The following is a 55,051-nucleotide window of genomic DNA, read 5'->3' as shown; positions in this document are numbered from 1 at the left end:
TGGCCCCTGTCACCGCGGTGGCGATCACGCAACTCGTCACCGAGGGAGGCATCACGGGGCCTGCCGCATCCTTCGGATCGGAGCGCTTTTTTGCACAGGAGGCAGTGGCATGAAGCTCATCGTCAATGGACGCGATCACGACAGCGCGGCGCAGGATCTGCTGGCGCTATGGCGGGAGCGCACCGCCGAGCTCGATCTGCCGGGCCCGCAGGGCTTCGCCATCGCGCTGAACGGGATGGTGGTGAAGCAGTCGCAATGGCAGCTCACGCGTCTGGCGTCCGGTGACCGCGTCGAAATCATTCGCGCTTTTCAAGGAGGTTGAGATGAGTGCCGCAGAACAGCCCTTCACCCTGGCCGGAACGCAACTCGGCTCCCGCCTGCTGATCGGGACGGCCGGCTATCCCAACCAGCGCATCATGGTGGATGCGGTGGCGGCCAGCGGGGCGGAGATCGTGACCTTGTCGCTGCGCCGGATCTCGCTGGCGGGCCATGGCTCCGATACGGCGCAGCTTTTGTCCGGCTACCGCTTCCTGCCCAACACGGCTGGCTGCGAGACGGCGCGCGACGCCGTCCTGACGGCGGAGCTCGCCCGCGAGGCGCTTGGAACCAACTGGATCAAGCTCGAAGTCATCGGCGATCGCGAGACGCTCTATCCCGATGTCGGGGAGCTGCTGGAGGCGACGCGCCAGCTCGTCGAGATGGGCTTCGTCGTGCTGCCTTATTGCAATGACGATCCGGTGGTTTGCGCGCGCCTCGCCGATCTCGGCGCCGCTGCAGTGATGCCGATGGGCTCGCTGATCGGCTCCGGCATGGGCGTCGCCAACCCTGCCAATCTCGAATTGATCTGCGCGCGCTCGGCCGTTCCCGTGATCGTCGATGCCGGGCTGGGCACGGCGTCGGATGCCGCCATCGCGGTGGAATGCGGCGCAAGCGCCGTGCTGCTCAACACCGCTATAGCCAAGGCAAAGGATCCGGTCCGCATGGCCCGCGCCATGCGCCATGCCGTCGCGGCCGGTTGGGATGCGCGCGGGGCTGGGCGCATTCCGCGCCGCGGCCGCGCCGAAGCGTCGAGCCCCCAGCTCGGGCTCGTCGGTTCGTGAACGCGCCGGAGCCGAGCCCGGGCCTGAGCGACGGGTTCTAGAGCGTTTTCGAGCGAAGTGGCCACCGGTTCGCGTGAAGAAAACGCGTTAAAACAAGGAGCTAGAGGATTCTCGCGATTCGGAGAAACGCGGAAATGCTCTAGGCGTTGTCGCTCTGGTAGCGCGCGAGCATCTCCGCCTTCAGCGCCGCTTCCGAGACGACATGCGCGCCGCCGAGCCAGACCGACTCGATGCCGCCTGCATCGTCGCGCACCAGCCGCGCCGTTTCGCCGGGGCTGTTGAAGGAGGAGGCCTTGACGATCCGGCCGCGATCGGGGGCTTCGATCGCGATCTCGCCGGCATCGAGGAAGGGGCTGAACAGGGTCGGGTTGGCAATCAGCACCTTGTTGGCGAAGGGCACGAGGTCGCCAGGGTTCCAGATCGTCCACCAGCGCCCGGCCCAATCCTTGGTCGCGGCCGAGGGGGCGCCCAGCTCCTGGAAGCGCTTGAGGATCTGGACGAGGCCGTCGAGCCAGGGATGGGCGAGGCCGTCGATGGCGTTGGTCAGCACCGAGATCGTCAGATCCTGCTCCGGCAGGACGGCAGTGCGGGTGATGAAGCCCTGGAAGCCGCCGGAGTGGCCGAACCAGGCCCAGTCGCCCTCGCCGCCGGAAATGGTGCCGAGGCCGTAATGGCGGCCTAGGCTGCTTTCCTCGTCGGTCCAGAGCCGGCGGCTCATCTCGCGGCGATTGAGGGGCGAGAGGATGCTGCGCTCTGCCTTCGGCGAGAGCTGCGCGAAATAGCGCGCGACATCGGCGGCCGTGGCGACGAAGCCGGCGGCAGACATCATCGCTTGGCAAGGATTGTCGCCGGGCACGACGACGCGATGTCCGAGCGGCCATTTCGGGCTGTGGCCCCGAGCCATCGGGCCGGTCCAGAGGCCGATATCGGGCATGGTTTCAGCAAGCCCGGCTGCCGCTACGACCTCCCTGGCGATCCAGTCGGCATAGGGCTCGCCCGTCACCGCCTCGATCACCAGGCCGAGCAGGCCAAAGCCGTGATTGGAGTATTTGAGGCGCTGCGAGGCGGGCAGGATGGGCGGCAAGGCCAGGTCGGCGAGCAGTTCGGCCTTGTCGCAATAGGGCTTGCGGTCGAAGAACTGGCCGTTGTCGGGACCGTCGCGCGTCAGGCCGGCGCTGTTGGAGAGGAGCTGCGCCAGCGTCACGGTCGCGACCTCGGGATGGAGGCGGGGCACGAAGCTGCCCGCCTTGTCGTCGAGGCGCAGCCGCCCGGCCTCGACCAGGCGCAGGATGCCGGCCGAGGTGAAGCTCTTCGAATGCGAGGCGATGCGGAAGCCGTGGCGCGGCGTCAGCGCCTCGCCTGTCGTGATGTCGGCCTTGCCGAAGGCGGCTTCCAGCACGATCTCCCGCCCGCTCGCGATCGCGATGGAGCATCCCGGCTGGTCGTGATGGCGGAGCTGGAATTCGAGCCAGCTGGAGGCATAGGCGAGGGCGGCAGGCAGCCACGGCGTCATGGGGCGATCCGTCATGAGCGAAGGGAGCGCTCACTATTGCAGATCGCGGCGGCGCGTGCAGGCGCGCCAGGCGGCGGTGGCTATGCGGGAATGGAAGAGCATTTGCGAGGAGCAGCGCGATGACACAATCCAAAGGGGGCGTGGAGCGAGGCCTCCTGGATTGCTTCGCGAAGCCTGTGCTCGGGCTTGCCGAAGGCAAGACCCGGGTGCTCGCAATGACGGGTGAGGGTTGTGTGATTGGCGGCTAGACAGCCTTCCGGCTTGCCCTTCCGGCCCCGTCATGGCATCCGTCCCGGCAACCGATAAGGACCGATACCGTGGACAAGACAGAACTCGCCAAGCTCGAAGGCTACCTGCGCCGCACCTTCGCCAACCATGCGATCAGCGTGCGGGCGCGCATGAAGAAGAACGATTCGGCCGAGGTTTATCTGGCCGACGAGTTCATCGGCATCATCCATGTCGATGACGAGGACGGCGACCGCTCGTTCAACTTCACCATGGCGATCCTCGACGTCGATCTCGAGGACTGAGACATTCCGCGAGGGCGGTTGTCTGACGCGGCCGCCTGCGCTTCCGGTGCTCACGGACAATAGTCCGCTGCGCTCCGGTTCTCGCCGACCACGCCAGCCGACTCGCCCTGGCGAAATGTCGGACGGCGCTTGAACGTCGGCTCAGCGCAGCATGCCGTCGATGGTGCGGCGGACGCCGCCGATCATCAGCTCCCAATCGGCGATGATCCTGCGCGGGAAGCGGATGTTGACGTCGATGCCGCGGTGGCGAAACGTCACCCGGCAGAGTTCGTCCAGCGCGGCGACTGCCGCTGTGTCGAGCGGGCAGCGCGCCGCGAAGCCGCGCCCGTCGGGCACCGAGACATAGAGTTCGTCGCCCTCATAGGGCGAGCCTTTGCGGAAGCCGCGCACCACCAGACCGCCGGGATTGGACCAGACCGTCGGCGTCAGGAAACGGGCATAGACGGCAAGTTGCGTCGCCGGCTCGTTGACCTTGTCGGGCGGGCTCAGCGTCACCAGCAGGCGGTTGCGGTTCTGGGCCGGGCCGAGATCCGGCCAACCCAGCCGGAGGCGCACCATGCCGACGAGGCGGCTGGAATCGTCGGCCTCGGCGCCGGTCAGGTCCTGGGGCACCATCAGCACGCTGTTGCCGATGCGGGCGGGCTGGAGCATCGTCTCCGTCTCGCGGCCTTTATGAGTGGCATAGAGGCCAAGGCCGGTCGCGGCCGCACCAAGCAGCATGATCGCGAAGGCGGCCTTCACCAGGGCAGAATCGGCGCGCGGCAGCGGCGGCGGAGACCGCCTCAGGCGCGAGCGGACCACGGCCGCGAGATCGGCGGCCAATTGGGCGGAATGCTCTTGCGACAAGGAGTTTTGGGACAGGGACGCGGTCACGGGCGGGGGCCTCTCAGCCTGGCGCCGGAAAGCTGGGACAGGGTTCCGGACGACATCGTGCTCTCCTTGAGGGAGATGGATGGATCGATGACGTCCAGTGAAGCAGAGGTCGCTTAAGGGAGCGTAAACCATGATCGCGCGGGAGACGGCGCGTCGCCGGGCCTGGGAGAAGCAGTGGGCGCCGGTTAACCATTGCTTATGAGTTTTCTTCACAGTTCGTAAACCATGCGCCAAGGTGACAGGGTCCGGTTCGGAGTGCCCGCCCTTGTCGATCGAGCCCGCTGCCTATGATGCGCTGCAGGCGCTGTTCATCGGCTTCGCCTTTGCCGGCTTGCTTGCCAGCGCGTTCGAGTTGTTCACGACGCAGCGCGCCGATTTCCGCCTGCTGCAGGCCGGCGGGCTGGCTGCGGTCGCGAGCGTTCCGGTCGTCGTCTTCAGCGCGCCCTTCCTGATCCTGCGCAACACTGTGCGCGGCCGACGCATCGAGGGGCGGCCCTTCATCTTCGTCATGCTGGCGAGCATGATCGCCTCGCTCTGGAGCATGGCCTCGGGGCGCGTGGTGCTCGACCTGCTGCATCTTCTCGGCGGCGCTTGACGGAAGGCCGGCCGGGCCTGCAATCCTTCATGGCAAATCCTGGAAGGTTATTGGCCCATGCCGCTCTACTCGCTTGACGGAACCGCTCCGGAAACCCCGCCCGAAGGTGGCTGGTGGCTCGCACCCGAGGCGCATCTGATTGGCCGGGTCAGGATCGGCGCCGAGGTCGGCATCTGGTTCGGCGCGGTCCTGCGCGGCGACAATGAATGGATCGAGATCGGCGCGGGCAGCAATATCCAGGAAGGCTGCGTGCTGCACACCGATATGGGCTTTCCGCTGCGCGTCGGCGCAGGCTGCACAATTGGCCACCGCGCCATCCTGCATGGCTGCATCATCGGCGAGAACAGCTTGGTGGGCATGGGCGCAACGGTGCTGAACGGCGCCAGGATCGGTGCCAACTGCCTCGTCGGCGCCAATGCGCTGGTGACGGAAGGCAAGGAGTTTCCTGACAATTCGCTGATTGTCGGCTCGCCGGCGCGGGCCGTGCGCACGCTCGATGCGGCGGCCGCTGCCGGCATCACCGCCTCGGCGCGGGGCTATGTCGCGCGCTGGAAGCAGTTTGCGGCCGGATTGCAGCGCCTCGGCTGAGCCCGAAAAAAGGATCGGGCCGGTTCCCCGGGGAAGAGGAACCGGCCCTATGGCGAAACCCAGTCTTGGGGGACGGGTGGGGACGTGACCGAGCCTCGCCGTCAGTTGAGAGACCAACTGCGGTGCAAGGCCGCGAGCGAGTCTCCAAGAGGATGTCGCGGCGCCCGCAGCAGGGCGCTCGCGTGATGAACGGGTGTCAGCGCACCGAGGCGACGGTCGGCGTCTGGGCGCCGCCGAGCGAGGTCCAGCCCGTCTGGTACTGGGATTCGCGCTTCACATAGACATAGCCTGTCTGGTTCCAGGGCAGGATCGCGTTGCGCTTGTTGTCGAGGATGAAGTCGCCGCGATCGGTGCGGATCATCAGCACGGCATGGCCGGCGTTCTCCTCGTCGATCACGACCGTCATCAGCATGGCGCGGCGCGGAATCCCGGCCTCGGCCAGGCGCTTGCGCTTCAGCAGCGCATAGTCCTCGCAGTCGCCCTTGCCGTCATCGGGGAGGTCCCAGTGGTCGACGACGCCCCAATGCTCCTGATCGGTCACCGGCTCGATCTCGCGATTGATCTTGCCGTTGAGCGCAACGACGGTCTTCCACAGCTTCGCGGTCATCTCGACGCGCTCGGGCTCGCTGGTGTTGACCCGGCATTCCGACGGCACGCGCTTGCAGAAATCGCTCCAGGCATAGGGCGCACGCGCCTCGCCGGAGGCGGAGATCGGCAAGCTCGCGACCGGAACACCGCCGGGCGACTGGGCCTTAACCTGCGTCGCGCCGGCGCCGATGATCAAAGCGATCAGCGCGGGTCCGATAAAGTTGCGGTGAATTGAAAGCATGATGTCCCCTTTCCTTGTCCCGGGGATGACCATGCTCAGTGCGGATGGATTTGGATTGAAATGAATACAAGCAAATTTATGTATTTCGCCATTCCGAGCCTGGTGTGAAAGTCAGTATAAATCGGCTCGAAATGGGAAGGTAAGAAATGTGAGCGCTAGCTTTAGTGCGCATTAACTATGAGATGCCGGCTAACGCATCCAGGTTTGATTAACTTTAGCGAAGTGTATCGCGGGTGCCCCGTTCCGCCATGGCGCTTGCCTGCCGACCGGGAACCGATCTCGCGGATCAGCGCGCTTCAGCGCCCGGAGCGATGCAGAGACCGGCGATGATCTCGTCGAGATGCCTGAACAGGGAGGCCGGCCGCTGCGCCTGCAGCGCGTCGGGATTGGTGAAGCCCCAGGCAACGGCGCCGAAGGCCATGCCGGCCTCACGAGCGGCCTCGGCATCCCTGATCTCATCGCCGATGCAGATGCATTGCCGATGTGGGATGTGGGCCTCCTTCGCCAGCCGCCTGAATTTCGTCGCCTTGCCGAACAAACCCGCCCCGCAGGCGTAATGCGCGATCAAGGCCGCGGTCTCGGGCCCCAGCGTGCGCCGGATATTGCGCTCGGAGTTGGAGCTCGCGATGGCGAGGACGTAGCCCTCCTGCTTCAGCTTGAGCAGCATGGCATGAATGCCGTCGAAGAGCGGGATCTGCTCGCTGTCGCGGGCGGCGAGGCCGCGGATGTGGCGGGCGATGAAGGGCAGCTTCCAGCTTGCCACGCCGAGATGGGTAATGACCTGCCGCGCGCTCTGGCCTCTCAGCGTATCGACCTCATGCTCCGCGACACGCCGAAAGCGGTAGCGGTCGGCGACGCCGTTCATCACCCCCACGAACCAGGGGTAGGTGTCGGCGAGGGTTCCGTCGAAGTCGAAGATGACAAGTCGATAGGCGGTGACCAAGGCGTCGCGGCGTCCCAGTGATACGGGTCACTGCTTTGGTCGTAGTCTGCGCGCTGCGCAAGAGCCGGCTATGTAGTTTGCCGCCGCGGCGTAGCCCTGGAGAGGGCTGTTCGGGCTGGAAACCGCGCCGGGGTGCTGTGACTAGAGCTCGAGATTCTCGTCGAGCAGGTCGGCCGAGAGCGGGAAGCGGAATTCGGCGGCAAAACCGCCATCGAAGCGGCGCACGATCTTGGCGGGCGTCGAGCCGATCTTCACCGGCATGTTCATAGGCAAATCGAGATCGGTCGAGAAGGCCGCGCCCGACAACGAGATGTCGATGACGCGCACGACATGCTCGATGCCGTCCTCCATCGTCAGGATAGAGCGCGGATTGCGCGGCACGATGCGCTCATGGCGGCGATCTTCGGGCAGGCCCAATTCGTCGCGGTTGGCGAGCCAGGTGAGCTGGGCGGTGAATTTCTCGCGTTTGCGGCTGGTCGCGGTGATGGTCATCGCGAAGCCCTCCATCGTGGTGCGTACGGCGACGCCCTCGATGCGGCCGAGATGCTCCAGATAGACGATGACGCGATCACCCGGCGCCGCCTTGGCGGGCGCGGCGAGATGCAGGCCTCCGGGCGAGATGTCGACCGACTGGCAGGGGTATTCCATGCGGTTGGGCAGCATGTAGCGGCCCAGCAGAACAACCTTCATACGGTAGTGCCGCCTGCGCTCGGCAGCACGGGAGACCGTACGGGGCGTTTGCAATGCGCTCAACATCAATGACCAGCCTGATTCCGGCTGACCCTAGTCGCGCTTGGGTTAACGCTTGGTTAGGCTTTCAAACTCTGCCGCCTGGAAGGACCATCAATTTTGGCGGCCCCGCATGCATCGGCGGTTCCGGGGCGCGCTGGGAGGGAACGGGCGGCCAGAGCATGCGCAGCGAGATCATGCGCATCGCGGCCAATGTGTCGAGGCCGAGCCAGGCTGGCGTGACCGCCGGCGACAGCGCGCCGAGCACGCGCGCATGGGTCCGGCCGCGATAGCGCAGGGGCAGCAGCAAAAGTTCGAGATAGACCGGCGCGCCGGCCTTCGTCTCGCCCGAGAGTCCGGCGACGGCGCCTGCCGTCTCGTCCATCACCGTCTGGACGAGACGGCGCATCTCGCCTTGCGATTCGACATCGGGCCAGAGCGCAGTGAAGGCGCGACCGCGCAGTTCATTGCCGATAAGGGCGCAGAGCCGCGTCCCCGCCAGCCGGAAAACCGGGCCGATCGGCTCGTTTTCCAGCACGAAGGTATCAGCCAGCGCATGTCGCAGCGCGCCGGGTTCGATCTCGCCACGTTCGGGGGCGGCGCGGTCGCCGCGCAACGCGTCCCAATACTCGTGGACCAGTCGGGTGCTCGTATTCTTCATTGCGCGTCCAATGCTGCCTGTCGTCCCTCTCCGGCACGGCTTGCGTGCCGCGATGGGCCACAAGCGTCAGGAGGAAGGACAATCGGGTCCTCACGGGAATCGAGGACGCAGTCGGCATGCCGTCTTGCCATGCCGGGGGCGAGGCGGCCTGCGCAGGGGTCGGTTAAGGTTAATGAATGGTTAGGATTGTGGATAACTCGTTATAATGTATCATAAATTTTAGCAGTTCCGCGGGGGCGGAGGGGAAGTGACCCCGGCGCAGGGTCTTAACGGCCCGCGCCGGTCGCAGCCTGGAGGAGGGAGAGCCGCGAGGCTCTCCCTTTTTTATGTCTCCGGGCGTTCGCGTTTACGTGCGCTAGGTTTGCTTCGGGCCGCGCCACTTGCGTCGGCCCGCGCCATCGGCAAGGGTTGGCCTGCATGTCGGACACATCCTCCGGTCCTGGCGCCCCTTCCGGGCGCGAGCCGATCCTGAACCTTCCCGCTGTCATTATCTGGCTGGTGGCGCTGCTGGCGCTGATCCAGGCCGGGCGCGGCTTGCTGTCCGACTATAGCGACTACCTGGTGATGTCCTGGTTCGCTTTCGTGCCGGCGCGATTGACCGTCTGGTTCGCGCCCGACCGGCTGGAGGAGGTCCTGAGCGCGCTGGCGCAGTCGCTGCAGGGGCAGGATCTCGCCGACCGGCTCGGCCTCGCCCGGCTGCTCCTGGCCGATGGCGGCCCCAGGCTCTGGACGCTGCTCAGCTATGGCCTGCTGCACGGCTCCTGGGTGCATCTGATCTCGAACGTCGTTTGGCTCGCGGCTTTCGGCAGCCCGGTCGCGCGCCGACTCGGTACGGGGCGCTTCCTCAATCTGATGGCTCTATCGACGATCGGCGGCGCGCTGCTGCATTGGTGGTCGCGCGATCTCGACGTGTTGCCGCTGGTGGGCGCCTCGGCCGGCGTCGCCGGCGCGACTGCTGCGGCCGCGCGCTTCGTCTTCGCGCCTGGCCTGCGCTTTGGTGCGCTTGGGGACGACGCGGTCGTCAAGGCAATTCCTGCCGAGCGCATCGGCCAGATCTGGCGCAATTCGCGGGCGCTCCTGTTCATCGGGATCTGGTTCGTCACCAACATCCTGTTCGGTTCCGGGCTCGTGCCGATCTTCGGCGAGGAGACCAGCATCGCCTGGGAGGCCCATATCGGCGGCTTTCTCGTCGGCCTGCTGCTGTTCCCGCTTCTGGACAAGGGCGCGGTCAAAACCTGACGCAGTGGGATTTTGGTTCTGCATCGGCTTGTCCCGAAAACCGGTTTCCACTTTTTCGCATCCTGCTCTCATCTAAAAGTGAGAGCAGGATCAATGCGAAAAACCGGTGCCCACTTTTTCGCATCCTGCTCTACGGCCAGAGGAGCCTTGCCTGCGCCCCGGTCTTCCCTCACAGTTACGTCATTGCGAAGGACCTGGAACTGCCTCCTTGGCGAGTCGATCCGTCAGCGGCCGGACTCCAGTCCCGCTGAACGCGTGCCGGTCAACGGCGCCACCTGAAAAAGGAGGATCGTATTCATGAACGTCGCTCAACTTCTCGGTGACAAGGGCCATGATGTGATCTCGGTGCTGCCGCACCGCACATTGGCCGAAGCCGTGCGTACCCTCAGCGAAAAGCGCATTGGCGCGGTAGTGGTGACGGGCGCCGACGGCGCACTCGTCGGCATCCTGTCGGAGCGCGACATCATCCGCGCGCTGGGCGCGAACGGTGCGGCGGCACTCGAGATGCCGGTCTCGCGGGCGATGACCGCCAAGGTCGTGACCTGCCGGCCGCAAACCAGCATGGACGAACTGATGGAGATGATGACGTCGGGCCGGTTCCGCCATGTCCCGATCGTCGAGAACGGCAAGATCGCCGGCATCGTCTCGATCGGCGACGTCGTGAAGCACCGCGTCGCCGAGATCGAGGCGGAGAGCCGGGCGATGCGCGACTATATCGCGATGGCCTGAAGGCTGGGCGGCGGCCAGCTCAGTCGACGCTGACCGCGCGGCTTGCGACCATGACCTCGATCTCGTCCAGGACGCGCTGGGTGGCCTGGCGGCCGAGTTCGAACGCCTCGTCGGCGCGGTGGAAGTCGAACAGCCCGATGCGGCCGAGCTTTGGGCCGATCATCACATCGGGCGGATCGCCGGCGAGACGCGAGCGCGAAATCCGGTCCTGCGTGATGTTGAAGGCGTCGATCATGACGCCGGCGAGCCCCGGCCGGTCGCTGCTGGCGCGGCCGACCATGCCGCGCACGCGCTTGGCCGCGCCGGTGATGCCGCCGAACCAGCGCGATGTCGGCGGCGTGTCGAACTCAGGTTCGGGATCGGGTTCGGCCGCGTGGCTCTGGATGGTGGTGCCGCGTCCGGTGAGATCGCTGTTGAGATTGACGCAGATGACGACGTCGGCGCCCATCGCGCGCGCGGCCGTAACCGGCACCGGATTGACCAGCGCACCATCCATCAGCCAGCGCCCGCCGAGCTTCACGGGGTCGAAGACGCCGGGCAGGGCATAGGAGGCGCGCAGCGCCTCGACCAGCGGGCCGTGCGTCAGCCAGATCTCGTGGCCGGAACCGAGTTCGGTTGCGATCGCGACGAAACGCACCGGCAGCGCCTCGATGCGGATGTCGGTGAGGTCGCGCTCCAGGAGCCGCTTGAGCCGCCCGCCGGCGATGAGGCCGGCTCCACCGATATGGAAATCCATCAGTCCGACGACACGGCGCTTGGTCAGGCTGATCGCGAAGTCTGACAGCTCGGTGAGCTTGCCGGCGGCGAAGCAGCCGCCGACGACAGCGCCGATCGAGGTTCCCGCGATCACATCGGGGCGATAGCCGGCTTCCGTCAGCGCCTGAATCACGCCGATATGGGCCCAGCCGCGCGCCGCTCCGCCACCGAGCGCAAGCCCGATCCGGGGCCTGCCGCGTCGCGGCGGTGCCGCGATGGTCATGTCGTTCATCGTGGCTCCACCTCCGCCTAACCCAAAGGCATGCTTGGCGATGTCATCCCACAACATGGACCCGATCCTCCGCGGGAGGAACAGAGTCGCAGGCCACGATGAGGGAATCATGAATAGGGCCGGCTGACCCTTGCGGATATCTGCGGCTTTTGTCGAAAACATGAAGGCTTGGTGAAAGCATCACCAACGCTGCGGTCGGTCCTGCTCTCACTGTTAGACGAGAGACGGATTCAGGCGAATGCGAGCGGCCGGAAACCGGTGTCCCGCTGTGCGTCGCGGCCCAGCGGCTGGCGCCGGTAGAAGCAGGAATGCCGCCCGGTATGGCAGCAGCCGCCGTCGCCGGCGACGTTGACCTTGAGCCAGACCGCGTCCTGGTCGCAATCGACCCGCATCTCGACGATCGTCTGAATCTGCCCGGAAGTCGCGCCTTTATGCCAGAGTTCCTTGCGCGAGCGCGACCAGTACCAGGCCTCGCCGGTCTCGATGCTGCGCTGCAGAGCCTCGGCATTCATATGCGCGACCATCAGCAATTCGCCCGTCGCGGCATCGGTCGTGACGCAGGTGACGAGGCCGTTGGCGTCGAAGCGGGGGCTGAGCGCATCGCCCTCCTCGAGGGCTTGCTTGTCCGTGGCGACCGGGAAGAGGCTCATGGGGGCTCCGGAAGGGCAAAGGGCGCGTCGACTTGACGCGCCCTTGTAGGGAGGCTGGCAAGCGCTGCCAATCGGCCTTCTGCCTGGGCTATAGGCCGGGCGACTTGACCATGGTGAAGAAGCGGACCTGCTCGGCAGGATCCTTGAAGACGCCGGTATATTGCGTCGTCATGGTCGAGGAGCCTTGCTTCTGCACGCCGCGCATCGACATGCACATATGCTCGGCCTCGATCAGCACGGCGACGCCGCGGGGTTTCAGCACCTTGTCTATGACCTGAGCGATCTGCGCTGTCATCGTCTCCTGCGTCTGCAGACGGCGCGCATAGACGTCGACGATGCGGGCGAGCTTGGACAGGCCGACCACGCCCTTGGACGGGTAGTAGCCGATATGCGCCTTGCCGACGAAGGGCACCATGTGGTGCTCGCAATGCGAATAAAACGGGATGTCGCGCACCAGGACCATGTCCTTGTAGCCCTCGACCTCCTCGAAGACGCGCTCGAGAACCTCGTGTGCGTCCTCGTGATAGCCCTTGTAGAATTCCCGATAGGCCTTGGTGACGCGGCGCGGCGTGTCGGTGAGGCCTTCGCGCGAGGGATCGTCACCGGCCCAGAGGATCAGCGTGCGCACCGCTTCCTCGGCCTGTTCCTGCGTCGGCTTCTTGATCAGAAACTTGTCTGCAGAGGGGCTGAGCACCCGCTCGACGGACAAGGACTTAACCACAGGGTTCATGTGGTGCCTCCCGTTTACGATGAGATGTCCCGCGGCTGGGCCGGCCAAACACCGGTGCACGGGGCTGCGACAAGTTTCACTCCTGTGGCAGGATGCGCTTGCACGCTCTCCCGCCCGCTGACGATCCACCCTATATTGGGTGAGTGCACCGGTCACTCCAGACCCCGGTGGAGACCGAGATATGCTGAGCGACGTCTATAACAAGCGGATCCTCGAACTTGCAGGCAATATTCCGCTGCTGGAAAGGCTGCCGGCTCCCGATGCCACCGCCAAGGCGCATTCCAAGCTATGCGGCTCGACGGTGACAGTCGATGTCAGCATGGAGGGCGACGTCGTCACAGCCTTCGGGCATGAGGTGAAGGCCTGCGCGCTCGGACAGGCCTCGTCCTCGATCATGGCGCGCCATGTCGTGGGCTCGACGGCCGACGAATTGCGCCGCGTCCGCGAGCAGGCGCGGGCCATCCTGAAGGAGAATGCCGAGCCGCCGGGCGGGAAATGGAGCGATCTGTCCGTGCTTGTGCCGGTGCGCGACTACAAGGCGCGTCACGCCTCGACCATGCTGACCTTCGACGCGGTGGTGGATGCGATCGGCCAGATCGAAGCGCGGCGGCAGCAGGCTGCCGAATAGGCCTTCACCTCCGACGCGTTGTCTTCAAGCGAAGTGGTGCCGGCTTCGCTTGAAAGCGCTTCAGGTCAGGCCGAACGCCTTCCGGATCTCGGGGCGCGTCTCATCGAAGCGCGTGCGGAAGGCGCGCTCGGCCAGGAGCGCCTTGGCGATGGCGCGCCCGGCCTTGTCGCCGGCGGTGAGATCGGAGGGATAATGGAAGCCGCAGACGAGGCGGCTCTCATCATAGCTCTTGACCCGCTCCTCGAATTTCGCAGCGAGCTCGGGCACGGCCTCGGATAGCAATTCGGCATAGAGCGCGGCGGTGGCGGCATGGCCGGAAGGGAAGGAGGTGCCTTCGGGACGGCCACCGGGGCAGGGCTTGATCCTGACCTTGTTCCAGACGGTGAAGGGTCTTTGCCGGCTGGTCAGGCGGCGGACGCTGAGCAGCACGATGCTGGCCTCGACCTGCGCCTCCTTGAACAGGAGCCGCATCTCACGATGCGTGGCGTCGACATAGCTCTGGCCGATGCCGTCGAGGAAGCGGTTGAGGGTCTGGTACTGATCGGCGATGGCGGCCTTCTCGCGCTCGGGCGTCCGGGTCGAGGAGATCTGCAACACGTGGTCGAACTCGGCCTTGTTCTCGGGCGAATTCTGGGCTGGCGGCAGGCCGATGATCTTGGCGACGTCGATCTTTCCCGGATCGAGCCAGATCAGATAGGAACGCTGCTGGGCGGCGGCGGGCATGGCGAAGCCAAGCCCCAGGGACAGGCCGAGGCCGGCGATGGCGTAACGAAAGCGCTGAGCGTGATTCATGTGTCGTCGTTTTGAGAAAAGCGGACCAAGTGACGGACTACCGGAAACAGCCGACGGAGCCAAATTCGCACGAGCCTCCTGAACAAAGACTTTCAGCAGGCCACTCTTCGCTCACCGCGACAGTGGCGCGCCTGCCGCGCCACGCCGCGCATGGATTGATCCGGGGTTACCAGCTCAGCCTGTCGATGCTGGTCGGGCGGCATTGCCGGCACTGGCCGAGCTGCTCGGCCTATACCGACGAGGCGATCCAGCGCCACGGGCTGTGGCGCGGCGGCTGGATCGGCTTTGCCCGGATCTGCCGCTGCAATCCTTACGGCACCAGCGGCATCGATCTCGTCTGCGAGGAATTGCCGCCGGACGCGACGTGGTATAGGCCGTGGTCCTATGGCCGCTGGCGCGGCGTGAACGCGCCCCCTTCCGAAGGTGTGACAGCGGCCTTCGATTCCGACGCGCAACCGGCTGCGGGCGACGGAAGCGGCACCCCGCATCCGTAGCCGGCCTTGACTTACGGGGCTCGTATCCCCGAGTGAGCAGGAAAGCGATCGATGACGATCTCCCTGACATTTCCCGATGGCGCCAAGCGCGAATTCCCTTCCGGCATCACCGGAAAGGCGATCGCCGGTGGCATTTCCCCCTCCCTGCTGAAGCGCACCGTCGCGATGGCGCTCGATGGCGTGGTCGTCGACCTCGGCGACCCGATCGAGAAGGACTCGAAGATCGAGTTCCTGACCCGCGAGGATCCGCGCGCGCTCGAGCTCATCCGTCATGACTGCGCCCACGTTCTGGCGGAGGCCGTGCAGGCGCTCTATCCCGGCACGCAGGTCACGATCGGCCCGGTGATCGAGGGCGGCTTCTTCTACGATTTCGCCCGCAACGAACCCTTCACGCCGGAGGATTTCGAGCCGATCGAGAAGAAGATGCGCGAGATCATCGCGCGTGACGCGGCCTTCACCAAGGAAGAGTGGAGCCGCGACAAGGCCAAGGCCTTCTTCAAGGAGAAGGGCGAGGCCTACAAGGTCGAGCTCGTCGACGCGATTCCGGCTGACCAGACGCTGAAGATGTACGCGCAGGGCGACTGGATCGACCTCTGCCGCGGCCCGCACATGACCTCTGTCGGCAAAGTCGGCAATGCCTTCAAGCTGATGAAGGTCGCTGGCGCCTATTGGCGCGGCGACAGCAACAACGCCATGCTGACGCGCATCTACGGCACCGCCTTCGCCAAGCAGGAGGAGCTCGACGCTCATCTCAGGCAGATCGAGGAGGCGGAGAAGCGCGACCATCGCAAGCTCGGCCGCGAGATGAACCTGTTCCACTTCCAGGAGGAGGGACCGGGCGTCGTATTCTGGCACTCCAAGGGCTGGCGGCTGTTCCAGGAAATCCTGACCTATATGCGCCGGCGGCTCGCCGCCGATTACGAGGAGGTCAACGCGCCGCAGATCCTCGACAAGTCGCTCTGGGAGACCTCGGGCCACTGGGGCTGGTACCAGGACAACATGTTCGCAGTGAAATCGGCGAGCGCCTTCGAGAACCCCAACGACCCGACGCGCGACCAGAAGGTCTTCGCGCTCAAGCCGATGAACTGCCCGGGCCATGTCCAGATTTTCAAGCATGGGTTGAAGAGCTATCGCGATCTGCCGATCCGGCTTGCCGAATTCGGGGCGGTGCATCGCTATGAGCCGTCGGGCGCCTTGCACGGGCTGATGCGCGTGCGTGGCTTCACCCAGGACGACGCGCATATCTTCTGCTCGGAAGATCATCTCGCGGCGGAGTGCCTGAAGATCAACGAGCTGATCCTCTCGGTCTATGCCGATTTCGGCTTCACCGACGATCTCGTGATCAAGCTCTCGACGCGGCCGGACAAGCGCGTCGGGACGGATGCGATGTGGGACCATGCCGAGGACGTGATGAACCGCGTATTGGTGGAGATCGCGGCGCAGTCCGGCAACCGGATCAAGACGGAGATCAATCCGGGCGAGGGCGCCTTCTACGGGCCGAAATTCGAATACGTCCTGCGCGACGCCATCGGCCGCGACTGGCAGTGCGGCACCACGCAGGTCGACTTCAACCTGCCGGAGCGCTTCGGGGCCTTTTATATCGGCTCGGATGGCGAGAAGAAGACGCCGAGCATGGTCCACCGGGCCATTTGCGGCTCGCTGGAGCGCTTCGCCGGTATCCTGATCGAGCATCATGCCGGGCATTTCCCGCTCTGGCTGGCGCCCGAGCAGATCCTGGTCTGCCCGATCACCTCCGAGGCCGACGCCTATGCCGAGCAGGTCACGATCGCCTGCATGAATGCCGGCCTCAGGGCGCGCGCCGATCTTCGCAACGAGAAGATCAGCTACAAGGTGCGCGAGCATTCGCTGGCCAAGGTCCCGGTGATCCTGGCCGTCGGCAAGCGCGAGGCGGAGGAGAAGACCGTGACGATCCGGCGACTCGGCAGCCAGGCGCAAAACGTGATGACGCTCGACGCGATGCTGGAGGCGCTGAGCGACGAGGCGATGCCGCCGGATCTGAAGCGGCTCAAGGCCGAGCGCGCTGCTATGGCCTGAGTGGGCTCCTCCGTCATTGCGAGGAGCGTGGCGATAAAGCAATCCAGGGGGACGTAGAGTTCCGCCGCTCCTGGATTGCTTCGCGGAGCCTGTACTCGGGCTTGCCGAAGGCAAGACCCGGGTGCTCGCAATGACGGGATGAAACGACAGCCCCTCTCGCCAAAAGCCTCCCCCACATGCCAGATTGGCTGTCATGTTGACTGGCTCCTATCGCAAACGACTCGATGCCGATCTGATCCGTTGGGTCGGAGAGGGACTTCTCCCGGCCGAGAGCGCGGCGTCCATCCGCCAATCGCTCGCTCGCGAGGGCGGTTTCAAGCTGCCGGGGCTGCTCGGTATGTTCGGCGGGCTTCTGATCGCCGCCAGCATCGCCGCTTTTGTGGCAGCAAACTGGGAGGAGATGCCGCGGCTGGTGAAGCTGGGCATGATCCTGGTCGGCCTTGCAGCTGCGCTTGGCATCGGGGCAAGGCTGCAGGCGCGCGGCTCAACGCTGGGCGCCGATGCGGCCTCGACCTGCGGCACGCTGATCTTCGGCGCCGGCATCGCGCTCATCGGCCAGATGTACCATCTCCCGGCCGATTGGCCCGCGGGTGCGTCCCTGGTCGCAGTCGGAGCGCTGCTTGTGGCGCTGCTGCTGCGCTCCAACGGTGCTCTCATTATCGCCTTCGTCGCGATGGCGGCCTGGAGCAGCGGACGCTGGGAGGAGAGCCGCGGCGCGCTGCACCTGCCTTTCTTCCTACTTTACCTGCCGGCGCTCTGGCTTGCGCTTGGCCGTACAAATCGCCTCGTCCACCATGTCGCCGTGCTGGCGCTGGCGCTGTGGTTCGCGCTGCTGCCGGGTGACTGGCTCTATGGCCGCTTCGACTATGGCCTGCTCGCCTATGCGCTCGGGCTCGCGGCCGTTTATGTCGTGCTCGGCGCGCTCGCGCTCGATCGCGGCGGGCCGGCGCTGCTGACCAGCTGCCTGCCCTGGGGGCTGCTCGCCTTGATGGCCGTGCTCAGCGTCGAGCTGATCCGCATCCTCGACGCTTCGGAGTCGCGTGCCGGCAGCGCGGTCTGGTTGAACTATCTCGCCTATGGCCTTGCCGTTCCGGCGATTGCGGCGCTTCTGGCGCTGGCGCGCGAAAGGCGCTTCGCCCTGCCGCTGGCAACCGCGCTGCTGACCGCGCTGATCGTGCCGCTGGTGTTCTGGAGCGGCCGCGTCGTCGGGCTGCCGGGCAAGGCCGTTGTCGCAGGCCTGATCCTCGTCGCCGCGATCGGCTTCGTGGTCGCCGGCGTCTCTGGCGGGGTCCGGAGGATCATGCTGGCGGGCTCGGCTCTGTTCGGCCTCGCCATCCTGATCCTGCTTGGCCAGACCATCGGCACGCTGCTCGACCAGTCCGTGTTCTTCCTGGTGGCGGGCGGCTTGCTGCTCGCCCTGGCGGGCGGTGCGCGCAAGCTGTTCGCGCGGCTGAGCCCCCCGGCGGAGGCACGCTGATGCGTATCGCAAGCGCCGACCGCCTCATCGCCCGCGTGCCGCTGCTCTGGCGCGCGCTTCTGGCCATTCTTGCCTTGTGCGGCGTCCTGCTCGCGCTGGTCGAGAGCCGCGCCGGCATCCTGCGCTCGGGAACCGAGGTTCGGCTGCGGACGGTGCCGGTCGATCCGCGTGACCTGTTCCGGGGCGACTATGTCGTGCTCGGCTACGAGATCAGCACGCTCGACCCGGCAAAGCTTGGTGGCGAGAGTGATTTCCGGCGCGGCGAGACCGTTTATGTCCGGCTCGCGCCGGGGCCGGACGGTTTTGCGCGCGCCGTGGCCCTCTCCAGGAGCCGGCCGGCGAGCACGGCGGCGGAGCCCGTGATCGCAGGGCGCGTCATCGGCACCAATGCCTGCGGCACCAATGAGAGCGGTGCCATGGACTGCTCGCAGGAGCGGCGCGGTTTGCGCGTCGCCTATGGGCTCGAAAGCTATTTCGTGCCGCAAGGCTCCGGCCGTGCGATCGAGCTCACGGAGCGTCGGCGGATCGAGGTCGTGGCAGCGATATCGGCCTCCGGCGAAGCCGCGATCAAGCGCCTGCTGATCGACGGCAAGCTCGTTCACGCCGAGCCGCCTTACTGAGCCTGCCGCTGTCGCGCATGGCCCGCCGCCGCGCCCGGCCTGCCGCCAGCGTTCGCAATCCCCACTTCCGGCCACACCGCTGACACGCGGATGTGATCTCGTGTCTGATGACCCGTGGTCGCTTTGCCTTTATATGAACACGAGATGAACAACATGAGCAGGTAGCGTTCATGTTGCAGCGGGAGAGCCAACTTCCGCGGTGGATTCCTTGGAGGAACGCCAGGTGTCGCAAGCGTTGATGTTCGGGCGCTTTCTGGCCTTTGGGCGGCGTGCGGCGACGGCGGGTCCGCAGCCCGGTCGCGATGCGCGCATCGATATCATCCGCGGCCTGGCGCTGCTGGTCATCTTCATCAACCACATGCCCGGCAATGTTCTCGCGGGCTACACGCCGCATAATTTCGGCTTCTCGGATGCGGCCGACGCCTTCGTGCTGCTGGCGGGCGTCTCCGCGGCCTTGGCCTACGGCTCATTGATCGACCGGCATGGACTGGCATTCGGCATCCGCAGGATCGCGCGGCGGTTGCGGACGCTCTACATCGCCCATATCGCGGTTTTCCTGATCGTCTGCGGCGTCGTTGCGGCGGCGGTCACGCGCACGCAAAACCCGCTCTATATCGAGGCGATCAACATCCAGCCCTTCTTCAGCGACACGCCGACAGCCTTGCTCCATGCGCTGACGCTGCAATACCAGCCGAACTATCTCGATATCCTGCCGCTCTACATCGCACTCCTGGCGCTGTTCCCGCTGATCCATCTCGGCGTCCGCCTGAGCCCGGCCTTGACGCTCATTCTCTCTGCCGGGCTTTGGCAGGGCGCGGTCTTCCTCGAGCTGAACCTGCCCAATACGGGCTCCGCCGGCTGGTTCTTCAACCCCTTCGCCTGGCAGTTCCTCTTCACCATGGGCGTGGTGATCGGCCGGAGCCGGCAGCTCGGCGTGGCGGCCCCGCATCTGAGGCCACTCGATATCGCGGCGGCCGGCTATCTCGTCTTCGCCGTGATCGTCAAAACCGCTTCGGGCAACCCCTTCGGCATCGCCGCGATGAACGACTGGATCGATACCGTGCAGCTCGGAATGGACAAGACCAATCTCGGCTGGGAGCGCGTGCTCCATGTCGCGGCGCTGGCCTGGCTGGTGATCCGCTTCGTGCCGGTCGGCTCCGCAATGCTGAGCTCGTCCGCTGCCCGCCTTCTTGCCGGGCTCGGCCGGCACTCGCTCGAAATCTTCTGCACCGGCATCGTGCTCGCGATCGTCGGCCAGGTCATCCTGACGGAAACCGCCTTCGCTTTGGGCGTTCAGTTGCTCGTTTGCGCCATCGGCGTTACGATATTGATCGGGTTAGGGGTTTTCCTCTCTTGGCATCATTCGACGTCGTCTCGCAATGCGCCCGCCAAACCGTCCCTCACGCTCGGCGCGTCGGGGCCGCAACGCTGATAGCGTTGCTGTTTGCCGGTCCAGTCCTCGCCGGGCCGATGCCGGCAGGCGTGATCACCGATCTGCGCTGCCGCAACGGCGCGGCGCAGCAACCGTTCGTGCCGGTGCTGCCGGCGGCCAGGAAGGTGCTGCAGGAGACCGGCTCGGTCACGATCGTCGCGCTCGGCTCGTCGGCGACGGCGGGGTCCGGCGCCAGCGCCACCGACAAGAGCTATCCCGCCGTGCTGGAGGCGGAGCTGAAGCGGCGCCTTCCCAATGCCGAGGTCAAGGTCATCAACAAGGGCGTCGGCGGCCAGTCGGCCTACGACATGCTGTTGCGCATGGATGCCGACGTGATCGAGGAGAAGCCCTCGATCGTCATCTGGCAGACGGTGGTCAACGACGTGGTTCGCGATGTCGGTGAGGAGAAGCTCGCCAAGATCCTGCGTAAAGGCATCAGGAAGGTCCACGAGGCCGGCATCGACATGGTCGTGATGGACCTGCAATGGCTGCCGCGCGAGGATCGCTATCCGAAATATGAGGGCTACCGTGCCGTCCTGGCCAAGACCGCGCAGGAACACGCGGTCTCGATCTTTCCGCGCTATGCAATGATGCGCAACTGGGCGAGGTCGAAACAGTTCTCCTCGGAGGAACTGGTCGGCATGGACGGCCTGCATATGGTCGATTCCAGCTATCGCTGCCTGGCGATCCGCATGGCCGACGGCCTCGTCAGCGGTTTGACCGGGGAGAAGTCGGACTTCCCGGACAAGTCCCGCTCGACCAATTGATCTTAGCGCGACAGCACTTCGATATCGCGGTCGAGGCCCGTTTCCACCTTGAAGTCGCGCGAATGGACCTGGCCTTCCTGCCTAGCGATCAGCACATAGTCGCCTTCCGCCAGGACGACTTGCGGAAAGGCGCCGATGGCTTCGCGGATGACGTCGCCGCCGGGCGTCAGCACGCTGAAGGCGGTACCGGCGAAAGCCTCGCCGCCGGGTGATGCGACCAGCTTCAGCGTTACCCGCGCGGCGCGGTGGTGCAAGGTGGCATCCGTGACCTTGCCCGACTCGACCTTCACGTCGGCGCGCTGGATCGCGTTCGAATCGCCATAGGTCGAAACGACGTGATAGGTGCCCTCCGGCAAGCGGATGAGCTCGCCGGCCTTGGCGTTGGAGACGACGAGACGCCCTTCCGAATTGCCCTGGAGCGGGACGAAAACCGAGAAGTTGAGCTGGTTCGCGGCAATCGGATTATCGCCGATCGAGCCCGCCAGCGACAAGCCGCCGGCACTGATCGAGATCTGGTCGCGCAGGCCTTGGGGGCCGAGGGTGATGCGCTTGGTGCCGCTGGCGAAGCCATAGGCGGCGTGCAGCAGATAGGTGCCGGGTTCGAGCATGAAAACGGGCTGGGCATCGTTCGAGCGCGCGACGATGCGCGGTGGGGAACCGTCCGCAGTCTCGCTCAGGACACGCCAGACCAGGCCGGAGCGGATCGGCTTGCGGTCGCCGGAGAATTGCGCGCCGAGCGTCAGCGAAGCAGGGGCCGTGGCGACGCCGACACCAGTGTCGCCTGGCGCGAACGGAGTGATCTGCGGCGCTTGCGCAAATACGGGATTCGCGGACAAGGCCAGCGTCAGAGCGAGCATGCGCCCGGCTAGCAGAGCCCCTGTCTGGAACCCCTCGAATTGAAACATGCTCATGGCCCTCGGCACCCCTGCATGCGCGTCTGAGCAGGTTTGCTTGTCCTCATCATGGCGAACCACTAGTTCAGGAGACCTCGCGCTGCCGGCTCTCCGTTCCGGCAGCCTCAACTCGCGCCCGGATGCTTCATGACCGATACGCTCGCCCTGCTCAAGCTGCGCCGCTCGGTGCCGCCACAATTCCTGACTGCGCCCGGGCCCGACGAGAGCCAGCTTGGCGATATCCTGACCATCGGCGCGCGCGTGCCCGACCATGGCAAACTCGCTCCGTGGCGCTTCATCGTCTTTTCCGGCGCCGGGCGCGACAAGGCGGCCGGGATCGTGGCGCAGGCCTTCAAGGCGAAGTATCCGGAGGCCGATGCCGAGAAGGTCGCCTTCGAGCGCAACCGCCTGCTGCAGGCGCCGGTGATCGTCGCCGTCGTCTCCACCGCCAAGCCGCATGTGAAGATCCCGGAATGGGAGCAGGAACTCTCGGCCGGCGCTGTCTGCATGAACATGCTGGTTGCCGCCCATGCGATGGGGTTCGGTGCATCCTGGCTGACCAACTGGTTCTCGTTCGATCGCGCTGTGCTGACTGCGCTCGGCCTCGACACTGACGAGCGCATCGCCGGCTTCATCCATATCGGCACGCCGACCGCAGCGCCCGCCGATCGCGAGCGGCCGGTACTCGCCGACATCGTCAGCCATTTTGGAGCATGACGCGTCATGATCTATTCGACCGCGTTGCAGGATCACGGGCTGCCGCATGATCCGTTCAAGGCGATCGTCACGCCGCGCCCGATCGGCTGGATCACGACGCTGAACGCCAAGGGCGAGGTCAATCTCTCGCCCTACAGCTTCTTCAACGCGGTCTCGTCGCGGCCGCACATCGTGATGTTCGGCTCCGAAGACAAGAAGGACGCCGTCTCCTTCGTCGAGGAGACCGGCGAATTCACCTGTTCGCTCGTCACCAAGGCTTTGGCACAGCAGATGAACCTGACCTCGGCGCCGCTGCCGGCGGGCCAGAGCGAATACGCCCATGCCGGGCTGGAGATGGCCGCGTCCAAATTCGTCAAACCGCCGCGCGTGGCGGGCAGCCCGGCGGCGCTGGAATGCAAGCTGCTTTCGGTGCAGCAGCTCGTCGACCTCGATGGCAAGCTGGTCCCGCGCTGGATGGTGCTGGGGCAGGTCGTCGGCATCTTCATGGACGACGCCTATGTTCGCGGCGGCCGCTTCGACACTGCCGCCGCCAACCCGATCGCGCGTTGCGGCTATGCCGATTATGCTGAGGTCGACCACCTGTTCTCGATCATCCGCCCGTCTGGCGGTTAGAGCAGGATGCGAAAGAGCATTGTGCGAAAGACTGGGTGCCGGTTTTTTTGCGTGAGCAATGCTCTAAGCTTCTAGAATCGATCACGTCGCAGCCGGACGATTCCGTCCGGCTGCGACGTGATCCAAGGAGGGGCCTTGCCGCAGCCGAGCGAACCGGATGACGACTGGAAAACCACGGTGAACCTGCTCGGGATCATCGTCATCCTGCTCGTGCTCGGTGCCGGGGTCTGGCTGATCTTCGAGCTCGACCGGGCGCGCAAGGCGCAGGATTGCCTGTCCTCGACGATGCGCGCCTGCCGGCGCATCGAGACACAGTGAGCAGAAGCGATCCCGGAATAAGCTGAGTCATTGGAATCGCCTGCGGCGATTTATTCGATCAGTTTGTCAGCGCGCGCCTTCAATCGCTGGGCCCTGACGAGATGGGGGCGGTCGAGCATTTCGCCGTCGAGCCCGATCACGCCGAGGCCGGGATTGGCGGCGAACAGCGCGATGATCGCCTCCGCCTTGGCGAGTTCGGCGGGGGCGGGCGAGAAGACCTCGTTGGCGGCGGCGACCTGCGCCGGGTGGATCGCCATCTTGCCGGTGAAACCGTCGCGCCGCGCCGCGATGCACTCGGCGCGGAAGCCGGCATCGTCGCGGAAATTGGTGAAGACGGTGTCGATCGCGTCGACCTGCGCGGCGGCGGCTGCGAACAAGGTGAGCGACCGGGCGAGGCGATAGGGATCGGTATAGGTGCCGTCGCTCAGGCGATTGGCTTCGGCGCCGAGATCGGCCGAGAGATCCTCCGCCCCCCAGGTCAGGCCGTCGAGGCGGTGGCTCGCGCCGGCATAGCTGCCCAGGCCGAAGATGCCCTTGCCTGTCTCGGTGGCGATCGGGATGATCTTGGTCGCGCCGTCGGGCAGGTCGTTCTCTGCCTCGCGCACCGCGATGCGGGCGGCGAGATGGCCGACATCGATGCCGCCCTCGGATTTGGGCAGCATGATCGCGTCGGGCGCGCCTTGCATCACGGCGTCGAGATCGGCCTGGGTCAGCCCGGTCGACAGCGCGTTGACCCGCACGATCAGGCGCGGGCGCCTGGGCAAAGCGTGGGCGGCTTTCAGGAAGGCCAGCGTGATCTCGCGGGCCTGCGGCTTGGCATCGAGCGCGACGGAATCCTCAAGGTCGAGGATCAGCGCGTCGGCGCCGCTTTCCAGGCCCTTCTGCTGCTTCTTCGGGCTGTCGCCCGGCACGAACAGGAGCGAGCGCATCGGCTCAGACCGCGATCGTGGCGGGCGCAGGCCGCCGGCGCATGAAGGCCTGGCGGCGGCATTGCGCCACCAGCGTGCCGTCCTGCTTGTAGGCCTTGTGCTGGAACTCGACGATGCCGGCATCGGGCCGCGAGCGCGACTCGCGCTTGGCCACGATCTCGGTGGTGCAGTTGATGGTGTCGCCCTCGAAAAGCGGGGCGGGGAAGGTCACGTCGGTCATGCCGAGATTGCCGATCGTGGTGCCGACCGTGGTGTCGTTGACCGAGATGCCGATCATCAGCCCGAGCGTGAAGAGCGAGTTCATCAGCGGTTTGCCCCATTCGGTCTCGGTCGCGCAGAAATGCGCATCGATATGAAGCGGTTGCGGATTCAACGTCATGTTGGAGAACAGCATGTTGTCCATCTGCGTCACGGTCCGGGTCAGGCCGTGCTCGATGACCGAGCCGACGTGGAAATCCTCGAAATAGATTCCGCCGCGCTTGTGACGTTTGACCTCGGTCATCGACGCTTCCCCACGAGCTCGAATCGCGCCGGTGAGCCGGCTCCACGATTCCTCACTTTAACGGTTCGCTTACCATAATCGGTCCAGTCTCCACAGGCGCTCGGCGATATCGCGAGAGCACCTTGGCGGCAGGCTCGCGCCCGAGATACCCAATGTTCCTGTTCAGCACGCCGCAGACCAGCGAAGCTCCAGCCGCCAACCCGGTCGTCAACGCCATTCGCGAGGGCGCGCAGAAGACGGGTGCAGGCTTCGACTACCTCCTCAAAACGGCCCAGCGCGAATCGTCGCTCGAGCCCGACGCCAAGGCCAAGACCTCGAGCGCGACCGGGCTGTTCCAGTTCATCGAGCAGACCTGGTTGTCCATGGTCAAGCAGGAAGGGCCAAAACAGGGGCTTTCCGGCTATGCCAGCGCGATCAGCGAAGGCAGCGACGGCCGCCTGACGGTGGCGGACCCCGCTGCCCGCGAAAAGATCCTGCAGCTCCGCAACGACCCGCAGGTCGCCGCCGTGATGGCCGGCGCGTTGACGCAGAAGAACAGGGACCAGCTCGCTTCGGTGCTCGGCCGGCAGCCCCAGGCCGGGGAGCTCTACATCGCCCACGTACTGGGCGCGCGCGGTGCCTCTGACCTGATCAAGGCCGCCGCCAGCGACCCGACACGCGCTGCCGCCAAGGATTTTCCCGATGCCGCCGCGGCCAATCGCGGCCTGTTCTATGACAAGACCGGGCGGGCACGCTCGGTGCAGGAGGTTTATGGCGTGCTCTCGGCGAGCCATGCCAGCACGCAGCTTGCCGCCTCTACGGCCGCTGCCGCTGCTGCCTCCGGCACTGCAGCCGGGGCTGCGGGGCAGGGCGTCGACCAGCCCGCGCCGATCGCGGCTGCGCTCGCGCCCGGACGCGCCAAGGGGCTGATCGGGCTGTTCTCCACGGAGGGCTCGCGCGAGCCGGTCTCGAAAGCCGTCGCCAATCTCTGGACCACGCCCAGGATGGACGCCACGACACGCCTGGCTTCGCTCGATCCGGCCGATCGTTATTTCCCGCGCCAGACCCAGACGCAGAGCGATACTTCGTCTGCTCCGGCAGCCGCGGCACAGGCAACGACCAATGCGCCGTCCGCGCCGGTGCGAGCGGTCAATGCGCCCTTGCCACCGTCGCGCCCTGTCGAGCTGACGCAGCCGGTGGCCGCCCAGGCCAAGCCCGTCTCCAGGCAAAGGCGCGCGCCGCTCGACCTGTCCTCCTTCATGCTTCCGCGAGCACGCTCGTGATCGTCCGCCGCTTCCTGCTCTGGGCCCGCACGGCCAATGCCGAGGCGCGGGCTTGCGGCGCAGCGGCACTGGCTGGCGCCTATCTGCGCTCGGGCATGGCCGATCAGGACCGGCGCGAGGCGGAGACGGCGCTGATTTCGCTGGTCGACGATCCTTCGCCGCTGGTGCGCCGCGCCATCGCCGAGGAGATGGCTGCTTCCCCGCAGGCGCCGCGTATGCTGGTGCTGAGCCTGATCGCCGACCAGAGCGATGTCGCAGCCCTGGTGCTCGCCCATTCGCCGGTGCTGACGGAGGCCGATCTGGTCGACGCCGCAGCGGTCGGGGACGACCTGGCCCAGCGCGCCATCGCGCTCAGGCCCAATCTCGCAGCCTCCGTCGCTGCGGCTCTCGCCGAGATCGGCGGAGACGAGGCGCTGGTGACGCTTGCCGGAAATCCGACGGCCGATATTCCCGATTTTTCGCTGGAACGCATGGTCGAGCGCGCTGGCGCCTGCGGGCCGTTGCGTGAGGCGCTGCTCGCCCGCGGCGACCTGCCGGGGGGCCTCAGGCAGATGATCGCGACGATGGTGTCGGACACCTTGATGAGCTTCGTGACCGATTGCGGTTGGCTCACGCCTGAGCGCAGCGCGCGGTTGACCCGCGAGGCGACAGAGCGCGTTGCGGTTGCGCTCGCGGCGGGCGGGCAAGCCAGCGATGCGCCGGCGATCGTCGAGGTGCTGCGCACTGACGGCAGGTTGACGCCAGGCCTGATGCTGCGCTCGCTCCTGAGCGGCGAGCCGGCGCTGGCCGAGGCCGCTTTCGTCATGCTCTCCGATTTGCCGCAGCAGCGTGTGGCCGCGCTGCTGCGCGACCGGCGCGGCAGCGGCCTCAAGGCGCTCTATCGCAAGGCTGGCCTGCCTTGCGCGCTGCAACCCGCCTTCACCGCTGCGATCGCTGCGCTGAACCTGCGCGGCTTCGATGCGGGCGGCAATGGGCGCGGCATAGATCGGGCGATCCTGCGCGAGGTGCTGATTGCCTGCGAGACGCTGGACGGCGCTGACAACGACGCGCTGATGGGGCTGTTGCGACGGATGGATTCCGAAGCGGCGCGCGAGGAAGCCCGCGCCATGGCCGACTCGCTTGCCGACGATGCAGCGCTGGCGCTGTTCGTCGAGGCCGATCCAGCGCTGCTGGTCGAACTCGAAATCGGCGATCTGCGCCACGCGGCGTGAGGGATTGCTCCCGCTAAATTTTAGACAGCGCGATAGGCATCTGCCGGGGTCTCGCAGCGCGTCGCGAAAAGCCTGTCGCCGACGAAATCGACGAAGACCCTGACCTTTGGCGAAAGGTTGCGGTTCGAGGGCCAGATCAGGCTGAACTGGCCGGGACCGTCGATCCGGTCGTCGAGCAGGGTCCGCAAACTGCCGTTCGCCAGCGGCTCGCGTGCCAGAAAATCCGGCATGCAGCCGATGCCGAGGCCGGCGATGGTGGCGCCGCGCAGCGCCTCCATATTGTTGCAGGTCATGACCGTGCGCGTGCGCAGTTCCGGCTCTCCGGCAGGCAGGGTCAGCGGCCAGGGCTGGACTTTGCCGCTGTTGGGATAGCGGAAGCGGACACCAAGATGCCGGTCGAGATCGCGCGGGCATTCCGGCGTGCCATGGCGTTCCAGATAGGCCGGTGCGGCGCAGAGCAGCATCTGGAAGGGGCGCAAGCTGCGCGCCATCAGGCGCGAATCCGGCAGGACGCCGCTGCGGATCGCGACGTCGACGCCCTCATCGATCAGGTCGACGATGCGGTCATTGAAATCGAGATCGACCTCGATCTCGGGATAGCGCGTCATGAATTCGGGCAGCACCGGCAGCAGCAGATGATAGCTGACGATCGGCGTGCTGATGCGCAGCCGACCGCGCGGCACCTCGATCGTGCGGGCGAGCATGGCGCGGGCGTCGTCGAGATCGTCGAGAATGCGCCGGCAGCGCTCGTGGAAGGCGCGTCCCTCCTCGGTCAGCCGCAGGCTGCGCGTCGAGCGCTGGAACAGCCGGATTGCGAGCTGCTGCTCGAGCTTGGTCACGGCCTTGCCGACAGCCGAAGCCGACAACCCGAGCACGCGGCCGGCCGCGACGAAGCTGCCGAGATCGGCGGTGCGCACGAAGGCCAACAGACCCGTCAGTGAATCCATGCCTGGCTCTCTCGGATTGTGCGATCATTCGAGCGTTTTGTTCCGCTGATATCGGATCAAGAGGCCCATTGGCAGTCATTACCCCGAGATTATCCTGTCTCGACCGGAAAGCGAGCCTCGGCTGCTTCAAGCCGGCCATCCCGCCGGATGCCGAACAGGACAATCATAGCCATGACGCAAACCACCATGCGGCCGAACAAGGCCCAGCAAGCACTCGTGCTTTTCTCCGTCTGCCTTGCCGCCGCGGCGATGCCGCTAACCTTCACCGGGCCGGCTGTGGCACTCCCCGCCATCGGTCGGGCGCTCGGCGGCAGTCCGATCGCGCTCAACTGGGTCACCAATGCCTTCATGCTGACCTTTGGATCGAGCCTGATGGCGGCAGGCGCGCTCGCCGATGCCTATGGCCGCAAGCGCCTCTTCCTCCTCGGCGTGGGCGCCTTCGCCGTGCTCTCGATGGCGCTCGCCGTCGCGCCCGATATCCTCTGGTTCGATCTGGGGCGCGCAGCTCAGGGCGTGGCGGCGGCAGCCGCGTTTTCGAGCGGCATGGCCGCGCTTGCCCAGGAGTTCGACGGACCGGCCCGCCTCCGCGCCTTCAGCATCGTCGGCACCAGTTTCGGCGTCGGCCTCGCCTTCGGGCCGATCGCGTCGGGCCTGCTGATCGATGCCTTCGGCTGGCGCAGCATCTTTGGGCTCGTGGTCGCGCTGGCGGTGCTGGCCTTCGCATTCGGCATGCGCGCTCTAAGGGAAACGCGCGATCCGGAGGCGGGCGGACTCGATTGGCCGGGCGCAATCAGCTTCACCCTGGCGCTCGCGCTCTTTACTTATGGTGTGCTGCTGGCGCCCGAGCGCGGCTGGACCGAGCCGACCGTGATGAGCCTGCTGGCCGGGGCGGTTGCGCTGTTCATCGCCTTCGGCGTGATCGAGCGGCGCGTCGCCCGACCGATGCTGGACCTGACCCTGTTCCGCTATCCGCGCTTCGTCGGCGTGCAGTTGCTGGCGGCAGCGCCTGCCTATGCCTTCGTGGTGTTGTTGATCCTGCTGCCGGTGCGCTTCATCGGCATCGAGGGCCTGAGCGAGGTCGCCGCCGGCCGCCTGATGATCGCCTTGTCGGCGCCGTTGCTCGTGCTTCCGATCGCCGCTGGCCTGCTGACGCGCTGGTTCTCACCGGCGACGATCTGCGGCGTCGGGCTTCTGATCGCGGCTCTCGGCCTGTTCTGGCTGAGCCGGATGTCGGTCGGTGGCGAGATCATCGACGTCGTCCTGCCGATGGCACTGATCGGCATCGGTATCAGCCTGCCCTGGGGGCTGATGGACGGGCTTGCCGTCAGCGTCGTGCCCAAGGAGCGCGCGGGCATGGCGACCGGCATCTTCAGCACCACCCGCGTCGCTGGCGAGGGCGTGGCGCTCGCTGTGGTCAGCGCCGTGCTCTCGGCGCTGACAGCGGGGCATTTGGCGGCGGGCGGTGCGGCTGCGAATGCTGGCCTGGCCGCGCAACGCCTCGTCACCGGCGATCTGGCGGGCGCAACGGTCGCCTTGCCGCAGATCCGTCATGCGATATTGCTTCAGGGCTACGGCGCCGCCTTCGCCACGCTTCTCCTGATGCTCTGCGCCATCACCGTCGTCACCGCTATCGTCGTCTTCGTCTTTCTCGGACGTGGGACGGAGCAGGTTTCCGAGCTGGAGGAAAAGACCGAAGAGCGCCTCTGCACCTCGCAAGCCTGAGCTCGCTCCTCAATACCCGAACTGCTCGCGCAGGATCCGCTCGTCCAGACTGTGGCCGGGGTCGTGCAGCATGACGAGGTCGATGCTGCGGTCGATCGCGATCGAGACCGAGACGACGTTCTCGATCTGGGTATGGTCGGCGACGGCGCTGACCGGGCGCTTCTCGGCCTCCAGCACCTCGATCATGACCTTGGCGTGCTCGGGCAGGAGCGCGCCGCGCCAGCGGCGCGGGCGGAAGGCCGAGATCGGCGTCAGCGCCAGCAGCGGCGCGTCGAGCGGCAGGATCGGGCCATTGGCCGAGAGGTTGTAGGCGGTCGAGCCTGCCGGCGTCGCCAGCAGCACGCCGTCGGCGACGAGCTCGTCGAGGCGGACCTGCCCGTCGACCGAGATGCGCAGCTTGGCGGCCTGGTAGGAGCGGCGCAGCAGCGAGACCTCGTTGATCGCCTTGGCCTCGACTTCTGTGCCGTCCTGGTCGAGCGCATGCATGGCAAGCGGATGCACCACGCTGCGGCGCGCTGCTTCGAGCTTCTTCGTCAGGCCGCGCTCGCGGAACTCGTTCATCAGGAAGCCGACCGAGCCGCGATTCATGCCGTAGATCGGCTTGCCGGTGCCGAGGAAGCGGTGCAGCACCTGCAGCATGAGCCCGTCGCCGCCGAGCGCGACGACGACATCGGCCGTCGCCGGATCGGCATTGCCATAGCGATCGGTCAGCTTGGCGAGCGCAGCCTGAGCCTCCGGCGTCTCGCTGGCGATGAAGGAGATGGCGGTGAAACGCGCGGTCATCGCATGTCCTGACGGCACTCCGCATGGGAGCCGTGCCGTGCTTAGCATGGCCGGAGCGAGGCCCGCGAGACCGCACCAATAAAAAAGGCCGGGGCTAGAGCAGTTTCCAATCCGGTTGGATCGTTCAACAGCTCTAGCTTTCTGTTTTGACGCGTTTTCTTCACGCGAACCGGTGCCCACTTCGCTCGAAAACGCTCTTGGCCCCGGCCCTTGCGATGATCGACGCGGCAGGCGTCCGTCAGATCGCAGCGCTCCACTGCACCGGCACCATCTCGAAGCCGTTGCCGGCCTTGGCGATGTAACCCGTGGCGGGGAAGGGGGCATGGTAGAACGCGACCTGCATCTTGTCGGCCGAGACCATGTCGAGCAGTTTGCGGCGCGTCGCCGCGGCCTGGGGCCCGTCCATATCGAACACGGCCGACCAGTCCGGATTGCGCACGAACAGCGCCGGATGGTTGGTGGTGTCGGACATGATCATCAGCTTGCCCGCACCTGAGCTGAGCGCGAACACCGTATGCCCCGGTGTATGGCCAGGCGCGGCGACCGTGGTCAGGCCCGGCAGGATCTCCTTGCCGCCCTCGAACTGCTTCACATCCTTGGCGATGGGCGCAAAGACGCGGCGGACGCCGGCGAAGGCGCCCTTCATGGCGTCCGGCGCGGCGCTCATCTTGGCGTCGTCCATCCAGAAGGCCCATTCGGCGGCCGGCACCATCACCTCGGCATTCGGGAAGACGGTGCTGCCGTCCTTCAGGCGGAAGCCGTTGATGTGGTCGCCATGGAAATGGCTGAAGACCACGGTCGAGACATTCTTGGGATCGAAGCCGGCGGCCTTGAAATTGGCCATCCACGTGCCCGATGTCGGTGCGCCGGAATCGCCGTTGCCGGTATCGATCAAGGTCAGCTTGCCGGCGCTCTCGATGGCGAGCGTGGTGAAGGTGATGTTCAGTGCGTCGGCGGGCAGGAAGGCCTGCTCCATCGCCTTCTTGACGTCGGCGAGTTCGGCGTTCTTGACGAAGCCTTCGAGCGGGCGCTTGCCGAAGCCGTCATTGATGGCGGTCAACGTGACGTCGCCGATCTTGTAACGGTAGAATCCGGGGGCCTGGTTCACGGGGGCTCCTTGCGCTTGGGCCGGGCTGGGGCCGGCGGGCAGGTCGAAAGTCGTGGCGGCGGCGAGAGCGCCTGCGCTGGCGAGAACGGCGCGGCGCGATGGTTCGAATTTGATCATGGATGTTCTTCCCCCTAGATCACGTCGCATTCGGACGGCATCGTCCGAATGCGACGTGATCTATGCTAAAAGTTGAGAGCATTGCTCATGCGAAAAACCGGTACCCACTTTTTCGCGCAATGCCCTTGGCTTGGTTCAGCCTCGCTGGACCCTAAAGGCCGGCGTGGCAGGTTCAACAGTGTCGTGGTTACGCGGGGTCAAGTTTCCGTGAGCGTCATCGCTTTGCCCGAGCGCGCAGCGAGAGCAGGATGCGAGAAAGTGGGAACCGGTTTTTCGCATTGATCCGGCTCTCGCGTTCAGGGCTTCGAGGCGGGGCGCTGCCGGGGTACGGGGTCGTCCTGCCGCGCGAAGGCGCGCAGCATCGCTGCGCACAGCGCCAGCGACCCCATCACGCCGTTGCCGGTGCATTCGGCGACCAGCGCCTGGAAGGCTGCGGTGTTCTCGCCGGTCATGCATTGCAGGCTCCAGCCCCATTCCGGGGCCTTCTGGCGCAACAACCCCACGGCGACCTCGATGTCACCGGAGACGGTGCCCAGCGTTTTCCACAGTGAGCCCTGTTGGTAGATGCCGCCCGCAGGCGCGCGCCGGCTGACCAGGTTGGTCGGCTTGCGCCGGACGGTGTAGCCCAGCGCCTCGTAGATTTCGGCATCGAGCATGCGGTCGGGCTTGCTCGCCTCCTCGCAGCGTTCGGCCAGTGCCAGCAGATGTTCCGGTCGAGTGTCCATCATCCTCGTCCAGGCGGTTCCTTACGATGCGTGCCGCCGGCAGCAGCCTTGCTTGCGCTCCCGGTATCGGCTTCCTGCGTCGTCTTCCTGTATCGTCGACAGCAAAATGCAGGCCGCCCGCATCGAGGCCCGATCGTGACTGGTGCCGGTTGAGGGGATTGAACCCCCGACCTTCGGTTTACAAAACCGCTGCTCTACCGCTGAGCTAAACCGGCATCCGATCACAGGGCATGCGGTTACCAGTCGATCGCGACGAGAGCAAGATCGGGCGGTCCGCGCCAAAAGAAAAGCCCCGCCACATGGGCGGGGCTTCGCGTCAGAGCATTGCGCGAAAAAGTGGGTACCTGTTTTTCGCATTCGGACGTTTCCGTCCGAATGCGACGTGATTTAGGGGCGTTGCCGGCGGCTTTACGACTTGTAGATGTCGCGATCCTTGGTCTCCGGCAGCAGCAGGAGGCCAATGACGAAGGTCATCATCGCGACGATGATCGGATACCACAGGCCCGAGAAGATGTTGCCGCTGGCCGCCACGATGGCGAAGGCCGTCGGAGGCAGGAAGCCGCCGAACCAGCCATTGCCGATATGGTAGGGCAGCGACATGCCGGTGTAGCGAATGCGGGTCGGAAAGAGCTCGACCAGCAGGGCAGCGATCGGCCCGTAGACCATCGTCACGAAGATGACGAGGATGAACAGGATGCCGGCGGCCTGCATGGCGCGGGCGCTGCTGAACATCTCGCCGATCGACGGCGTCTTCAGGATGGTCGGATCGCCGGGCTTGGGATAACCCGCCGCCTGCGCTGCCGTGACCAGATCAGCGGCTGCCGCCGGCGCCGCCGTACCGTTGATCGTCGCCGCCAAAGCCGAGCCGGCGGGACCGTTGACGAGGTCGTAGTGGATCGAGTTGGTCGCGAGCGTCCGGCGCACGGTGTCGCAGGGCTCGGTGAAGGTACGCACGCCGACCGGGTCGAACAGCGAGCCGCACTTGGCGGGATCGGCGGTGAGCACGAGCTTCACCGTCTCGGTTGCGCTGATCAGCTTCGGATTGGCCGTCTTCGCCAGCATCGTGAACAGCGGGAAATAGCTGATCGCGGCGATCAGGCAGCCCGCCAGCAGGATCGGCTTGCGGCCGATCTTGTCCGAGAGCCAGCCGAAGAAGATGAAGAACGGCGTGCCCAGCAGCAGCGAGAGTGCGATCAGGAGGTTGGCCGTGGTGCCGTCGATCTTCAGCGTTTGGGTCATGAAGAACAGGGCGTAGAACTGCCCGGTATACCAGACGACGGCTTGGCCGGCGGTGCCGCCAAAGAGCGCGATCAGGCCGATCTTGGCGTTGGACCAGGTGCCGAAAGCCTCGCCGAGCGGAGCCTTCGAGCCGGTGCCCTCTTCCTTCATCTTCACGAAGGCCGGCGATTCGGCGAGCTGCAGGCGAATCCAGATCGAGACACCCAGCAGCAGGATCGAAACCAGGAACGGAATGCGCCAGCCCCAGGCCGCGAAGGCCTCAGGCGACATGCTGAGCCGCAGGACCAGGATGACGATCAGCGACAGCATCAGGCCGACGGTCGCCGTTGTCTGGATCCAGGAGGTGTAGAAGCCGCGCCGGCCTTGCGGGGCATGCTCGGCGACATAGGTCGCGGCGCCGCCATATTCACCGCCGAGCGCCAGACCCTGGAGCAGGCGACAGACGATGAAGGCAGCTGGCGCGAGATAGCCGATCGATTCGAAGCTGGGCAAAAGGCCGACGACGAAGGTCGCCAGACCCATGACGGTCATGGTGACGAGGAAGGTGTATTTGCGGCCGATCAGATCGCCGAGACGGCCGAAGAACAGCGCGCCGAAGGGACGCACGGCGAAGCCGGCGGCAAAACCGAAGAGGACGAAGATGAACTTCGCCGTGTCGTTAGTGCCCGGAACGAAAGTCTGCGCGATGTTGGCGGCGAGCGAGCCGGCCAGATAGAAATCATACCATTCGAAGACCGTACCGGCCGACGAGGCGATGATGACCTTGCGTTCTTCCTTGGTCATCGGGCGCGGCGTCGCGGCCCCCGATGTATGTGCTGCCATGCTCATGGCATTCTCCCCTGCTCGTTGCCCGACAGTCGGAAAATCCGGACTGCCCGATTGCACGCGGCTCGTTTTCTTGCGAAGCGTAGCCTCATGTCGCCGGACCGAGGCCAAAGGCCCCCCATTTCCGGTCTGACCGAAGCAATGCGCGCGCGAATTACGCAGTGCAATCAGGCAGATGGTCTTGCATCTTTAGGCTTACGACCTTTGGCCGGGGAGGCTCCACTCGGCTATCGGCACGATCATGCCCATGCCGGGACGGGCGCGTTGCTGCTGATCGTTCCCGGTCGGTATAGCGTACCGGGTTGATCGAGGACCGCCTCAGCGCCGCCGGCTGGCGGCGTAGAGGGCGATCGCAGTCGCATTCGAGACGTTGAGGCTGGTGATCGTGCCCGGCACCTCGAGCCGCGCCACGTGATCGCAGAGATCGCGGCTGCGCTGGCGCAGGCCCTTGCCCTCCGCGCCCATCACCATGACGAGCGGGCGACGGAGTTCGACATCGTCGAAGGCGACCTCGCCGTCCGAATCAAAACCGATGCGCAGGAAGCCGCGCTTGCCGAGTTCGTCGAGCGCATCGCCGAGATTGCGTACGGCGATCAGCGGCACATGCTCGAGCGCGCCCGAGGCCGATTTCGCCAGCACGCCGGTCGCAGCCGGCGAATGGCGGATGGTGACGATCACCGCTGCCGCCGCAAAGGCGGCAGCCGAGCGCAGGATCGCACCGACATTGTGTGGGTCGGTGATCTGATCGAGCGCCAGGACGACTGCATCGTCGGGCAGGCTGTCGAGATCGGGCGAGGGCAGGGGATCGCAGACGAGATAAAGCCCCTGATGCACCGAATCGGGCGTCAGCAGCCGGTCGATCTCGGACGGGCGGACGAGCTCGGCCTCCAGCGGCAACTCGCCGATCTCCTCGGTCAACCGCTTCAGCGCGTTCTCGGTGGCGAGCAGGCGGCGATGGTGGCGCTTGGGATTGCGCAGGGCCTCGATGACGGGATGGACGCCATAGAGCACGGCCTCGTCGATATCGCCGGGCCGATGCGGCGGCGGCCCGTCGGAATGGTGCGGCCTGCGGCCGCCGGCATGGTGGCCAGCGGATCTTCCCGGCTTGGGGCGGAACGGCGCAGGCATCATCGGTCTCCAGGGGGCGGATCTGTGCCGTGCCATGACACGCGCCGCTTGACCAGTGCCGAGGAGCCACGGTGGCGCGATCCAGATGAAACTCAATGCAAGAAGGAGACAGGATCGATGACAGATGCAAGCGAACGCCTGGTCATCGTCACCGGCGGCCCGGGTTCCGGCAAGACGACGCTGCTTGCGGCGCTGGCGGCACGCGGTATCGCGATCTCGCCCGAGGCTGGGCGCGCGATCATCCGCGACCAGGTCGCGATCGATGGCGCCGGCCTGCCCTGGGCGAATCGCGAACTCTTCGCCGAATTGATGCTAGCCTTCGACATGCAGGCTTATCAGGTGGCGCTGGATCGAGGTGGCGGCGTCGTGTTTGATCGCGGCATCCCTGACATCGCGGGTTATCTGCGCCTATGCGGATTGCCCGTGCCGGCGCATCTTATCCGGGCGATCGAGCGGTTCCGCTATGCCGTGGACGTCTTCATCGCGCCGCCCTGGCGCGACATCTTCAGGAATGACGCCGAGCGCCGGCAGGATTTTGAGGAGGCGCGGCGTACCCATGACGCCATGCTCGCGGTTTATCGCGAGCATGGTTATGCGCTGACGGCGCTTCCCTTGGGGAGCGTCGAGGCGCGCGCGGACGTGGTCGCCGCACGGATCGGTGCAATGCGACATTCGGTTGGAGACTGAGGGTTGACACACTGAGGCCCGGTCACCATAAGTCCGGCCGCGCCTGTCGCCCGTCACGCAAGTGACACAGGCGGTCGCCTGCGGTTCAGCCGCAACAGGCGCGGGCGGGGGAATGTCCCGAGCGGCAAAGGGGGCGGACTGTAAATCCGCTGGCTATGCCTTCGCAGGTTCGAGTCCTGCTTCCCCCACCATCCTTTCCTGCCCGATAGCGGCAAGACGAAGCGGTCATAGCGCGCCTTGGGCCGTCGAGAGCCGGCCGGTTTTCGACACCGCGCCCTGGCATCTTGACATCGCTTCATTCATCGTCGATTCCGGTGCGGCGATGCGGGTGTAGCTCAATGGTAGAGCAGCAGCCTTCCAAGCTGAATACGAGGGTTCGATTCCCTCCACCCGCTCCAAATTTTCCAAAGCAACGTTCGCTTGAGCCTGGATTCGGCGGCCTCCGGCGATTCTCTCGCGCGAGAACTCCCCCGCGCGCGCAGAGCTGTGGCAAAGTGGGAGAAAATTAGCCGTCATTTCCGTTCCGCCCTCGGATCGATTTTCTCGAAACGGTCGATTCTCCAGAGATTTATCGCTTTTGAACCGTGCCTCTGGCACCGTCCGGCTTTCTCCCTAATGTGCCTCCAGTTTTCGATATGGCGCGGCCTTCGCAGGATCTCGGAGGCGCGCGGTGCGATAGGGCTGGTGAACACCTCGTCGCACGATCGATGCGGAGCTGCACGGGCCAGGATTTTGCGCTGCAGCCTCGCTTGGTTTTCTAGGAATGCGCAGCCGCCTCTTGCGTTCGCGCGCATTCTCATCACTGCGTTAGCGCCATGACGAGCCTTGCGACATCATCCTTGGTACCGAAGCCGTCGCTGCGTCGCCGAGCCGAGCGTGGGTTGTGCGGCCTCGTCACGGGGCTGGAATGGCTGGGAGCCATCATCCTTGCGGTGCTCTTCGCCGTGGTGATGGCGGCGGTGCTGCGCCGCTATGTGTTTGGCGGCGGATTCGTCTGGTCCGACGAATTGGCGATCTGGCTGAACGTGGCGCTGGTCGCCGTTGGCGCGCCTTTGGCCGCTACGAGCGCGCTGGCGATGCGGCTCGATGTGATCGTGCGCCTGCTGCCCGCCGGAGCGCAGCGCCTGGCTTCCGTTTTCGCCGATGCGGTCGCGGTTCATGGCTCGCTCGTGCTCGCCTTCGGCGGCGCCAGCGTCGTGGCGCTCGTCGGCGGCAGCTCGACTGTTCTGGGCCTGCCGGAAAGCTTGCGCTTTGCCGCCTTCGCGCTCGGCGGCGGGCTGACCGTTGTCGTCGTGCTATGGCGAGCCGCGCTGGACAGCTCCTGGCCGGCGGCCCTGGCTTCGCTGCTTCTCGGCATCGGCTTTTATCTGGCAGCACAGAGCGTCACGGGATTTTTCGTGGAAACGCCGAGCCTGGTCGCGGCCTCGCTCGCCGGGCTTGGGCTGATCCTGGGCGCGCCGCTGCCTTATGCGCTGCTTGCCGGCGTTTCGCTCAGCGGCGCTTTTGGCGGGCTCTTGCCCGAGCCGGCCATCGTCCAGAACACGGTGTCGGGCGTCTCGAAATTCCTGCTGCTGGCGATCCCGTTCTTCCTGCTCGCCGGCGAGTTGCTGACGGCGGGAGGATTGGCCGAGCGGTTGGTGCGCTTCGCCGCCTCGCTGGTCGGGCATTGGCGGGCGGGGCTGGCGCAGACGACGCTGATGTCCAGCGTGCTGTTTTCGGGCGCTTCCGGCTCCTCGGTGGCCAACGCCGCCTTCGGCGCCAAGGTGATGGCGCCGGCCCTGATCGCTCGCGGTTACCCGCCGGCCCATGCGGCGGCGATCGTGGCCGGCGTCTCGATGCTCGACAACATAATCCCGCCTTCGATCGCCTTCCTGATCCTGGCGACGGCGACCAATCTGTCGGTCGGTTCGCTGCTGGTCGGCGGCTTCATCGCCGGCGGGGTCCTGGCGCTGGCGTTGGCGATCGGCATCCATCTCAGCGTGCGCGAGGTGGTCGATGCTGCGCCCAAGGCCAGCGGGCAGGAGAGGGCGAAGAGCTTCATCGGCGCGCTGCCGGCGATCGGGCTCGGTGTCGTCGTCGTGGTCGGCATCCGCTTCGGCGTCGTCACCGTCACCGAGGCTTCGGCGCTAGCGGTGGCCTATGCGCTTATCGCCTGCCTGGCATTGCGCAGCCTGAATATCGGCACGGTCTTCGGCGCCTTGCGCAAATCGGCGACGGAAGCGGCGGCCGTGGGCATGTTGATCGGAGCGTCGGCGCCCTTCGCCTTCCTGCTCGCGGTCGACCGGGTTTCCGACCAGATGGCGGGTCTGGTGACGGCGCTTGGTGGCGGACCCTATGCGGTGATGCTGCTCGCCAATCTCGTCTTGCTGGTGGCCGGGCTTTTCCTCGATATCGGCGCGGCGATCCTGCTGCTGGCGCCGCTGCTCCTGCCCGTTGCGATCTCGGCCGGGCTCGATCCGATCCAGTTCGGCGTCATCCTGGTGGTCAACCTGATGATCCATGGCCTGACCCCGCCGCTGGGCATTCTGGTCTATGTCGTCAGCGGCATCACCCGGGTTCCGGCAGGCGCCGTCTTCCGGGCCGTTCTGCCATTGCTGGCGACGCTTCTGGTCGCGCTTGCCGTATTGTGCCTGGGGGCGGCCGCCTGGCCCTCGCTTCCACCATCCTTCAAGGAGTTGTTCTGATGTCGCCGACCCGCCGCGAGATCACGGCCGGCCTGTTGGCTGCGCCCGCGCTGCTATCCGCCCGCGCTGCCCATGCCGCCGGCCGGCCCGTGACGGTCGCCTCGCTCTTCGGCGAGGACAAGCCTGAGACCAGGGTCTGGCGGAAGATCGCCGAGATCCTGAACCGGACCGCGCCCGGCCGCTTCGACCTGCGCATCGTCGGCAATGCCGCGCTGGGCGGCGAGAAGGAGGTGGCCGAGGGCGTCCGGCTTGGCTCGGTCCAGGCCTCGCTCTCGACGATCTCGGCCTTGTCGGGCTGGGTTCCCGACAGCCAGATCCTCGATCTGCCCTTCCTGTTCCGCGACCGGGGCCATCTCAAGCGCGTGCTGGCGGGGCCGCTCGGCGACGAGCTCAAGGGCAAGTTCGAGGGGCAGGGCTTCGTCGTGCTCGGCTTCATCAATTACGGCGCGCGCCATCTCCTCGCCAAGGAGCCGATCACCACACCCGCAGGCATCAAGGGCAAGCGCATCCGCGTGATCCAGAGCCCGCTGCACACGGAACTCTGGTCGGGGCTCGGCGCCTATCCGACGCCGATCCCGATCCCCGAGACCTATAACGCGCTGAAGACCGGCGTGGTCGACGCGATGGACCTGACCAAATCGGCCTATGTCGGCTTCAAGCTGCACGAGGTCGTGCCTTATCTGATCGAGACCGGCCATATCTGGGCCTCGGGCGTGCTCTATGTCTCGGCGGCGTTCTGGAAGGGATTGTCAGCCGAGGACAAGGCGGCACTGTCGGCCGCCGCCACTGAGGGGGTTGGCTATTTCGACGATCTGATCGTCGCCGACGAGGAGGCCTCGATGGCGAAGGCTGCAGCGGAAGGCGGCAAGGTCGTGCAGCCGCAGGACCGGCCGGCCTGGGAGGAGGGCGCGCGCAAGGTCTGGACCTCGTTTGCGCCCAAGCTCGGCGGCATCGACAAGATCGAGGCGGTGGCGAAGAGCCCGTGAGCCTGGATTGGGCTGCTAGAGCAACTTCCGATCCAATCGGAAATTGCTCTAGTGCTTTGTTTTAACGCGTTTTCTTCACGCGAACCGGTATCCACTTCGCTCGAAAACGCTCTACTGTGCGGCCCGGTCGAGATGGCCGAGGTCGCGGCTGGGGTCGAGCCGGTCGCGGACGCGCTGCTTCAGCGCCTTGACGTCAGGAAAGCCGTCATCGGCGACGCGGTCCCAGATCAGCGTGTCGTCGTAATGGATCTGGAAGCTGCCGCCGCTGCCCGGCCGCAAGGCGACCTCGCCGAGATCGGGGCCGAAGGTATGAAGCAGCTCCTGCGCCATCCAGGCTGAGCGCAGCAGCCAGTTGCACTGCGTGCAATAGGTGATGGCGATACGCGGCGGCTTCACGTCAGTCATTGGCTTTCGCTCCGTAGCGGTCTGGCGCTGAACCGTCTTGCTTGCCGGAGTAGGCGCGGTTCCCACGCAAGTCTCTTGGTTCTCAAGCAGCCTCTTGCCGGCATATGAGGCGCGGGGCAAGCCGTGCGGACGCAGTTCCGATGCGGCTCGTCAGCTGGGGCTCGCCCGTCATCGTATCGTCATGCATCACTTTCATCCGCAGGTGTTTGCATGAGCGGGACGTTCGCGCCGATTCGTCGCGCTGGCCGAGAGGAATGAGATGTCGATCGTGATCGCAGGCGGCAAGGCGCTGCTGGAGGGCCTGGTCGAGGCTGATATCGTCGTCGCGGGCTGCAGGATAGCGGAGCCGGGAGCGCCTGCTCCTGCCGATGCCTTGCGGCTCGACGCGTCCGGCCTGCTCGTGCTGCCGGGCATCGTCGATTGCCATGGCGACGCCTTCGAGCGCCACATCATGCCGCGTCCCGGCGTCTCCTTCGATATCGATCTCGCCTTGCGCGACGCCGATCGCGCCATGCTGGCGAGCGGTATCACGACGGCCTTCCATGGCGTGACCTGGTCCTGGGAGCCGGGCCTGCGCGGCGCCGATAATGCGCGCTCGCTGATCGAGGCGATGGCGCGCCTCGCCGCCGAGCTTGGCGCGGACACGCGTTTCCATCTGCGCCACGAGACCTTCAATCTCGATGCCGAAGCGGAGATTCTCGACTGGCTCGCCAAGGGCAAGGTCGGCGTGCTCGCCTTCAACGACCATACCGAGGGCCTGCTGAAGGAGGGTGTCCGTCCGGCCAAGGTCGCCAAGATGGTCGAACGCACCGGGCTGTCTTCAGCCGATTTCATGGTGCTGGCCGAGGCGGTCTATTCCCGCCGCGACGAGGTCGCGGGCTCGGTCTCGCGGCTGGCGCAGGCGGCGCTCGAGGCTGGAGTGCCGACCTTGTCGCATGACGACATGACGCCGCAGATGAGGGCCTGGTATCGCTCGCTCGGCGTGCGCGTCGCGGAATTCCCGATCGACGTGGCGACGGCGCGAGAGGCTGCCGCCCATGGCGAGGCGATCGTCTTCGGGGCGCCCAATGTCGTGCGTGGCGGCTCGCATCTCGGCTGCCCCGGGGCCGAGGACATGGTGCGCCAGGGGCTCTGCACGATCCTGGCCTCGGACTACTATTACCCGGCGCTGGCGCTGGCCCCGTTCGTTCTGGCGCGCAAGGGGGCGGCGGGGTTCGCGGAAGCCTGGAAGCTGGTCTCGCAAGCGCCGGCGCAGGCGCTGGGACTGCACGATCGCGGCGTGATCGCGCCCGGCAAGCGCGCCGATCTCATCCTGGTCGCGGAGGGGCCTCAGCCGCGTGTCGTCGCGACGATCGCCGGCGGCAGGCTCGTCCATCTCGCGGATCAGAACGTACTGGCATAGCACTACCGGTAGCGTAGCCAGGGCGGTCTGCTGCGAAACCTTATTATTCTATAATTCCGGAAATACGGATTGACGACCTGCCGAAGCTGAGTCACCGTGCTTGCATGAACACGCAAGACGCCGCCGCCAGACTCGAAGCCCTGGGCAATCCGACCCGGCTCTCGCTCTTCCGCTTGCTGGTCCGCGCCGGCCATGACGGGCTCTCCGTCGGCCAGTGCCAGCAGCGGCTCGAGATCGCGGCCTCGACCCTGTCGCATCACCTCAAGACGCTGATCATCGTGGGGCTCGTCAGCCAGGAGCGCGACGGCACCACGCTGATCTGCCGCGCCAATTTCGACCTGATGAACGCGTTGCTGCAGTTCCTCGTGGCCGAGTGCTGCATCGAGAGCCGCTGCGGCCCAAACGAGCAGGACGCGGCCTGATTTCCCTGCCTTCTATTTCGATTATTCCAGAATTTGAGGATCATGAGATGGCGGCGATCAAGACCATTGCGATCATCGGGGCAGGCCCGGTTGGACTGGCGGCGGCGGCCCATGCCGCCGAACGCGGCCTGAGGCCGGTCGTGCTGGAGCAAGGCAGTGCGGTCGGGCATGCCGTGCGGCATTGGGCGCATGTGCCGATGTTCTCGCCCTGGGCTTTCAACATCGATGGCGCGGCGGAGCGGCTGCTGGTCGCCTCCGGCTGGAGCCGCCCCGATCCGGACCGCTATCCGACCGGCGCAGAGCTGATCGATCAGTATCTTGCGCCCTTGGCGCAACGCATAGCGCTGCGCGATGCGATCCATTTCGATGCGCGCGTGCTCTCCGTAACCCGTTCTGGTTTCGACAAGGTCAGGACCGCTGGGCGCGATTCCGCGCCCTTTGCTCTGCGCTATGGCAGCGGGGCCGGCGAGAAGACCCTGCTGGCGGATGCCGTGATCGACGCCTCCGGCACTTGGTTCTCGCCCAACCCGGCCGGTTCAGGCGGGTTAGCGGCGCTGGGGGAGCGCGAGGCCGCTGCTGCGATCAGCTACGGCATGCCCGATGTGCTGGGCGAAGCGCGGGCGCGCCATGCCGGCAAGCGGATTGCGGTTCTGGGCGGAGGACATTCCGCCATCGGTACGCTGATCGCACTCGCCGACCTGCAGGCGAGTGCGCCTGAAACCCGGATCGTCTGGCTTTATCGCGGTGCCCTGCTGTCCAAGGCCTTTGGCGGTGGAGCGGCCGATCAATTGACCGCGCGCGGCGAACTGGGCACGCGCATCGCAAAGCTCGTCGAGCGGGGCCTGATCGCGGTGGAGACTGACTTCCAGCTCGACCGGATCGAACGCATGGAGGCGGGTCTGCATCTAGAGCAATTTCCGATCCGGTTGGATCGTTCAATTACTCTAGATCATTGTTTTGACGCGTTTTCTTCACGCGAACCGGTACCCACTTCGCTCGAAAACGCTCTAGCGGCGGCCAATGGCGGCGGACGCGATGTGACGGTTGACGAGTTGATCGTCGCGACCGGGTTCCGGCCCGATCTCGCTCTGCTGCGTGAACTCAGGGTCGAGCTCGATCCGGCTCTGGAATGCCCACCCGCGCTTGCGCCTCTGATCGATCCCAACGCGCATTCCTGCGGTACGGTGCGCCCGCATGGAGCGGCCGAACTCGCCCATCCCGAGCCTGGCTTCTACATAGCGGGCATGAAGGCTTACGGCCGGGCGCCGACTTTCCTGCTGGCCACCGGCCATGAACAGGTTCGCTCGATCGTGGCCGAGATCGCGGGCGATCACGCGGCCGCGCGGCGGGTTGAACTCGTGCTGCCCGAGACAGGCGTCTGCAGTACGAGACCGGGCGGCCTTGCCGTGGCCGACACCGGCTGCTGCGGCGGCCCGGCTCCCGCTGCGGTCGATGCCTGCTGCGCGGATGATGCTTGGGCGAAGGCCTCGGGCAAAGCTGGCTGCGGCTGTGGCGGCGCGCCGGTGCGCAGTGCCGCTGATGAGGTGGCCGAAGCCTGATGTCGCACGCGTTGCTGCTGTCGCCCGCTCCGTCCGGGGAGAGAGGGCTGTCCCTCATCCTCGCCCTCGGCGTCACCCAGGTCGTCGGCTATGGCTGTCTGTATTATGCCTTCGCCGTGCTCGCGCCGGGCATGACGGCGAGTTTCGGCTGGGCCCCGGAATGGACCTATGGCGGCTTTGCTGCCGGCTTGCTGGCCGGCGGGCTGATCGCACCGCTCGTGGGCCGTCTGATCGACCAGCATGGCACCCGCGTGATCATGAGCCTGGGTTCTGGCCTGGCCGGTCTTTCGCTGCTGGCGCTGGCGGAAGCACGCGGGCCGGTTGGCTATTTCGCCGCCATGATCGCGCTCGAGGTCGTCTCGACCATGGTGCTGTACGACGCCGCCTTCACCGCCCTGACGCAGGCCAAGGGCGGTGGCGCGCGGCGCGCCATCAGCCAGCTCACCTTGATCGGTGGCTTTGCCTCGACCCTGTTCTGGCCGCTGACGACAGCCCTGCTGAGCGGATTCGACTGGCGCGAGATCTACCGGCTCTATGCCGTGCTGCAGTTCGTGCTCTGCGTGCCCCTGCATCTGTTCCTGCTGCCAGGGCGCCCTCGTCGCCCGCCGGTTGTGGCGCCCGTAGCCACCGCGGCAACGGCACCGCAGGATGGCTATCTAGAAGGCGAGGCGCGGCGACGGGCCTTCATGCTGCTTGCGTTGGCCTTCTCGCTGCAGGGCTTCGTCGTCTCGGCCATGTCGGTGCATATGCTGACGATGCTGCAGGGGTTGGGCTTGAGCACCGGGCTTGCTGTCGGCATCGGCGCGATCGTCGGCCCTTCGCAGGTCGCTGGGCGTCTGGCCGAGATGCTCTTCGGCGCTGCGCTCGCCCCTGTCACGACGGCCTGGGTTTCGGCTGCGCTGATGCCGTTCGGCTTCCTCATGCTGATGATCGGCAACATGACTGCGACGCTCGCCGGGCTCTTCGCCATCGCTTATGGCGTCAGCATGGGACTGAGCTCGATCGTACGGGGAACCGTGCCGCTGCAGCTCTTCGGCCCGACTGGATATGGCGCGATGCTGGGTAAGCTTTCGGCGCCGGGGCTTGCGGTGAAAGCCGCCGCTCCGCTGGCCTTCGCCATCCTGATCGAGCGGGCGGGCTTGATGCCGAGCAGCTTGCTTCTCATCGCCTTGTCGGCGCTCGCTGCCGTTGCGCTCTTCTTGCTGGCGCGCAAGGTGCGCTGAAACACCATCCAGCCTCGATGCCTTCAGACAGCCGGCTCGGTCGCCGCCTTCGTCTCGGCCAGCATGAAGGCGTCCAATGCCTCGCGCTCCTCCACTGAGAGGCGCAAGCCCAGCTTGCCGCGTCGCCAGAGCACATCCACGCCGCGCTTCGCCCATTCCTTGCGGATCAGATAGCGCAGCTCGCGCTCATAAAGGTCGGCGCCGAAATGGCGGCCGAGATCGCTCATGCCTTGCGCGCCGGCGAGGATTTCGCGCGCCTTCGTGCCATAGGCGCGGACCAGTCGCGTTGCGGTCGATCGCGCCAGCCAGGGATGGGCGGCGGCGATCGCGTTGACCAGCGCCTCGAAGCCGGTCACCGGAAAATCGCCGCCGGGCAATGTGCCGTTGACGGTCCAGGTCGGCCGGCCAGCCCAGTCGGCATGCGGTGCGAGCTTGTCCAGAGCCGCTTCGGCGAGGCGGCGATAGGTCGTGATCTTGCCGCCGAAGACCGAGAGCAGCGGGGCTTCGCCCTTGGGCGCGTCGAGCGTCAGCACATAGTCGCGCGTCGCTTCCTGCGCCTTGGAGGCGCCGTCGTCATAGAGCGGGCGCACGCCGGAATAGGTCCAGACGACCTGCGCGGGCGTGACGGCTGCGCGAAAATACTCGCTCGCTGCGGCGCAGAGATAATCGATCTCCTCGCGCGTCGCCTTGGCCTGGGCGGGGTCGCCCTTGTAGTCGCGGTCGGTGGTGCCGATCAGGGTGAAATCGTGCTCATAGGGGATCGCGAAGATGATACGGCCATCGGCGTTCTGGAAGATGTAGCAGCGGTCGTGCTCGTAGAGTTTGGGCACGACGATATGGCTGCCCTGGACCATGCGGACGGCGGCCTTGGTGTTCGAGCGCACGACGCCGCCCAGAACCTCGCCGACCCATGGGCCGGCGGCGTTGACAAGCGCCTTGGCGGCCACGGTGATGCGGCCGGCTTCGCCTTCTCCGGTGATCCGCCAGTGGTCGCCGTCGCGATCGGCCGAGACGACCTTTGTTCGTGTGTGGATTGCGGCGCCCCTGGCGGCGGCATCGGCCGCGTTCAGTACGACGAGGCGGGAATCCTCGACCCAGCAATCGGAATATTCGAAAGCCCGCGCATGGTCGTCCTTGAGCGGCCGGCCGGCAGGATCATGAGCAAGATCGAGTGTCTTCGTCGCCGGCAGGACTTTTCGTCCGCCGATATGGTCGTAGAGGAAGAGCCCGAGCCGGAGCAGCCAGGCGGGGCGCAGGCCGGCATGGTGCGGCAGTACGAAGCGCAGCGGCCGGATGATGTGCGGCGCGAGCCGCCACAGCCGCTCGCGCTCCATCAAGGCTTCGCGCACCAGCCGGAACTCGTAATGCTCGAGATAGCGCAGCCCGCCATGGATCAGTTTGGTCGAGGCCGAGGAGGTGGCGCTGGCGAGGTCGTCCTTCTCGAACAGCACGACCGAGGCTCCGCGCCCGCTGGCGTCGCGGGCGATGCCGCAACCATTGATGCCACCGCCGATGACGGCGAGATCGTAAGCTGGCTCAGCGCTGTTCATCGTCGTATCAGGCCTTGAAGATGGTCTTGGCCGCAAGCCCATGCCGGGCGCAGGCGTTGCGGGTATCCACCACGAGTTTGGCGTGGCGGACGACAAGGCCGTAATCGACATCGTCATGGTCCGTCGCGATCAGCACGGCGTCGAAGGCGGCAAGTGTCTCGGCGCTCAGCACCTGGCTCTTGCGGGCGGTCAGGCCGCCATGCTTCCGCGTCGGCCGGATCTCGGCGATATGCGGGTCGTGATAGGCGGCGCTCGCGCCGCGGGCTTCGATCAACTCGATCAGCTTGAGCGCAGGGCTTTCGCGCATGTCCTCGATGTTCTTCTTATAGGCGATGCCGAGGACAAGGATGCGCGCGCCGCTGAAGCCGCGGCCGAGCTGCGTGTCCACAAGCTCCGCCAGCCGGTCGACGACGCGATAGGGCATGTCGGTGTTGATCTGGCCAGCGAGCTCGATGAAGCGCGTCGTGACGTCGAATTCGCGCGCCTTCCAGGTCAGGTAGAACGGGTCGATCGGGATGCAGTGCCCCCCTAAGCCCGGGCCCGGATAGAACGGCATGTAGCCGAAGGGTTTCGTCTTGGCGGCGTCGATCACCTCCCAGATGTCGATGCCCATCGCGGCGTAGACCTGCTTCAATTCGTTGACGAGCGCGATGTTGACGGCGCGGAAAATGTTTTCGGTCAGCTTCACCGCCTCGGCGGTCGCGGTGGAGGAGACCGGGACCGTCCTGACCACGAGCGCGGCGTAGAGCGCATCAGCCATGGCGAGCGCGTCGGGGCCGTCGCCGCCGACGACCTTGGGGATGTCGGAGGTGCCGAACTCGCCATTGCCGGGGTCCTCGCGCTCGGGCGAATAGGCGAGGAAGAAATCCTGCCCGCTCTTGAGGCCGGTGGCGGTCTCGAGGATCGGGCGCATCAATTCATCGGTGGTGCCGGGATAGGTGGTCGATTCGAGCACGATCAACTGGCCCGGCCGCAGGCGCCTGGCGATCGCTTCCGTGGTCTGGCGGACATAGGAGAGATCGGGTTCACGATGGCGCGAGAGCGGCGTCGGCACGCAGATCAGCAGCGCGTCGGGCTCGGCCAATCGGTCGAAATCCGTCGTGGCATTGAAGCGCTGCGTCTTCAGGCCCTCGACGATCAGCTCCATCGGAATGTGCTTGATCGTCTCCTTGCCGGCATTGATCTGATCGACGCGGGGCTGGTCGATGTCGAAGCCGACGACCTTGATGCCCCGGCGCAGCGCCGCCAGCGCCAGCGGGATGCCGACATAGCCGAGGCCGACGATCCCGAGCACGACCTCCCGGCCGTGGACGCGGTCGATGAAACTCTGCGCCGCTTGTGATGTCGCGCTCAATCCAGGCTCCCGACAACGCGGCGCATGCGAGCGCGCCGACGAGGCTTGCTCCTTGCCGAGTTGGTCGAGCCTGTCAACGCAGCTCCCGTTATTGCAAGCGAAGCGAAGCCATGGCGGCTTGGTTCGTCAGAGCCAGCTCTTGATGCTCGTGACCATTGCGTCGGTCGAGATGCCGTAGCGCTCGTGCAACGTCGGCAGCGCGCCTGCATCCAGGAAGGCGTCGGGCAGGGCGATCTGGCGGAAGGCGGGTGGGTGGATGCCAGCCCGCATCAGGACGCCCGCCACCGCCTCGCCGAGGCCGCCGATGACCGAATGGTTCTCGGCCACGATCACCATACGGCCGGTGCGGGCAGCCTCGCGCTCGATCGCCTCGCCATCGAGCGGCTTGATCGTGGGCACATGCAGCACCGCGACATCGATGCGGTCAGCCTCGAGCCGCTTGGCGGTCTCCAGCGCCCGCATCGTCATCAAGCCGGACGAGATGATCAGCACGTCGCGGCCGTCGCGGATCGTCTTGGCCTTGCCGAGTTCGAAACGGTAGCCGTACTCGTCGAGCACGAGCGGGACATTGCCGCGCAAGAGCCGCATATAGACCGGCCCTTGATGCGCCGCGATCGCGGGGATCGCCTGCTCGATCTCATGGGCGTCGCAAGGGTCGATGATCGTCAGGTTCGGCATGCCGCGGAAGATCGCGATGTCCTCGGTCGCCTGATGGCTCGGGCCGTAGCCTGTGGTCAGGCCGGGCAGGGCGCAGACGATCTTGACGTTGAGGTTCTCCTCCGCGATCGCCATGAAGATGAAGTCGTAGGCGCGCCGCGCCGCGAAGACCGCATAGGTCGTGGCAAAGGGCGTGAAACCCTCGCGCGCCAGCCCTGCCGCCGCCGAGATCATCGCCTGCTCGGCCATGCCCATCTGGTAGAAGCGGTCGGGATAGGCCTTCGCGAAGAGATGCAGGTCGGTGTATTTGCTCAGATCGGCGGTGACGCCGACGATGTCGGGCCGTGTCCTGGCGAGTTCGACCAAGGCGTGCCCGAATGGCGCTGCCTTGGTAGGCTGGTCCGGCCCTGCGATCGAGGCGATCATCGCCGAGGTGGTGAGCCGCGTGCCGCCGAGCGCCGGATTGTCGAGATGGGCGGGGCGTTGGTATTTCGAGGGCCTCATGCCGGCCTCCCTGCATCGAGAATGGCCAGGGCTTCGACCCATTCCCCCGGTTCGACGCGCAGGAAGTGGTTGCGCTCGCGCTCCTCGAGGAAGGGCACCCCCTTGGCCATCCTGGTGTCGCAGATGATGATGCGGGGCTTCCTCGCCTGGCTGTGGCGCGCCGCGTCGAAGGCGTCTACCAGCGCCGCGAGGTCGTTACCGTCGACGCGCTGGACATGCCAGCCGAAGGCCTCGAATTTCGGAACCAGCGGCTCGAAATTCATCACCTGCGTCGAGGGGCCGTCGGCCTGCATGTTGTTGACGTCGACGATGCCGATCAGGTTGTCGAGCGTGTGGGAACCTGCCGCCATGGCCGCCTCCCAGGTCGAGCCCTCATCGAGTTCGCCATCGGAGAACAGGTTGTAGACGAAGCTCTTTGACGCCTTGCGCTTCAGGCCGAGCGCCATGCCGACGGCGATGCCGAGCCCATGGCCGAGCGAGCCGCCGGTGATCTCCATGCCCGGCGTATAGGCCGCAATGCCCGACATCGGCAGCCGGCTGTCGTCGCCGCCATAGGTTTCAAGCTCATCCTCGGGGATGATCCCGGCTTCGATCAGCGCGGCATAGAGCGCAATCGCATAATGCCCGATCGAGAGCAGGAAGCGGTCGCGACCCTCCCATTCCGGCTCATGCGGGCGATAGCTCAAAGCGTGGAAATACGAGACCGCGAGCACATCGGCGACGCCGAGCGCCTGGGCGATATAGCCCTGGCCCTGGACCTCGCCCATGCGCAGGGCGTTGCGGCGGATGCGCCAGGCCCGTTCCGCGAGGCTGACATTGGGAATCGCCTGAGTGACGCTCTCAGCCATGGGCCCGCCCGCCGGCGATGCTGCCGTTCGATGTCATCGTCTCTCCCTGAGGTCGACTTTTGATTTGTCGCGACTGTTCCCGCTTCGCAGGGGCGAGACAAGCGCCTCATCTGCCGAAGGGGCATGCGCGCCCGTCTGCGCGTCCCGAACGCAAGACGATTGTCAAAAAGGCGCGACCTCGCCTAGTCATGTGCTGCCCTTTGAGCATCACGGACCCCGCGGCCCCGCCATGACCGTCACCGATATCGCGTCGCGTACCTATAATCATGGCTGGCGGCTTGATCCGATCATCCGCAGCCTACTCGACACCGATTTCTACAAGCTCCTGATGCTGCAGATGATCCGGGCCTTCCATCCGGAGGTGCAGGTCACCTTCTCGCTGATCAACCGCTCGAAGCACATCCGGCTCGCCGATATCGTCGACGAGGCCGAGTTGCGCGCCCAGCTCGACCATGCGCGCGAGGTCCGCTTCTCCAAGAAGGAACTGATCTGGCTGGCGGGCAACAGCTTCTACGGCAAGACGCAGATGTTCTCGCCGGATTTCATCGCCTGGCTCGCGGATTTCCGCTTGCCCGAATACGATCTGCGCAAGGTCGACGGGCAGTTCGAACTGCATTTCGAGGGCCCCTGGACGCATACCACGATGTGGGAGGTTCCGGCGCTCGCCATCATCAACGAATTGCGCGCCCGCCGCGTCATGGTCGGCCAGAAGCGTTTCTCGCTCGACGTGCTCTATGCCCGCGCCAAGGCGAAGATGTGGGACAAGGTCGACCGGCTGCAGAAGCTGCCGAATCTGCGCCTCTCCGATTTCGGCACGCGCCGGCGCCATGGCCATCTCTGGCAGCGCTGGTGCGTCGAGGCATTGAAGGAGGGGCTGGGGCCGGCCTTCAGCGGCACGTCCAACGTGCTGCTGGCAATGGACAACGACCTGGAGGCGATCGGCACCAACGCGCATGAACTGCCGATGGTGTTCGCAGCTTTGGCCGAGAGCGATGAGGAGTTGCTGCGCGCGCCCTATCGCGTGCTCGACGAATGGCGCCAGGTCTATGGCGGCAATCTGCTGATCGCCTTGCCCGACGCCTTCGGTACGACGAGCTTCCTGCGGCACGCGCCTGACTGGGTCGCCGACTGGACCGGCTTCCGGCCCGATTCCGCACCGCCGATTCCGGCGGGCGAGGAGATCATGGCGTGGTGGCGCGCCAAGGGCCGCGATCCCAGGGAGAAGCTGCTGGTCTTCTCAGACGGGCTCGATGTTTCCGCGATCGAGCGCGTCTACCACCATTTCGATGGCAAGGTCCGCATGGCCTTCGGCTGGGGCACCGACCTCACCAACGACCTCGTCGGCTGCTCGCCGGACGGTTCGCGCGAGCTCGACCCGATGTCGCTGGTCTGCAAGGTGAGCAAGGCCAACGGCCGCCCGGCGGTGAAGCTCTCTGACAATCCCGAGAAGGTCTCGGGCGTGGCGGATGTGGTGGCGCGGTATCGGCGGGTGTTCGGCGGCTGAACGGCATCGCGTGAAGGCAGGATTCTTAAGCCACGGTGAATTCGGCGCTTTTTTGAGGATACCGTCGAAATTGGGCCCATGCCTTAGCCCGATCCGCGCCAAGCCGGGATCGGTTTCAGCTGCTGCAGGGCATGGACGCCGTCGTCAGCATGACGGGCGGTCTCGGCACCGGCTGGGTGGCGCAGCAACTGGGTTTTGCCGGCCATTTCCTGATCGCGGCCGTCCTGGCCGTTCTGGCGGGGGCGGTCGTGGCCTGGTTGGCGGCGCGGGCCGCAAGCGCGGCGCGATGATCCCTATCTGAGTGTTGCCACGAGGTTGCTGCGGCATGCGTCGGATAAATCCGAGATGGTTTTGGGCGCGGCGGGTGTGGTGTACGAAACCGGGGTATTCGGTTGAAGCTTATGCTTGCGCGAGGAAACGGTATTTTTTCTGGTCAAAATTTGATAATACGAGTGAATGACATTGTATATCTACGATATACTATTGTTATTTACTATAAGAAATTCATTTGCTGTCGGTCTCATGTCAAATTTAGCGGGTAACGGTTGGTAATTAGCCTGTAAAATTTTATGAAATTCCATCGACGTTTTGATGTGATAGCGAATCAATGTTTTTGCCGATTCGATTTCGAATTGTTACGCTAGGTATGTTACGTAATCTCAAGCATTCCAGGTGCGGAAGCTTTCTTCTGCCTCCGCCTCCCGGATGGCGCATTTATGTCAGCGTCACGTCTCGTGGAGAAAATGATGAGTGAAGCGGCGCAGCGCCTGGCTTGGAAAAGCTATGACAGCAACGAAGCTGCCATGGTGGAGATCAGCTTCGGTCCCGATCGCATGCGCGTGGCTCGCCCCACTGTCGAGGCCTGGCGCGCGCTCGAAACCGTCGTTGAAGTCCATGATTATGTCGTCAGCGCTGGCGACAGCCATGGATACTTTCCCCGCAATGTCGAAGGATCAGATGCTCGCAGTCTTCACGCATTCGGACTTGCGATCGACATCAATGCTTCGACCAATCCGGTCCGAAAGACGCCCAACGGGCGCAAGGTCAGATTCTCGGACAAGGCGACCCAACGCGAGCGCGCCCGGGATGTGCAGCAGAACATCGCCGACACCGACATGACGCGCGAGATGATCGCCGATGTCCGGGCGATCCGGACGCTCGGCGGCAAGACGGTGTTCGGCTGGGGCGGTGACTGGAATTCCAAGAAGGATGCGATGCACTTCCACATCGATGTCTCGCCCACCGAGATGGGCTTCGGGATCGATTGGTCAAGCGTGTCGGGACATCAAGACTTTGTCGGTGGGGATCATGACGCTGGCGGCTCCTCTTCGGATGAGGACGAAGAACAGGATCACGTGCATTCGCACGACGACGACATATCCGCTTTCCCTTTATTCGAGGAGACGCAGATGGCCGAAATGAGCAGCGTGCAGCGTTTTCGTCCGTTGCTGGATTTCATCGCGGAATGTGAGGGGACGGCAAACCAGCCCGGTGGAGGCTATGATACCTCGCTCGGCTACGGCATCTTCACAGGGGGAGAGCAGCCGCTGACCAGCATGACGCTCGATGAGATCGACAGCCTGCAAAGGCGGATGCTTCAGCATCCGAAGAACAGGTTCAATTCGTCGGCGCTGGGCCGCTACCAGATCGTCGGGAAAACCTTGCGCGGGCTGCGGCAGAAACTCGGCTTACCGGGTGCGCAGATCTTCTCGGCCGATCTGCAGGATCGCCTTGGCGTGGCGCTGATCCAGGGGCGCGGGAGAAATGCGCATGCGCTGGGTCTTGAATGGGCCAGCTTGCAAAACCAGCCATCGGCAAAAATTCTGGCGAAGTACGATGAACGCGACGGCCCGGTCACGGTCATTACCCCGGGCGATCGACCGATGCCCTATTCCGCCGACATTCTGGTCGAACTGCTCCGGCGACTCCTGCAGAAAGACGTTCCTAGCCCTGGAAACGGGTACGCGGTCCTGAAACAGGGGGATCGTGGTCCGCAAGTCAAGGCGCTGCAGCAGGCCCTGCATGAGCGACAATACGAGGTCGGCAAGATCGATGGCGTTTTCGGAACCCTGACGACCGCGGCGGTTTCTGCCTTTCAGATCGACTACAACGTTTCGGCGAATGCGATCGGGCAGGTCGATGACACGACATGGGCAGCTCTGAACGATGCCCCGAGCCGGCCGCTCTCGAAAGAGCGCCGCAACACGACGGCCGACGATTTGCGCCGTTCCGGCTCCGTCATCGTCGCCAATGCCGATCGCACACGTTTCATCGGCTGGGCTTCGTCAATTCTCGGGACACTCGGGCTTGGCAATAGCGCCTACAATAATCTCGGCACGGGCACTAATCTCGGCACGGGCGCTCGCGCGGCTTCACAAGCGGCATCGACAGTCACGGCTGATGCAGCAATGTCGGCAGAGGCCTTTGCGCGCCTGATCAAGGACGTGCCAGCGTCGATTCTTCAGCAGTTTTTCCCGGTCAATCCGCAACAGATGAATGCTGCGATCGCCAAGGCGCATGATATCGCCATTGCGGCCGCGCAGAAGGCTGGGGCCGCGGTCGTTCCGTCGCCGCCTGCCTCGGGGTTGGTGGAGACCTTGTTGCCAACTGTGATCAATAGCGTGCTGCCGGGCTTTGGCGGATCGCTGGCTGTGCTTGGCCTTGGGATTGCGACGCATTTGTTCGGATCGCGGATTATCGAACGGCGGGTCCAGAACCAACGCGATGGCTCCAATATTGGTCCGGGTTCGAATTGACGCGAAAAGTTCGGGCGCGGTGCCGCAACGGCTTGGCTTCGTTTGAACTTGGCCCCGTCTGATCGTATGGCCCAATCCGAGGGCTTGCGTGTGCTTGGCTATGATCGCCCGATTGCGGTGCGGCATACGGTTCGAGCAAGGGGGGCGACGCAAGCAAATGCAGACAATTCCATCTGCCGACCGCGAAGGCCAAGACCGTGTCAGGCGATCGTCAGGCCGGGTGGCTGGAGGCCGAGCGAGATGGCCTATGGATCTGAGAGAATTCCCTGATCGCCGCCGTGGCATGTCGGCAACCGCGGGGTGCTGGCAAAAACGAGCGGCGTAGACGTGCGTCAACCTTGCATCCTCTCCCAAAACCCCCTAATGCGACCGCGCTTTTCAGGCCTCGTAGGGCCGTTGTCAGGAAACAGGTGTCATGGCCAAAGAGAAATTCGCGCGCACGAAGCCGCATTGCAACATTGGAACGATTGGTCACGTTGACCATGGCAAGACGTCTTTGACGGCGGCGAT

Annotated in this window: 56 protein-coding genes and 3 tRNA genes (1 of these 59 cut by a window edge); 34 read left to right on the top strand and 25 right to left on the bottom strand. The window is 65.6% G+C overall.

Annotated features, from left to right (window positions below; genetic code table 11):
* The 3 genes in view from thiO to thiG are tightly spaced (at most 1 nt apart) and all read left to right on the top strand, a layout consistent with a single transcriptional unit that may run on beyond the window.
* Positions 1-113: the 3' portion of a glycine oxidase ThiO gene (gene thiO, locus J2Y55_RS18285; RefSeq protein WP_310156455.1), read on the top strand. Its footprint begins 1,072 nt before the window's first position; 113 of the gene's 1,185 nt are visible here — the last part of the coding sequence; the start codon falls outside the window, past its left edge; the stop codon is at positions 111-113.
* Positions 110-322, top strand: a complete 213-nt coding sequence (gene thiS, locus J2Y55_RS18280) for a sulfur carrier protein ThiS (protein WP_310156453.1) — start codon at positions 110-112, stop codon at positions 320-322. Before thiO ends, thiS begins: the two co-directional genes overlap by 4 nt.
* 1 nt (position 323) lies before the next feature.
* Positions 324-1,100 carry a thiazole synthase gene (gene thiG / locus J2Y55_RS18275; protein WP_310156451.1) on the top strand — a complete coding sequence of 259 codons (777 nt, stop codon included), beginning with the start codon at positions 324-326 and terminating at the stop codon, positions 1,098-1,100.
* 139 nt (positions 1,101-1,239) lie between these two features.
* Here the strand turns inward: thiG and J2Y55_RS18270 are convergent, their stop codons facing one another.
* Entirely contained in the window at positions 1,240-2,613 is a 1,374-nt protein-coding gene (locus J2Y55_RS18270) for a serine hydrolase domain-containing protein (protein WP_310156449.1), read from the bottom strand.
* A 317-nt stretch (positions 2,614-2,930) separates the two neighbouring features.
* On the opposite strand from J2Y55_RS18270, the gene J2Y55_RS18265 reads away from it, so the two are divergent.
* Positions 2,931-3,143, top strand: coding sequence for a DUF3126 family protein (locus J2Y55_RS18265; RefSeq protein WP_069692221.1), 213 nt, complete (start codon positions 2,931-2,933; stop codon positions 3,141-3,143).
* Between the two features lie 141 nt (positions 3,144-3,284).
* On the opposite strand, the gene J2Y55_RS18260 is transcribed toward J2Y55_RS18265, so the two are convergent.
* Positions 3,285-4,016, bottom strand: a complete 732-nt coding sequence (locus tag J2Y55_RS18260) for a hypothetical protein (RefSeq protein ID WP_310156445.1) — start codon at positions 4,014-4,016, stop codon at positions 3,285-3,287.
* 265 nt (positions 4,017-4,281) lie between these two features.
* On the opposite strand from J2Y55_RS18260, the gene J2Y55_RS18255 reads away from it, so the two are divergent.
* Both J2Y55_RS18255 and J2Y55_RS18250 read left to right on the top strand, forming a co-directional pair.
* Positions 4,282-4,611 carry a DUF6949 family protein gene (locus tag J2Y55_RS18255; protein ID WP_092173944.1) on the top strand — a complete coding sequence of 110 codons (330 nt, stop codon included), beginning with the start codon at positions 4,282-4,284 and terminating at the stop codon, positions 4,609-4,611.
* A gap of 57 nt (positions 4,612-4,668) precedes the next feature.
* On the top strand, positions 4,669-5,199 hold the full coding sequence (locus J2Y55_RS18250; RefSeq protein WP_069692218.1) for a gamma carbonic anhydrase family protein: 531 nt from the start codon (positions 4,669-4,671) through the stop codon (positions 5,197-5,199).
* 196 nt (positions 5,200-5,395) lie between these two features.
* Here J2Y55_RS18250 and J2Y55_RS18245 read toward each other — a convergent pair whose 3' ends face one another.
* From J2Y55_RS18245 to J2Y55_RS18230, 4 genes are all read right to left on the bottom strand, one after another.
* Positions 5,396-6,028: a transglutaminase-like cysteine peptidase gene (locus J2Y55_RS18245; RefSeq protein ID WP_310156441.1), complete on the bottom strand. Its 633-nt coding sequence runs from the start codon at positions 6,026-6,028 to the stop codon at positions 5,396-5,398.
* Between the two features lie 286 nt (positions 6,029-6,314).
* Positions 6,315-6,971: an HAD hydrolase-like protein gene (locus J2Y55_RS18240; RefSeq protein WP_310156439.1), complete on the bottom strand. Its 657-nt coding sequence runs from the start codon at positions 6,969-6,971 to the stop codon at positions 6,315-6,317.
* Between the two features lie 141 nt (positions 6,972-7,112).
* Positions 7,113-7,727, bottom strand: coding sequence for a PilZ domain-containing protein (locus J2Y55_RS18235; RefSeq protein WP_310156438.1), 615 nt, complete (start codon positions 7,725-7,727; stop codon positions 7,113-7,115).
* A gap of 61 nt (positions 7,728-7,788) precedes the next feature.
* Complete coding sequence (locus tag J2Y55_RS18230) at positions 7,789-8,361, bottom strand: PAS domain-containing protein (protein WP_310156437.1); 573 nt, start codon at positions 8,359-8,361, stop codon at positions 7,789-7,791.
* Positions 8,362-8,778: 417 nt separating this feature from the next.
* Here J2Y55_RS18230 and J2Y55_RS18225 point away from each other — a divergent pair, with 417 nt between their 5' ends.
* Positions 8,779-9,600 (top strand): rhomboid family intramembrane serine protease, encoded by an 822-nt coding sequence (locus J2Y55_RS18225; RefSeq protein WP_310156435.1) that lies wholly within the window; start codon positions 8,779-8,781, stop codon positions 9,598-9,600.
* A gap of 297 nt (positions 9,601-9,897) precedes the next feature.
* Positions 9,898-10,329 carry a CBS domain-containing protein gene (locus J2Y55_RS18220; protein WP_103717329.1) on the top strand — a complete coding sequence of 144 codons (432 nt, stop codon included), beginning with the start codon at positions 9,898-9,900 and terminating at the stop codon, positions 10,327-10,329.
* A 19-nt stretch (positions 10,330-10,348) separates the two neighbouring features.
* Here the strand turns inward: J2Y55_RS18220 and J2Y55_RS18215 are convergent, their stop codons facing one another.
* The 3 genes from J2Y55_RS18215 to folE all read right to left on the bottom strand — a co-directional run bounded on the left by J2Y55_RS18215 (position 10,349) and on the right by folE (position 12,697).
* On the bottom strand, positions 10,349-11,317 hold the full coding sequence (locus J2Y55_RS18215; RefSeq protein WP_310156431.1) for a patatin-like phospholipase family protein: 969 nt from the start codon (positions 11,315-11,317) through the stop codon (positions 10,349-10,351).
* Positions 11,318-11,547: 230 nt separating this feature from the next.
* Positions 11,548-11,967, bottom strand: a complete 420-nt coding sequence (gene hisI, locus J2Y55_RS18210) for a phosphoribosyl-AMP cyclohydrolase (protein ID WP_310156429.1) — start codon at positions 11,965-11,967, stop codon at positions 11,548-11,550.
* A gap of 88 nt (positions 11,968-12,055) precedes the next feature.
* Positions 12,056-12,697: a GTP cyclohydrolase I FolE gene (gene folE, locus J2Y55_RS18205; RefSeq protein ID WP_092173971.1), complete on the bottom strand. Its 642-nt coding sequence runs from the start codon at positions 12,695-12,697 to the stop codon at positions 12,056-12,058.
* Positions 12,698-12,878: 181 nt separating this feature from the next.
* Here folE and J2Y55_RS18200 point away from each other — a divergent pair, with 181 nt between their 5' ends.
* Positions 12,879-13,325 carry an iron-sulfur cluster assembly scaffold protein gene (locus J2Y55_RS18200; RefSeq protein WP_310156426.1) on the top strand — a complete coding sequence of 149 codons (447 nt, stop codon included), beginning with the start codon at positions 12,879-12,881 and terminating at the stop codon, positions 13,323-13,325.
* A gap of 60 nt (positions 13,326-13,385) precedes the next feature.
* Here J2Y55_RS18200 and J2Y55_RS18195 read toward each other — a convergent pair whose 3' ends face one another.
* A complete protein-coding gene (locus J2Y55_RS18195; protein ID WP_310156424.1) occupies positions 13,386-14,117 on the bottom strand; it encodes a phosphatase PAP2 family protein in 732 nt (243 codons plus the stop codon).
* A 131-nt stretch (positions 14,118-14,248) separates the two neighbouring features.
* On the opposite strand from J2Y55_RS18195, the gene yidD reads away from it, so the two are divergent.
* From yidD to J2Y55_RS18165, 6 genes are all read left to right on the top strand, one after another.
* Positions 14,249-14,611, top strand: coding sequence for a membrane protein insertion efficiency factor YidD (gene yidD / locus J2Y55_RS18190; protein ID WP_310156911.1), 363 nt, complete (start codon positions 14,249-14,251; stop codon positions 14,609-14,611).
* Between the two features lie 51 nt (positions 14,612-14,662).
* Complete coding sequence (gene thrS, locus J2Y55_RS18185; RefSeq protein ID WP_310156422.1) at positions 14,663-16,666, top strand: threonine--tRNA ligase; 2,004 nt, start codon at positions 14,663-14,665, stop codon at positions 16,664-16,666.
* A 193-nt stretch (positions 16,667-16,859) separates the two neighbouring features.
* Positions 16,860-18,143 carry a DUF2157 domain-containing protein gene (locus J2Y55_RS18180; RefSeq protein WP_310156420.1) on the top strand — a complete coding sequence of 428 codons (1,284 nt, stop codon included), beginning with the start codon at positions 16,860-16,862 and terminating at the stop codon, positions 18,141-18,143.
* On the top strand, positions 18,143-18,763 hold the full coding sequence (locus J2Y55_RS18175) for a GDYXXLXY domain-containing protein (protein WP_310156418.1): 621 nt from the start codon (positions 18,143-18,145) through the stop codon (positions 18,761-18,763). The genes J2Y55_RS18180 and J2Y55_RS18175 overlap by 1 nt, the downstream gene beginning before the upstream one ends.
* A 223-nt stretch (positions 18,764-18,986) precedes the next feature.
* The gene (locus J2Y55_RS18170) at positions 18,987-20,195 is read left to right on the top strand and encodes an OpgC family protein (protein WP_310156416.1); all 1,209 of its coding nucleotides are present in this window, start codon (positions 18,987-18,989) and stop codon (positions 20,193-20,195) included.
* Between the two features lie 5 nt (positions 20,196-20,200).
* Positions 20,201-20,962 carry an SGNH/GDSL hydrolase family protein gene (locus J2Y55_RS18165; RefSeq protein WP_310156413.1) on the top strand — a complete coding sequence of 254 codons (762 nt, stop codon included), beginning with the start codon at positions 20,201-20,203 and terminating at the stop codon, positions 20,960-20,962.
* Positions 20,963-20,964: 2 nt separating this feature from the next.
* Here J2Y55_RS18165 and J2Y55_RS18160 read toward each other — a convergent pair whose 3' ends face one another.
* Positions 20,965-21,819 (bottom strand): hypothetical protein, encoded by an 855-nt coding sequence (locus J2Y55_RS18160; protein WP_310156910.1) that lies wholly within the window; start codon positions 21,817-21,819, stop codon positions 20,965-20,967.
* A 183-nt stretch (positions 21,820-22,002) separates the two neighbouring features.
* Between J2Y55_RS18160 and J2Y55_RS18155 the strand changes: the two genes are divergently transcribed.
* From J2Y55_RS18155 to J2Y55_RS18145, 3 genes are all read left to right on the top strand, one after another.
* Positions 22,003-22,572 (top strand): nitroreductase family protein, encoded by a 570-nt coding sequence (locus J2Y55_RS18155; RefSeq protein ID WP_310156411.1) that lies wholly within the window; start codon positions 22,003-22,005, stop codon positions 22,570-22,572.
* Between the two features lie 6 nt (positions 22,573-22,578).
* Positions 22,579-23,184, top strand: a complete 606-nt coding sequence (locus J2Y55_RS18150; RefSeq protein ID WP_310156409.1) for a flavin reductase family protein — start codon at positions 22,579-22,581, stop codon at positions 23,182-23,184.
* Between the two features lie 135 nt (positions 23,185-23,319).
* Positions 23,320-23,502, top strand: coding sequence for a hypothetical protein (locus tag J2Y55_RS18145; protein ID WP_069692200.1), 183 nt, complete (start codon positions 23,320-23,322; stop codon positions 23,500-23,502).
* A 50-nt stretch (positions 23,503-23,552) separates the two neighbouring features.
* Here the strand turns inward: J2Y55_RS18145 and J2Y55_RS18140 are convergent, their stop codons facing one another.
* Together J2Y55_RS18140 and J2Y55_RS18135 are read right to left on the bottom strand one after the other, a co-directional pair.
* On the bottom strand, positions 23,553-24,431 hold the full coding sequence (locus tag J2Y55_RS18140; RefSeq protein ID WP_310156405.1) for an HpcH/HpaI aldolase/citrate lyase family protein: 879 nt from the start codon (positions 24,429-24,431) through the stop codon (positions 23,553-23,555).
* A gap of 4 nt (positions 24,432-24,435) precedes the next feature.
* Entirely contained in the window at positions 24,436-24,933 is a 498-nt protein-coding gene (locus J2Y55_RS18135; RefSeq protein ID WP_310156402.1) for a MaoC family dehydratase, read from the bottom strand.
* A 152-nt stretch (positions 24,934-25,085) separates the two neighbouring features.
* On the opposite strand from J2Y55_RS18135, the gene J2Y55_RS18130 reads away from it, so the two are divergent.
* Both J2Y55_RS18130 and J2Y55_RS18125 read left to right on the top strand, forming a co-directional pair.
* Positions 25,086-26,195 (top strand): transglycosylase SLT domain-containing protein, encoded by a 1,110-nt coding sequence (locus tag J2Y55_RS18130; protein WP_310156398.1) that lies wholly within the window; start codon positions 25,086-25,088, stop codon positions 26,193-26,195.
* Positions 26,192-27,406: a DUF2336 domain-containing protein gene (locus tag J2Y55_RS18125; protein ID WP_310156395.1), complete on the top strand. Its 1,215-nt coding sequence runs from the start codon at positions 26,192-26,194 to the stop codon at positions 27,404-27,406. Before J2Y55_RS18130 ends, J2Y55_RS18125 begins: the two co-directional genes overlap by 4 nt.
* A gap of 20 nt (positions 27,407-27,426) precedes the next feature.
* On the opposite strand, the gene J2Y55_RS18120 is transcribed toward J2Y55_RS18125, so the two are convergent.
* Complete coding sequence (locus J2Y55_RS18120; RefSeq protein WP_310156392.1) at positions 27,427-28,353, bottom strand: LysR family transcriptional regulator; 927 nt, start codon at positions 28,351-28,353, stop codon at positions 27,427-27,429.
* A gap of 171 nt (positions 28,354-28,524) precedes the next feature.
* Between J2Y55_RS18120 and J2Y55_RS18115 the strand changes: the two genes are divergently transcribed.
* Positions 28,525-30,075 (top strand): MFS transporter, encoded by a 1,551-nt coding sequence (locus J2Y55_RS18115; protein ID WP_310156389.1) that lies wholly within the window; start codon positions 28,525-28,527, stop codon positions 30,073-30,075.
* Between the two features lie 9 nt (positions 30,076-30,084).
* On the opposite strand, the gene J2Y55_RS18110 is transcribed toward J2Y55_RS18115, so the two are convergent.
* From J2Y55_RS18110 to rlmB, 6 genes are all read right to left on the bottom strand, one after another.
* Positions 30,085-30,858, bottom strand: coding sequence for an NAD kinase (locus tag J2Y55_RS18110; protein WP_310156387.1), 774 nt, complete (start codon positions 30,856-30,858; stop codon positions 30,085-30,087).
* A 238-nt stretch (positions 30,859-31,096) separates the two neighbouring features.
* Positions 31,097-32,083 (bottom strand): MBL fold metallo-hydrolase, encoded by a 987-nt coding sequence (locus J2Y55_RS18105; protein ID WP_310156384.1) that lies wholly within the window; start codon positions 32,081-32,083, stop codon positions 31,097-31,099.
* A gap of 296 nt (positions 32,084-32,379) precedes the next feature.
* Positions 32,380-32,808, bottom strand: a complete 429-nt coding sequence (locus J2Y55_RS18100; RefSeq protein ID WP_310156381.1) for a hypothetical protein — start codon at positions 32,806-32,808, stop codon at positions 32,380-32,382.
* Between the two features lie 140 nt (positions 32,809-32,948).
* Positions 32,949-33,023 (bottom strand) — tRNA-Thr (locus J2Y55_RS18095).
* Positions 33,024-33,216: 193 nt separating this feature from the next.
* Positions 33,217-34,875, bottom strand: a complete 1,659-nt coding sequence (locus J2Y55_RS18090; protein ID WP_310156378.1) for an MFS transporter — start codon at positions 34,873-34,875, stop codon at positions 33,217-33,219.
* Positions 34,876-35,190: 315 nt separating this feature from the next.
* Positions 35,191-36,003, bottom strand: coding sequence for a 23S rRNA (guanosine(2251)-2'-O)-methyltransferase RlmB (gene rlmB, locus J2Y55_RS18085; RefSeq protein ID WP_404978967.1), 813 nt, complete (start codon positions 36,001-36,003; stop codon positions 35,191-35,193).
* Positions 36,004-36,117: 114 nt separating this feature from the next.
* Here rlmB and J2Y55_RS18080 point away from each other — a divergent pair, with 114 nt between their 5' ends.
* The 5 genes from J2Y55_RS18080 to J2Y55_RS18060 all read left to right on the top strand — a co-directional run bounded on the left by J2Y55_RS18080 (position 36,118) and on the right by J2Y55_RS18060 (position 40,357).
* Entirely contained in the window at positions 36,118-36,687 is a 570-nt protein-coding gene (locus J2Y55_RS18080) for an AAA family ATPase (protein WP_310156371.1), read from the top strand.
* A 106-nt stretch (positions 36,688-36,793) separates the two neighbouring features.
* Positions 36,794-36,878, top strand: a tRNA-Tyr gene (locus tag J2Y55_RS18075).
* Positions 36,879-37,011: 133 nt separating this feature from the next.
* Positions 37,012-37,085, top strand: a tRNA-Gly gene (locus tag J2Y55_RS18070).
* A 417-nt stretch (positions 37,086-37,502) separates the two neighbouring features.
* The gene (locus J2Y55_RS18065; protein ID WP_404978966.1) at positions 37,503-39,371 is read left to right on the top strand and encodes a TRAP transporter large permease; all 1,869 of its coding nucleotides are present in this window, start codon (positions 37,503-37,505) and stop codon (positions 39,369-39,371) included.
* Positions 39,371-40,357, top strand: a complete 987-nt coding sequence (locus J2Y55_RS18060; protein WP_310156365.1) for a TRAP transporter substrate-binding protein — start codon at positions 39,371-39,373, stop codon at positions 40,355-40,357. The genes J2Y55_RS18065 and J2Y55_RS18060 overlap by 1 nt, the downstream gene beginning before the upstream one ends.
* Before the next feature lie 111 nt (positions 40,358-40,468).
* Here the strand turns inward: J2Y55_RS18060 and J2Y55_RS18055 are convergent, their stop codons facing one another.
* A complete protein-coding gene (locus tag J2Y55_RS18055) occupies positions 40,469-40,762 on the bottom strand; it encodes an Rdx family protein (protein ID WP_310156362.1) in 294 nt (97 codons plus the stop codon).
* Between the two features lie 241 nt (positions 40,763-41,003).
* Here J2Y55_RS18055 and J2Y55_RS18050 point away from each other — a divergent pair, with 241 nt between their 5' ends.
* From J2Y55_RS18050 to J2Y55_RS18035, 4 genes are all read left to right on the top strand, one after another.
* Entirely contained in the window at positions 41,004-42,164 is a 1,161-nt protein-coding gene (locus J2Y55_RS18050) for an alpha-D-ribose 1-methylphosphonate 5-triphosphate diphosphatase (protein WP_310156908.1), read from the top strand.
* A gap of 104 nt (positions 42,165-42,268) precedes the next feature.
* Complete coding sequence (locus J2Y55_RS18045) at positions 42,269-42,586, top strand: ArsR/SmtB family transcription factor (protein WP_310156359.1); 318 nt, start codon at positions 42,269-42,271, stop codon at positions 42,584-42,586.
* Positions 42,587-42,633: 47 nt separating this feature from the next.
* Complete coding sequence (locus tag J2Y55_RS18040) at positions 42,634-44,145, top strand: NAD(P)-binding domain-containing protein (protein ID WP_310156357.1); 1,512 nt, start codon at positions 42,634-42,636, stop codon at positions 44,143-44,145.
* Positions 44,145-45,368 (top strand): MFS transporter, encoded by a 1,224-nt coding sequence (locus tag J2Y55_RS18035; RefSeq protein WP_310156354.1) that lies wholly within the window; start codon positions 44,145-44,147, stop codon positions 45,366-45,368. Before J2Y55_RS18040 ends, J2Y55_RS18035 begins: the two co-directional genes overlap by 1 nt.
* Positions 45,369-45,391: 23 nt before the next feature.
* Here J2Y55_RS18035 and glpD read toward each other — a convergent pair whose 3' ends face one another.
* The 4 genes from glpD to J2Y55_RS18015 all read right to left on the bottom strand — a co-directional run bounded on the left by glpD (position 45,392) and on the right by J2Y55_RS18015 (position 50,281).
* Positions 45,392-46,918 (bottom strand): glycerol-3-phosphate dehydrogenase, encoded by a 1,527-nt coding sequence (glpD, locus tag J2Y55_RS18030; RefSeq protein ID WP_310156351.1) that lies wholly within the window; start codon positions 46,916-46,918, stop codon positions 45,392-45,394.
* Between the two features lie 7 nt (positions 46,919-46,925).
* Complete coding sequence (locus J2Y55_RS18025; RefSeq protein WP_404978965.1) at positions 46,926-48,272, bottom strand: nucleotide sugar dehydrogenase; 1,347 nt, start codon at positions 48,270-48,272, stop codon at positions 46,926-46,928.
* Positions 48,273-48,398: 126 nt separating this feature from the next.
* Positions 48,399-49,433 (bottom strand): transketolase family protein, encoded by a 1,035-nt coding sequence (locus J2Y55_RS18020; RefSeq protein WP_310156348.1) that lies wholly within the window; start codon positions 49,431-49,433, stop codon positions 48,399-48,401.
* A complete protein-coding gene (locus J2Y55_RS18015) occupies positions 49,430-50,281 on the bottom strand; it encodes a transketolase (RefSeq protein WP_310156345.1) in 852 nt (283 codons plus the stop codon). The genes J2Y55_RS18020 and J2Y55_RS18015 overlap by 4 nt, the downstream gene beginning before the upstream one ends.
* Before the next feature lie 229 nt (positions 50,282-50,510).
* Between J2Y55_RS18015 and pncB the strand changes: the two genes are divergently transcribed.
* The 4 genes from pncB to J2Y55_RS17995 all read left to right on the top strand — a co-directional run.
* A complete protein-coding gene (gene pncB, locus J2Y55_RS18010) occupies positions 50,511-51,785 on the top strand; it encodes a nicotinate phosphoribosyltransferase (protein ID WP_310156342.1) in 1,275 nt (424 codons plus the stop codon).
* A 131-nt stretch (positions 51,786-51,916) separates the two neighbouring features.
* Positions 51,917-52,075 (top strand): hypothetical protein, encoded by a 159-nt coding sequence (locus J2Y55_RS18005; RefSeq protein WP_310156339.1) that lies wholly within the window; start codon positions 51,917-51,919, stop codon positions 52,073-52,075.
* Between the two features lie 456 nt (positions 52,076-52,531).
* Positions 52,532-54,541: a M15 family metallopeptidase gene (locus tag J2Y55_RS18000; RefSeq protein WP_310156335.1), complete on the top strand. Its 2,010-nt coding sequence runs from the start codon at positions 52,532-52,534 to the stop codon at positions 54,539-54,541.
* Positions 54,542-54,956: 415 nt separating this feature from the next.
* Positions 54,957-55,051 (top strand): GTP-binding protein (locus J2Y55_RS17995; protein ID WP_139221393.1); only part of this gene is annotated, 95 nt, incomplete at its 3' end.

It is taken from the genome of Allobosea sp. BE125 (assembly GCF_031456075.1).
Taxonomy (GTDB): Bacteria; Pseudomonadota; Alphaproteobacteria; order Rhizobiales; family Beijerinckiaceae; genus Allobosea.
This window is presented reverse-complemented; position numbering and strand designations above follow the sequence as displayed.

Bases quoted from the DNA above. Each gene is read 5' to 3' on its own strand.
- thiS (WP_310156453.1), top strand. From the start codon at position 110: ATGAAGCTCATCGTCAATGGACGCGATCACGACAGCGCGGCGCAGGAT.
- thiG (WP_310156451.1), top strand. From the start codon at position 324: ATGAGTGCCGCAGAACAGCCCTTCACCCTGGCCGGAACGCAACTCGGC.
- J2Y55_RS18270 (WP_310156449.1), bottom strand. From the start codon at position 2,613: ATGACGCCGTGGCTGCCTGCCGCCCTCGCCTATGCCTCCAGCTGGCTC.
- J2Y55_RS18250 (WP_069692218.1), top strand. From the start codon at position 4,669: ATGCCGCTCTACTCGCTTGACGGAACCGCTCCGGAAACCCCGCCCGAA.
- J2Y55_RS18245 (WP_310156441.1), bottom strand. From the start codon at position 6,028: ATGCTTTCAATTCACCGCAACTTTATCGGACCCGCGCTGATCGCTTTG.
- J2Y55_RS18235 (WP_310156438.1), bottom strand. From the start codon at position 7,727: ATGTTGAGCGCATTGCAAACGCCCCGTACGGTCTCCCGTGCTGCCGAG.
- J2Y55_RS18230 (WP_310156437.1), bottom strand. From the start codon at position 8,361: ATGAAGAATACGAGCACCCGACTGGTCCACGAGTATTGGGACGCGTTG.
- J2Y55_RS18225 (WP_310156435.1), top strand. From the start codon at position 8,779: ATGTCGGACACATCCTCCGGTCCTGGCGCCCCTTCCGGGCGCGAGCCG.
- J2Y55_RS18220 (WP_103717329.1), top strand. From the start codon at position 9,898: ATGAACGTCGCTCAACTTCTCGGTGACAAGGGCCATGATGTGATCTCG.
- J2Y55_RS18215 (WP_310156431.1), bottom strand. From the start codon at position 11,317: ATGAACGACATGACCATCGCGGCACCGCCGCGACGCGGCAGGCCCCGG.
- hisI (WP_310156429.1), bottom strand. From the start codon at position 11,967: ATGAGCCTCTTCCCGGTCGCCACGGACAAGCAAGCCCTCGAGGAGGGC.
- folE (WP_092173971.1), bottom strand. From the start codon at position 12,697: ATGAACCCTGTGGTTAAGTCCTTGTCCGTCGAGCGGGTGCTCAGCCCC.
- J2Y55_RS18200 (WP_310156426.1), top strand. From the start codon at position 12,879: ATGCTGAGCGACGTCTATAACAAGCGGATCCTCGAACTTGCAGGCAAT.
- J2Y55_RS18195 (WP_310156424.1), bottom strand. From the start codon at position 14,117: ATGAATCACGCTCAGCGCTTTCGTTACGCCATCGCCGGCCTCGGCCTG.
- thrS (WP_310156422.1), top strand. From the start codon at position 14,663: ATGACGATCTCCCTGACATTTCCCGATGGCGCCAAGCGCGAATTCCCT.
- J2Y55_RS18180 (WP_310156420.1), top strand. From the start codon at position 16,860: ATGTTGACTGGCTCCTATCGCAAACGACTCGATGCCGATCTGATCCGT.
- J2Y55_RS18175 (WP_310156418.1), top strand. From the start codon at position 18,143: ATGCGTATCGCAAGCGCCGACCGCCTCATCGCCCGCGTGCCGCTGCTC.
- J2Y55_RS18160 (WP_310156910.1), bottom strand. From the start codon at position 21,819: ATGCTCGCTCTGACGCTGGCCTTGTCCGCGAATCCCGTATTTGCGCAA.
- J2Y55_RS18155 (WP_310156411.1), top strand. From the start codon at position 22,003: ATGACCGATACGCTCGCCCTGCTCAAGCTGCGCCGCTCGGTGCCGCCA.
- J2Y55_RS18150 (WP_310156409.1), top strand. From the start codon at position 22,579: ATGATCTATTCGACCGCGTTGCAGGATCACGGGCTGCCGCATGATCCG.
- J2Y55_RS18140 (WP_310156405.1), bottom strand. From the start codon at position 24,431: ATGCGCTCGCTCCTGTTCGTGCCGGGCGACAGCCCGAAGAAGCAGCAG.
- J2Y55_RS18135 (WP_310156402.1), bottom strand. From the start codon at position 24,933: ATGACCGAGGTCAAACGTCACAAGCGCGGCGGAATCTATTTCGAGGAT.
- J2Y55_RS18130 (WP_310156398.1), top strand. From the start codon at position 25,086: ATGTTCCTGTTCAGCACGCCGCAGACCAGCGAAGCTCCAGCCGCCAAC.
- J2Y55_RS18120 (WP_310156392.1), bottom strand. From the start codon at position 28,353: ATGGATTCACTGACGGGTCTGTTGGCCTTCGTGCGCACCGCCGATCTC.
- J2Y55_RS18115 (WP_310156389.1), top strand. From the start codon at position 28,525: ATGACGCAAACCACCATGCGGCCGAACAAGGCCCAGCAAGCACTCGTG.
- J2Y55_RS18110 (WP_310156387.1), bottom strand. From the start codon at position 30,858: ATGACCGCGCGTTTCACCGCCATCTCCTTCATCGCCAGCGAGACGCCG.
- J2Y55_RS18105 (WP_310156384.1), bottom strand. From the start codon at position 32,083: ATGATCAAATTCGAACCATCGCGCCGCGCCGTTCTCGCCAGCGCAGGC.
- J2Y55_RS18100 (WP_310156381.1), bottom strand. From the start codon at position 32,808: ATGGACACTCGACCGGAACATCTGCTGGCACTGGCCGAACGCTGCGAG.
- J2Y55_RS18090 (WP_310156378.1), bottom strand. From the start codon at position 34,875: ATGAGCATGGCAGCACATACATCGGGGGCCGCGACGCCGCGCCCGATG.
- rlmB (WP_404978967.1), bottom strand. From the start codon at position 36,003: ATGATGCCTGCGCCGTTCCGCCCCAAGCCGGGAAGATCCGCTGGCCAC.
- J2Y55_RS18080 (WP_310156371.1), top strand. From the start codon at position 36,118: ATGACAGATGCAAGCGAACGCCTGGTCATCGTCACCGGCGGCCCGGGT.
- J2Y55_RS18065 (WP_404978966.1), top strand. From the start codon at position 37,503: ATGACGAGCCTTGCGACATCATCCTTGGTACCGAAGCCGTCGCTGCGT.
- J2Y55_RS18060 (WP_310156365.1), top strand. From the start codon at position 39,371: ATGTCGCCGACCCGCCGCGAGATCACGGCCGGCCTGTTGGCTGCGCCC.
- J2Y55_RS18055 (WP_310156362.1), bottom strand. From the start codon at position 40,762: ATGACTGACGTGAAGCCGCCGCGTATCGCCATCACCTATTGCACGCAG.
- J2Y55_RS18045 (WP_310156359.1), top strand. From the start codon at position 42,269: ATGAACACGCAAGACGCCGCCGCCAGACTCGAAGCCCTGGGCAATCCG.
- J2Y55_RS18040 (WP_310156357.1), top strand. From the start codon at position 42,634: ATGGCGGCGATCAAGACCATTGCGATCATCGGGGCAGGCCCGGTTGGA.
- J2Y55_RS18035 (WP_310156354.1), top strand. From the start codon at position 44,145: ATGTCGCACGCGTTGCTGCTGTCGCCCGCTCCGTCCGGGGAGAGAGGG.
- glpD (WP_310156351.1), bottom strand. From the start codon at position 46,918: ATGAACAGCGCTGAGCCAGCTTACGATCTCGCCGTCATCGGCGGTGGC.
- J2Y55_RS18020 (WP_310156348.1), bottom strand. From the start codon at position 49,433: ATGAGGCCCTCGAAATACCAACGCCCCGCCCATCTCGACAATCCGGCG.
- J2Y55_RS18015 (WP_310156345.1), bottom strand. From the start codon at position 50,281: ATGGCTGAGAGCGTCACTCAGGCGATTCCCAATGTCAGCCTCGCGGAA.
- pncB (WP_310156342.1), top strand. From the start codon at position 50,511: ATGACCGTCACCGATATCGCGTCGCGTACCTATAATCATGGCTGGCGG.
- J2Y55_RS18005 (WP_310156339.1), top strand. From the start codon at position 51,917: ATGGACGCCGTCGTCAGCATGACGGGCGGTCTCGGCACCGGCTGGGTG.
- J2Y55_RS18000 (WP_310156335.1), top strand. From the start codon at position 52,532: ATGAGTGAAGCGGCGCAGCGCCTGGCTTGGAAAAGCTATGACAGCAAC.